This is a genomic window from Nonomuraea sp. NPDC051191 (genome assembly GCF_044455665.1).
In the GTDB taxonomy this organism is placed as follows: Bacteria; Actinomycetota; Actinomycetes; order Streptosporangiales; family Streptosporangiaceae; genus Nonomuraea.
Genome location: NZ_JBITEZ010000021.1, coordinates 1 through 55,657, shown reverse-complemented (window position 1 = coordinate 55,657; position 55,657 = coordinate 1). Strand labels below are relative to the sequence as shown.

General features: G+C 73.0%; 52 protein-coding genes (1 of these 52 cut by a window edge). 19 read left to right on the top strand and 33 right to left on the bottom strand.

Features of this window, described 5'->3' with window-relative positions; all coding sequences use genetic code 11:
- The 8 genes in view from ACIA8R_RS44290 to ACIA8R_RS44255 are tightly spaced (at most 5 nt apart) and all read right to left on the bottom strand, a layout consistent with a single transcriptional unit that may run on beyond the window.
- Window positions 1-798 carry the 5' portion of an aldehyde dehydrogenase family protein gene (locus ACIA8R_RS44290; protein WP_397043713.1) on the bottom strand. It extends 663 nt beyond the left edge of the window, so only the first 798 of its 1,461 coding nucleotides appear in the window; it begins with the start codon at window positions 796-798; its stop codon lies beyond the left edge, outside the window.
- The gene (pcaC, locus tag ACIA8R_RS44285; protein ID WP_397043823.1) at window positions 795-1,892 is read right to left on the bottom strand and encodes a 4-carboxymuconolactone decarboxylase; all 1,098 of its coding nucleotides are present in this window, start codon (window positions 1,890-1,892) and stop codon (window positions 795-797) included. Before pcaC ends, ACIA8R_RS44290 begins: the two co-directional genes overlap by 4 nt.
- A 2-nt stretch (window positions 1,893-1,894) precedes the next feature.
- Window positions 1,895-3,085: a 3-carboxy-cis,cis-muconate cycloisomerase gene (pcaB, locus tag ACIA8R_RS44280; RefSeq protein ID WP_397043711.1), complete on the bottom strand. Its 1,191-nt coding sequence runs from the start codon at window positions 3,083-3,085 to the stop codon at window positions 1,895-1,897.
- The gene (gene pcaG, locus ACIA8R_RS44275) at window positions 3,072-3,596 is read right to left on the bottom strand and encodes a protocatechuate 3,4-dioxygenase subunit alpha (RefSeq protein ID WP_364087199.1); all 525 of its coding nucleotides are present in this window, start codon (window positions 3,594-3,596) and stop codon (window positions 3,072-3,074) included. Before pcaG ends, pcaB begins: the two co-directional genes overlap by 14 nt.
- On the bottom strand, window positions 3,593-4,345 hold the full coding sequence (gene pcaH / locus ACIA8R_RS44270) for a protocatechuate 3,4-dioxygenase subunit beta (protein ID WP_357693612.1): 753 nt from the start codon (window positions 4,343-4,345) through the stop codon (window positions 3,593-3,595). Before pcaH ends, pcaG begins: the two co-directional genes overlap by 4 nt.
- Before the next feature lie 5 nt (window positions 4,346-4,350).
- A complete protein-coding gene (locus tag ACIA8R_RS44265) occupies window positions 4,351-5,499 on the bottom strand; it encodes a thiolase family protein (RefSeq protein WP_397043709.1) in 1,149 nt (382 codons plus the stop codon).
- Window positions 5,496-6,125, bottom strand: coding sequence for a CoA transferase subunit B (locus ACIA8R_RS44260; protein WP_397043707.1), 630 nt, complete (start codon window positions 6,123-6,125; stop codon window positions 5,496-5,498). Before ACIA8R_RS44260 ends, ACIA8R_RS44265 begins: the two co-directional genes overlap by 4 nt.
- Window positions 6,122-6,877, bottom strand: a complete 756-nt coding sequence (locus ACIA8R_RS44255; protein WP_397043705.1) for a CoA transferase subunit A — start codon at window positions 6,875-6,877, stop codon at window positions 6,122-6,124. Before ACIA8R_RS44255 ends, ACIA8R_RS44260 begins: the two co-directional genes overlap by 4 nt.
- A 130-nt stretch (window positions 6,878-7,007) precedes the next feature.
- On the opposite strand from ACIA8R_RS44255, the gene ACIA8R_RS44250 reads away from it, so the two are divergent.
- Complete coding sequence (locus ACIA8R_RS44250) at window positions 7,008-8,468, top strand: IclR family transcriptional regulator C-terminal domain-containing protein (protein ID WP_397043703.1); 1,461 nt, start codon at window positions 7,008-7,010, stop codon at window positions 8,466-8,468.
- 14 nt (window positions 8,469-8,482) lie between these two features.
- Here the strand turns inward: ACIA8R_RS44250 and ACIA8R_RS44245 are convergent, their stop codons facing one another.
- The 7 genes from ACIA8R_RS44245 to ACIA8R_RS44215 form a co-directional block, all read right to left on the bottom strand.
- Window positions 8,483-9,448, bottom strand: coding sequence for a helix-turn-helix domain-containing protein (locus tag ACIA8R_RS44245; RefSeq protein WP_357693622.1), 966 nt, complete (start codon window positions 9,446-9,448; stop codon window positions 8,483-8,485).
- Between the two features lie 55 nt (window positions 9,449-9,503).
- The gene (locus ACIA8R_RS44240) at window positions 9,504-10,238 is read right to left on the bottom strand and encodes an SDR family NAD(P)-dependent oxidoreductase (protein ID WP_397043700.1); all 735 of its coding nucleotides are present in this window, start codon (window positions 10,236-10,238) and stop codon (window positions 9,504-9,506) included.
- Window positions 10,235-11,284, bottom strand: a complete 1,050-nt coding sequence (locus ACIA8R_RS44235; RefSeq protein ID WP_364087184.1) for a 2,3-butanediol dehydrogenase — start codon at window positions 11,282-11,284, stop codon at window positions 10,235-10,237. Before ACIA8R_RS44235 ends, ACIA8R_RS44240 begins: the two co-directional genes overlap by 4 nt.
- On the bottom strand, window positions 11,281-12,522 hold the full coding sequence (locus ACIA8R_RS44230; protein ID WP_397043698.1) for an MFS transporter: 1,242 nt from the start codon (window positions 12,520-12,522) through the stop codon (window positions 11,281-11,283). Before ACIA8R_RS44230 ends, ACIA8R_RS44235 begins: the two co-directional genes overlap by 4 nt.
- Before the next feature lie 36 nt (window positions 12,523-12,558).
- Window positions 12,559-13,092, bottom strand: a complete 534-nt coding sequence (locus tag ACIA8R_RS44225) for a 2,4'-dihydroxyacetophenone dioxygenase family protein (protein ID WP_357693630.1) — start codon at window positions 13,090-13,092, stop codon at window positions 12,559-12,561.
- 120 nt (window positions 13,093-13,212) lie between these two features.
- Window positions 13,213-13,464 carry a hypothetical protein gene (locus ACIA8R_RS44220; protein WP_357693632.1) on the bottom strand — a complete coding sequence of 84 codons (252 nt, stop codon included), beginning with the start codon at window positions 13,462-13,464 and terminating at the stop codon, window positions 13,213-13,215.
- An 82-nt stretch (window positions 13,465-13,546) separates the two neighbouring features.
- A complete protein-coding gene (locus ACIA8R_RS44215) occupies window positions 13,547-13,909 on the bottom strand; it encodes a hypothetical protein (protein ID WP_357693634.1) in 363 nt (120 codons plus the stop codon).
- Window positions 13,910-14,024: 115 nt separating this feature from the next.
- Here ACIA8R_RS44215 and ACIA8R_RS44210 point away from each other — a divergent pair, with 115 nt between their 5' ends.
- The gene (locus tag ACIA8R_RS44210; RefSeq protein ID WP_364087176.1) at window positions 14,025-14,504 is read left to right on the top strand and encodes a proteasome activator; all 480 of its coding nucleotides are present in this window, start codon (window positions 14,025-14,027) and stop codon (window positions 14,502-14,504) included.
- A gap of 19 nt (window positions 14,505-14,523) precedes the next feature.
- Here ACIA8R_RS44210 and ACIA8R_RS44205 read toward each other — a convergent pair whose 3' ends face one another.
- Complete coding sequence (locus ACIA8R_RS44205; protein WP_397043695.1) at window positions 14,524-15,603, bottom strand: DUF6221 family protein; 1,080 nt, start codon at window positions 15,601-15,603, stop codon at window positions 14,524-14,526.
- A 311-nt stretch (window positions 15,604-15,914) separates the two neighbouring features.
- On the opposite strand from ACIA8R_RS44205, the gene ACIA8R_RS44200 reads away from it, so the two are divergent.
- From ACIA8R_RS44200 to ACIA8R_RS44185, 4 genes are all read left to right on the top strand, one after another.
- Window positions 15,915-17,033, top strand: coding sequence for an SRPBCC family protein (locus tag ACIA8R_RS44200; protein WP_397043693.1), 1,119 nt, complete (start codon window positions 15,915-15,917; stop codon window positions 17,031-17,033).
- Between the two features lie 162 nt (window positions 17,034-17,195).
- Window positions 17,196-19,385, top strand: a complete 2,190-nt coding sequence (locus tag ACIA8R_RS44195) for a transglycosylase domain-containing protein (RefSeq protein ID WP_397043691.1) — start codon at window positions 17,196-17,198, stop codon at window positions 19,383-19,385.
- Between the two features lie 138 nt (window positions 19,386-19,523).
- On the top strand, window positions 19,524-20,132 hold the full coding sequence (locus ACIA8R_RS44190) for a superoxide dismutase family protein (RefSeq protein WP_357693644.1): 609 nt from the start codon (window positions 19,524-19,526) through the stop codon (window positions 20,130-20,132).
- 222 nt (window positions 20,133-20,354) lie between these two features.
- Window positions 20,355-20,687: a putative quinol monooxygenase gene (locus ACIA8R_RS44185; RefSeq protein ID WP_357693646.1), complete on the top strand. Its 333-nt coding sequence runs from the start codon at window positions 20,355-20,357 to the stop codon at window positions 20,685-20,687.
- A gap of 61 nt (window positions 20,688-20,748) precedes the next feature.
- Here the strand turns inward: ACIA8R_RS44185 and ACIA8R_RS44180 are convergent, their stop codons facing one another.
- Both ACIA8R_RS44180 and ACIA8R_RS44175 read right to left on the bottom strand, forming a co-directional pair.
- Window positions 20,749-21,135 (bottom strand): DoxX family protein, encoded by a 387-nt coding sequence (locus ACIA8R_RS44180; protein ID WP_397043689.1) that lies wholly within the window; start codon window positions 21,133-21,135, stop codon window positions 20,749-20,751.
- A 105-nt stretch (window positions 21,136-21,240) separates the two neighbouring features.
- Window positions 21,241-22,179: an NAD(P)H-binding protein gene (locus tag ACIA8R_RS44175; RefSeq protein WP_397043687.1), complete on the bottom strand. Its 939-nt coding sequence runs from the start codon at window positions 22,177-22,179 to the stop codon at window positions 21,241-21,243.
- A 136-nt stretch (window positions 22,180-22,315) separates the two neighbouring features.
- Between ACIA8R_RS44175 and ACIA8R_RS44170 the strand changes: the two genes are divergently transcribed.
- From ACIA8R_RS44170 to ACIA8R_RS44160, 3 genes are all read left to right on the top strand, one after another.
- Window positions 22,316-23,095, top strand: a complete 780-nt coding sequence (locus ACIA8R_RS44170) for a CPBP family intramembrane glutamic endopeptidase (RefSeq protein ID WP_364087162.1) — start codon at window positions 22,316-22,318, stop codon at window positions 23,093-23,095.
- Between the two features lie 183 nt (window positions 23,096-23,278).
- A complete protein-coding gene (locus tag ACIA8R_RS44165; protein WP_397043685.1) occupies window positions 23,279-25,246 on the top strand; it encodes a glycosyl hydrolase family 28-related protein in 1,968 nt (655 codons plus the stop codon).
- Between the two features lie 86 nt (window positions 25,247-25,332).
- Window positions 25,333-26,586, top strand: coding sequence for an FxsB family cyclophane-forming radical SAM/SPASM peptide maturase (locus ACIA8R_RS44160; RefSeq protein ID WP_397043684.1), 1,254 nt, complete (start codon window positions 25,333-25,335; stop codon window positions 26,584-26,586).
- A 64-nt stretch (window positions 26,587-26,650) separates the two neighbouring features.
- Here ACIA8R_RS44160 and fxsT read toward each other — a convergent pair whose 3' ends face one another.
- Window positions 26,651-29,230, bottom strand: a complete 2,580-nt coding sequence (gene fxsT / locus ACIA8R_RS44155) for an FxSxx-COOH system tetratricopeptide repeat protein (protein ID WP_397043682.1) — start codon at window positions 29,228-29,230, stop codon at window positions 26,651-26,653.
- Between the two features lie 232 nt (window positions 29,231-29,462).
- On the opposite strand from fxsT, the gene ACIA8R_RS44150 reads away from it, so the two are divergent.
- The 3 genes from ACIA8R_RS44150 (at window position 29,463) to ACIA8R_RS44140 (ending at window position 33,792) form a co-directional block, all read left to right on the top strand.
- Window positions 29,463-29,642 carry a hypothetical protein gene (locus ACIA8R_RS44150; RefSeq protein ID WP_397043681.1) on the top strand — a complete coding sequence of 60 codons (180 nt, stop codon included), beginning with the start codon at window positions 29,463-29,465 and terminating at the stop codon, window positions 29,640-29,642.
- A 206-nt stretch (window positions 29,643-29,848) separates the two neighbouring features.
- A complete protein-coding gene (locus ACIA8R_RS44145) occupies window positions 29,849-32,956 on the top strand; it encodes an NACHT domain-containing protein (protein ID WP_397043679.1) in 3,108 nt (1,035 codons plus the stop codon).
- A 41-nt stretch (window positions 32,957-32,997) separates the two neighbouring features.
- Window positions 32,998-33,792 carry an SDR family oxidoreductase gene (locus ACIA8R_RS44140; RefSeq protein ID WP_397043677.1) on the top strand — a complete coding sequence of 265 codons (795 nt, stop codon included), beginning with the start codon at window positions 32,998-33,000 and terminating at the stop codon, window positions 33,790-33,792.
- Between the two features lie 105 nt (window positions 33,793-33,897).
- Here the strand turns inward: ACIA8R_RS44140 and ACIA8R_RS44135 are convergent, their stop codons facing one another.
- The 6 genes from ACIA8R_RS44135 to ACIA8R_RS44110 form a co-directional block, all read right to left on the bottom strand.
- On the bottom strand, window positions 33,898-34,425 hold the full coding sequence (locus ACIA8R_RS44135) for an NAD(P)H-dependent oxidoreductase (protein ID WP_364087148.1): 528 nt from the start codon (window positions 34,423-34,425) through the stop codon (window positions 33,898-33,900).
- Window positions 34,422-35,753 (bottom strand): LLM class flavin-dependent oxidoreductase, encoded by a 1,332-nt coding sequence (locus tag ACIA8R_RS44130; protein WP_397043675.1) that lies wholly within the window; start codon window positions 35,751-35,753, stop codon window positions 34,422-34,424. Before ACIA8R_RS44130 ends, ACIA8R_RS44135 begins: the two co-directional genes overlap by 4 nt.
- Complete coding sequence (locus ACIA8R_RS44125) at window positions 35,750-36,697, bottom strand: ABC transporter permease (RefSeq protein ID WP_357693661.1); 948 nt, start codon at window positions 36,695-36,697, stop codon at window positions 35,750-35,752. Before ACIA8R_RS44125 ends, ACIA8R_RS44130 begins: the two co-directional genes overlap by 4 nt.
- A complete protein-coding gene (locus tag ACIA8R_RS44120; RefSeq protein ID WP_397043673.1) occupies window positions 36,690-37,526 on the bottom strand; it encodes an ABC transporter ATP-binding protein in 837 nt (278 codons plus the stop codon). The genes ACIA8R_RS44125 and ACIA8R_RS44120 overlap by 8 nt, the downstream gene beginning before the upstream one ends.
- Complete coding sequence (locus ACIA8R_RS44115) at window positions 37,523-38,542, bottom strand: ABC transporter substrate-binding protein (RefSeq protein ID WP_397043671.1); 1,020 nt, start codon at window positions 38,540-38,542, stop codon at window positions 37,523-37,525. The genes ACIA8R_RS44120 and ACIA8R_RS44115 overlap by 4 nt, the downstream gene beginning before the upstream one ends.
- A gap of 201 nt (window positions 38,543-38,743) precedes the next feature.
- On the bottom strand, window positions 38,744-39,610 hold the full coding sequence (locus ACIA8R_RS44110) for a fumarylacetoacetate hydrolase family protein (RefSeq protein WP_364087139.1): 867 nt from the start codon (window positions 39,608-39,610) through the stop codon (window positions 38,744-38,746).
- Window positions 39,611-39,715: 105 nt separating this feature from the next.
- On the opposite strand from ACIA8R_RS44110, the gene ACIA8R_RS44105 reads away from it, so the two are divergent.
- Both ACIA8R_RS44105 and ACIA8R_RS44100 read left to right on the top strand, forming a co-directional pair.
- Window positions 39,716-40,102 (top strand): hypothetical protein, encoded by a 387-nt coding sequence (locus tag ACIA8R_RS44105; protein ID WP_397043669.1) that lies wholly within the window; start codon window positions 39,716-39,718, stop codon window positions 40,100-40,102.
- 117 nt (window positions 40,103-40,219) lie between these two features.
- Window positions 40,220-43,492, top strand: coding sequence for a glucodextranase DOMON-like domain-containing protein (locus ACIA8R_RS44100; RefSeq protein ID WP_397043667.1), 3,273 nt, complete (start codon window positions 40,220-40,222; stop codon window positions 43,490-43,492).
- 46 nt (window positions 43,493-43,538) lie between these two features.
- Here the strand turns inward: ACIA8R_RS44100 and ACIA8R_RS44095 are convergent, their stop codons facing one another.
- Both ACIA8R_RS44095 and ACIA8R_RS44090 read right to left on the bottom strand, forming a co-directional pair.
- Entirely contained in the window at window positions 43,539-44,234 is a 696-nt protein-coding gene (locus ACIA8R_RS44095) for a hypothetical protein (protein ID WP_397043666.1), read from the bottom strand.
- An 81-nt stretch (window positions 44,235-44,315) separates the two neighbouring features.
- Window positions 44,316-45,494: an Ig-like domain-containing protein gene (locus ACIA8R_RS44090; RefSeq protein WP_397043664.1), complete on the bottom strand. Its 1,179-nt coding sequence runs from the start codon at window positions 45,492-45,494 to the stop codon at window positions 44,316-44,318.
- A 223-nt stretch (window positions 45,495-45,717) separates the two neighbouring features.
- Here ACIA8R_RS44090 and ACIA8R_RS44085 point away from each other — a divergent pair, with 223 nt between their 5' ends.
- Window positions 45,718-46,581, top strand: a complete 864-nt coding sequence (locus tag ACIA8R_RS44085) for a polysaccharide deacetylase family protein (protein ID WP_397043662.1) — start codon at window positions 45,718-45,720, stop codon at window positions 46,579-46,581.
- On the opposite strand, the gene ACIA8R_RS44080 is transcribed toward ACIA8R_RS44085, so the two are convergent.
- Entirely contained in the window at window positions 46,539-46,874 is a 336-nt protein-coding gene (locus ACIA8R_RS44080) for a hypothetical protein (protein WP_397043660.1), read from the bottom strand. The genes ACIA8R_RS44085 and ACIA8R_RS44080 overlap by 43 nt on opposite strands.
- A gap of 142 nt (window positions 46,875-47,016) precedes the next feature.
- Window positions 47,017-47,481: a hypothetical protein gene (locus ACIA8R_RS44075; protein WP_397043658.1), complete on the bottom strand. Its 465-nt coding sequence runs from the start codon at window positions 47,479-47,481 to the stop codon at window positions 47,017-47,019.
- A gap of 114 nt (window positions 47,482-47,595) precedes the next feature.
- Here ACIA8R_RS44075 and ACIA8R_RS44070 point away from each other — a divergent pair, with 114 nt between their 5' ends.
- The 3 genes from ACIA8R_RS44070 to ACIA8R_RS44060 are packed head-to-tail and all read left to right on the top strand — an operon-like array spanning window position 47,596 to window position 50,271.
- Window positions 47,596-49,131 (top strand): aldehyde dehydrogenase, encoded by a 1,536-nt coding sequence (locus ACIA8R_RS44070; RefSeq protein ID WP_397043656.1) that lies wholly within the window; start codon window positions 47,596-47,598, stop codon window positions 49,129-49,131.
- Window positions 49,128-49,853: a gamma-glutamyl-gamma-aminobutyrate hydrolase family protein gene (locus tag ACIA8R_RS44065; protein ID WP_364087121.1), complete on the top strand. Its 726-nt coding sequence runs from the start codon at window positions 49,128-49,130 to the stop codon at window positions 49,851-49,853. Before ACIA8R_RS44070 ends, ACIA8R_RS44065 begins: the two co-directional genes overlap by 4 nt.
- Window positions 49,831-50,271, top strand: coding sequence for a GNAT family N-acetyltransferase (locus ACIA8R_RS44060; RefSeq protein ID WP_364087119.1), 441 nt, complete (start codon window positions 49,831-49,833; stop codon window positions 50,269-50,271). Before ACIA8R_RS44065 ends, ACIA8R_RS44060 begins: the two co-directional genes overlap by 23 nt.
- Window positions 50,272-50,274: 3 nt before the next feature.
- On the opposite strand, the gene ACIA8R_RS44055 is transcribed toward ACIA8R_RS44060, so the two are convergent.
- Genes ACIA8R_RS44055 through ACIA8R_RS44040 form a run of 4 tightly spaced genes read right to left on the bottom strand, consistent with a single transcriptional unit; the run spans window position 50,275 to window position 54,309 of the window.
- Window positions 50,275-51,123: a fumarylacetoacetate hydrolase family protein gene (locus ACIA8R_RS44055; protein WP_357693687.1), complete on the bottom strand. Its 849-nt coding sequence runs from the start codon at window positions 51,121-51,123 to the stop codon at window positions 50,275-50,277.
- On the bottom strand, window positions 51,116-52,024 hold the full coding sequence (locus ACIA8R_RS44050) for a 3,4-dihydroxyphenylacetate 2,3-dioxygenase (protein WP_357693689.1): 909 nt from the start codon (window positions 52,022-52,024) through the stop codon (window positions 51,116-51,118). Before ACIA8R_RS44050 ends, ACIA8R_RS44055 begins: the two co-directional genes overlap by 8 nt.
- On the bottom strand, window positions 52,017-53,477 hold the full coding sequence (locus tag ACIA8R_RS44045) for an aldehyde dehydrogenase (protein WP_397043652.1): 1,461 nt from the start codon (window positions 53,475-53,477) through the stop codon (window positions 52,017-52,019). Before ACIA8R_RS44045 ends, ACIA8R_RS44050 begins: the two co-directional genes overlap by 8 nt.
- Before the next feature lie 25 nt (window positions 53,478-53,502).
- Window positions 53,503-54,309 (bottom strand): acetoacetate decarboxylase family protein, encoded by an 807-nt coding sequence (locus ACIA8R_RS44040; RefSeq protein WP_364087111.1) that lies wholly within the window; start codon window positions 54,307-54,309, stop codon window positions 53,503-53,505.
- Window positions 54,310-54,437: 128 nt separating this feature from the next.
- Here ACIA8R_RS44040 and ACIA8R_RS44035 point away from each other — a divergent pair, with 128 nt between their 5' ends.
- A complete protein-coding gene (locus ACIA8R_RS44035) occupies window positions 54,438-55,604 on the top strand; it encodes a glutamine synthetase family protein (protein ID WP_397043650.1) in 1,167 nt (388 codons plus the stop codon).
- Window positions 55,605-55,657 lie beyond the last annotated feature (53 nt).

Sequence of the window (55,657 nt, the reverse complement as noted above, 5' to 3'; positions counted from 1 at the left end):
GGCGTCGTCCAGGACGATGATGGCGTTCTTGCCGCCCAGTTCGAGCAGGGCGGGCTTGAGGTGGCGGGCGGCGTGGGTGCCGATGATCCGGCCGACCTCGGTGGAGCCGGTGAAGTTGACCGCGCGTACGCGGGGGTCGGCGATGAGCGCCTCGGCGATCACGGCGGCGTCGGCCGGGTCGTTGGTGACCACGTTGAGCACGCCCGCGGGCAGCCCGGCCTCGTGCAGCAGGTCGGCGACGAACAGGCCGCAGGCGATCGGCGCGTCCTCGCTGGGCTTCATGACGACGGTGTTGCCCGCGGCAAGGGCGGCGGCCACCGAGCGCACGCCGAGGATGATCGGCGCGTTCCACGGGGAGAAGGCGGCGACCACGCCGAGCGGCTCGCGTACGGCCAGGCCGAGCACGCCCTCCTCCTGCGCGGTGAGCACGTCGCCGCGCGGCGCGGTGATGGCGGCGGCGGCCTCGCGCAGCATGTTCGCGGCCAGCCCGACGTTGAACAGGGCCCACGGGCGGGTGCCGCCGACCTCGGCGGCCATCAGCGCCACGGCCTGCTCGCCGCGTTCCTGGAGCAGGTCGGCGGCCCTGAGGAAGATCGCCCGGCGGGCGAACGGGCTGGTGGCGGCCCAGCCGTCGAAGGCGGCCTGCGCCGCGTCCACGGCCGACGTGACGTCCTCGACGCCCGCGGCGGCCACGGTCGCGTACACCTCGCCGGTGTACGGGGCCAGGTCGGAGGTCGTACGGCCGCCCTGCGCGGGGACGTTCTTGCCGCCGATCAGCAGGTCACGGGTGATGGTCATGTGGTCTCCCCTGATATCTCGGTCAGGACGCGCTGGGCGACGCCGAACGCGGCGTTGGCGGCGGGCACCCCGCAGTAGATCGCGCTCTGCAGCAGCACCTCGCCGATCTCGTCGGCCGTCAGTCCGTTGCGCACGGCGGCGCGGACGTGCATGGCCAGCTCGTCGAGGTGCCCGTGCGCGACCAGCGCGGTGAGGGTGACGCAGCTTCTGGTGCGCCGGTCGAGGCCGGGCCTGGTCCAGATCTCTCCCCAGGCGTAGCGGGTGATGAGGTCCTGGAAGTCCCTGGTGAAGGTGGTGGTACGGGCGACGGCCCGGTCGACGTGGGCGTCCCCGAGCACTTCCCGGCGCACCCGCATGCCGGAGGTGGCGGGCAGGTGCGCGAGCAGCGCGGCGGTGACCCGTTCCGGCTGGTCGACGCCGGCCAGGTGGGCCGCGCCCGGGACCTCGACGAGCGTCGCGCCGGGGATGCCGTCGGCCAGCTCCCTGGCGTGCGCGGGCGGGGTGGCGGGGTCGTCGCGGCCGCCCAGGACCAGCGTCGGGACGGCGATGCCGGGCAGCTCGGCGCGCAGGTCGTAACCGGCCAGGGCGTCGCAGCAGGCGGCGTAGCCGGCGGGGTCGGCGGCGGCGAGGTCGTCCAGGAGCGCCTGGTCGGGGGGGCCGGCGAACCAGCGTCCGGCCGTGGGTTCCAACAGCGGCGCGGTGCCCCGCTCGCGGACCAGCGCCGCCCGCTCGCGCCAGCCGCCGGGCTCCCCGAAGCGGGCCGAGGAGCAGATCATCGCCAGGGACAGCAGGCGTCCGGGGTGGCGCAGGGCGAGCGTGGCGCCGATCGCGCCGCTGATCGAGATGCCGGCATAGTGGAAGGCGTCCAGGCCCAGGTCGTCGGCCAGTTCCAGGACGAGCCCGGCCAGGCCGTCGATCGTGGACACGCCGAGGGACGGCGAGCCGCCGTGTCCCGGCAGGTCGAAGCGGACCACGCGGAACCGGCGGGCCAGCGCGGCGACCTGCGGCTCCCACACCCGGGCCGAGGTGCCGACCGACGGGCCGAGGACGATCGGCTCACCGTGTTCCGGGCCGTCCACCCGGTGCTGCAACAACGTCACTCCTCCTCCAGCGCCCGCTTGACCAGGGCGGCGGCGGCGCCGGGCGGTCCGGCGACGGTCAGGGCGGCGCGCATGCGCCCGGGATGCACCCGCAGGTCGGCGACCAGTTCCGCGGCGTCGCGGGCGGAGCCGGCGACCAGGCGCAGCGCCTCGCGCAGCGGCTGCCATTCGGCGTGCCAGGCGCCGGGCGGGCGCTCGTCCTCGGCGGCCATGGAGGCGTACAGGACGGCGGCCTGGGCGGGCACCTGGCGGGCCGCCGCGGCGATCATGGTGGCCCGTACGGGATTGTGCTTGTGCGGCATCGACGACGAGCCGCCGCCGACGCCCTCGGACACCTCGCCGATCTCGGTACGCGACAACACCAGCACGTCGGCGGCCAGCTTGCCCAGCGCCCCGGCCGTGAACGCCAGCGCCCCTGCCAGGTCGGCGACGGGGGTGCGCAGCACGTGCCAGGGCAACGTGGGCGCCGCCAGCCCCAGCTCGCCGGCGAACCGCCGGACCACCTCCAGCGCCTCCTCCCCTCCGCCACCACCGGGGGTGGCGGAGTCGGCGTCGGGGTCGGCGGGGGCGGTGAAGCGGTCGAGGGTGCCGGCCGGGCCGCCGAGCTGGACCGGGAGGGCTTCGCGGGCGGCGCGCAGGCGGTCTCTGGCGTCGATGGCCAGCTTCCGCCAGCCCGCCGCCTTGAGCCCGAACGTGGTCGGCACGGCCTGCTGGGTGAGCGTACGGGCGGCCATGAGGGTGTCGCGGTGGGCCCGCGCCAGCGTGGCGAGCCCGGCGACCACCCGGTCGAGGTCGCCCAGCACCGGCCCGAGCGCCCGGTACGCGACCAGCATGAGCGCGGTGTCGAGAATGTCCTGACTGGTCGCGCCCGCGTGCACGTGCTCCCCGTACGGCCCGGCGGCGGCGCGCAGGTCGGCCACCAGCGGGATGACCGGGTTGCCGCCCGAACGGGCCCGCGCGGCCAGCCCGGCCGGGTCGTACAGCTCGGCGCGGGCCGCGGCGGTCACGGCGTCGGCCGCCTCCAGGGGCGCGCGCCCGAGCCCGGCCAGGACCCGGGTCAGCGCGGCCTCGGCGTCCAGCATGGCCTGGAGGACCGCCACGTCGCCGGTCGCCTCGACCCCGCCACGCATGGGCGAGAGCAACCCGAGATCCCCCGAACCACCCGCGGCGGGGTCAGCCGAAGTCAAGGAAGACCGTCTCCTTCTCGCCCTGCAGATGGATGTCGAAGCGGTGGACGCCCTCCCGCTCCTCCACCGCGACCAGCGTGCGTGCCCGCTCGGGCGGCAACGAGTCGAGGAAGGCGTCGGGCCGCAGGTAGATGCGGGTGAACAGGTGGTGGAGCAGGCCGCGGGCGAACACGCACACGCTGATGTACCCGTTGCCCGGCTCGACCGTGCGCAGGGTCCAGTGGCCGTCGGCGTCGGTGGGGACGCGGCCGAACCCGGTGAAGTCGACGCCGTGCCGGCCGATGACCGCGCCGTCGACCGGGTCGCGGCGCAGCGAGCCGGGCGCGCCGGACAGGTCGCCCGTGGGGTCGGCCTGCCAGAACTCCAGCAGCGCGTCGGGGATCGGGGCGCCGGCGCCGTCGTAGACGCGGCCGTGCACGGTGATGCCGCCGGTGGCGAGGTCGCCGCCGCCGGGGAAGGGCAGCGCGTAGCCGTAGAACGGGCCGACCGTCTGCGAGGGCGTGGGGTTCATCGGCCTTCCTCCATCCAGGTCGCGGCGGGCCCGTCGAGCACGATGTCCCACCGGTAGCCGAGCGACCACTCGGGCTTGGACAGGTCGTGCGCGTAGGTGGAGACCAGCCGCCGGCGGGCGCCGTCGTCGGTGACCGACTGCAGGATCGGGTCGTAGGGGAACAGCGGGTCGCCGGGGAAGTACATCTGGGTCACCAGCCGCTGGGCGAAGGCCGTGCCGAACAGCGAGAAGTGGATGTGTGCGGGCCGCCAGGCGTTGAGGTGGTTGCGCCAGGGGTAGGGGCCGGGCTTGATCGTGGTGAAGTGGTACTCGCCGTCGTCGCCGGTCAGGCAGCGGCCCACGCCGGTGAAGTTGGGGTCGAGCGGCGCCGGGTGGTCGTCACGCTGGTGCAGGTAGCGGCCCGCGGAGTTGGCCTGCCAGATCTCCACGAGCTGGCCGCGTACTGGACGGCCCTGGCGGTCGAGCACGCGGCCGGTCACGGTGATCCGCTCGCCCAGCGGTTCGCCGAGGTGCTGCCGGGTCAGGTCGGAGTCGAGCGCGGTCACGTCCGTGACGCCGAACACCGGGCCGGACAGCTCGCTCGCCTCCGGGTCCTTCAGCGCGACCAGCGGCTGCTTGGGGTGACGCAGCAGGGTGCTGCGGTACGGGGCGTAGTCGCGCGCGGGGTGGTCGGCCGGCCGGTCGCCGCGGGCCTCGCTCAGCGCGGCGATCTCGCGGTCGATGTCGGCCTGCGTGAGTGGTTCGGACATGGACGCTACCTTTCGAGTACGACGGCCAGCCCCTGGCCGACGCCGATGCAGAGGGAGGCGAGCCCGACGCCCGACCCGGCCGCGGCCAGCCGGTGGGCCACGGCGCCGGTGACGCGGGCCCCGGAGGCGCCGAGCGGGTGGCCGATCGCGATCGCGCCGCCGTCTGGGTTGACGAGGGCGGGGTCGAGCTCGGGCAGCTCGGCCAGGCAGCCGAGCACCTGCGCGGCGAACGCCTCGTTCAGCTCCACGGTCGACAGGTCGCCGAAGCCCTTGCCCGCCTTGGCCAGCGCCTTGCGTACGGCCTCGACCGGCCCGAGCCCGAAGTAGCGCGGCTCCAGCGCGCTCGCGGCGCTCGTGGTGATGCGGGCCAGCGGCTCGCGGCCGCGCAGCCCCTCCTCGTCGGTCAGCAGCAGCGCCGCCGCGCCGTCGTTGAGCGGGGAGGAGTTGCCGGCCGTGACCGTGCCGCCGTCCCTCCTGAACACCGGCTTGAGCCGGGCCAGCGCCTCGGCGGCGGTGACGTCGCGGATGCCCTCGTCCCTGGTCAGGCCGGCGATGGAGACGATCTCGCGGTCGAGGGCCGCCTTGGCCGCCTTCCGGTGGCTGCCCAGCGCGTACGCGTCCTGTTCCTCGCGGGTGATGCCGTGCTTGTCGGCGATCAGCTCCGCGCCCTCGCCGAGCGCGACCGTGTGCTCGGCGGGCATCCTCGGGTTGACCAGCCGCCAGCCGAGCGTCGTGGAGACCAGCTCCTGGCCGCCCGCCGGGAAGGCGCGGTCGGGCTTGGGCAGCACCCACGGGGCGCGGGTCATCGACTCCACGCCGCCCGCGATCACCGCCGAGGCGTCGCCGACCGCGATGGCCCGGTACGCCTGGATGACGGCCTCCATGCCGGAGCCGCACAGCCGGTTGACGGTCGCGCCGGGCGTGGTGACCGGCAGCCCGGCCAGCAGCGCGGCCATGCGGGCGACGTTGCGGTTCTCCTCGCCCGCGCCGTTGGCGTTGCCGAGGAGCACCTCGTCGGCGCTCTCCTGGCCGGTGCGCTCGACCAGCGCCGCGACGACGTGCGCGGCCAGGTCGTCGGGGCGTACCCCGGCCAGCGCGCCGCCGTACCGACCGAACGGCGTGCGGACGGCGTCGAGGATGTAGACGTCCTTCATGCGATGACCTCCGCGTCGGTACGGTTGCGCAGCTCTTCCAGGCTCACCCCTGGCGCGAGTTCGACCAGGGCCGGCCCCTGTTCGGTGATGTCGAGGACGCCGAGGTCGGTGACGACCCGGTGCACGCACCGCCGGCCGGTCAGGGGCAGCGAGCACTCCTCGACGATCTTCGGTGAGCCGTCCTTGGCGTTGTGCTCCATGATCACGATGACCTTGCGCGCGCCGTGCACCAGGTCCATGGCCCCGCCCATGCCCTTGACCAGCTTGCCGGGGACCATCCAGTTGGCCAGGTCGCCGCGGGCCGAGACCTGCATCGCGCCGAGCACGGCCACGTCGACGTGACCCCCTCGGATCATGCCGAACGACAACGAGGAGTCGAAGAACGACGCGCCGGGGAGCACGGTGACCGTCTCCTTGCCCGCGTTGATCAGGTCGGGGTCGACGTCGGCGGGCGCGGGGTACGGGCCGACGCCGAGGACGCCGTTCTCGGAGTGGAGGACCACGTCGACGCCCGGGGGCAGGAACGTGGGGATGCGGGTGGGCAGGCCGATGCCGAGGTTGACGTAGTCGCCGTCGCGCAGCTCGGCCGCCGCCCGCGCGACCATCTCGTCACGGGTCCAGCTCATTCGGCGACCGTCCTCTTCTCTATGCCCTTGTCGGCGGCCTGTTCCGGGGTGAGGGGGAGCACGCGCTGCACGAACACGCCCGGCAGGTGGACCTCGTCGGGGTCGATGTGCTCGGCCAGCTCCTCGACCTCGGCGACGGTGATCCGCCCGGCCATGGCGGCCAGCGGGTTGAAGTTCCTGGCGGAGCGGTGGAAGACCAGGTTGCCCGACCGGTCGCCCCTGGCCGCCCGGACCAGCGCGAAGTCGGTGCGGATGCCGTGCTCCAGGACGTACTCCCGGCCGTCGAACTCGCGCACCTCCTTCGGCGGCGAGGCGACGGCGACCGTGCCGTCGGGGTGGTGGCGCAGCGGCAGGCCGCCGTCGGCGACGGGGGTGCCGACCCCGGCCGGGGTGTAGAAGGCGGGGATGCCGCTGCCGCCGGCCCGCAGCCGCTCGGCCAGGCTGCCCTGCGGGGTCAGCTCGACCTCGATGTCGCCGCCCAGGTACTGCCGGGCGAACTCCTTGTTGTCGCCGATGTAGGAGGCGGTCACGCGGGCGATGCGCCCGGCTGCCAGCAGGATGCCGAGGCCGCCGCCGTCGACGCCGCAGTTGTTGGACACGACGCCGATGCCGGTCACGCCGGTGTCGTAGAGGGCCTGGATCAGCACGTTGGGGATGCCGCTGAGCCCGAAGCCGCCGACCGCGAACGACGCGCCGTCATGCACGCCGACCAGCGCCTCCGCGGCCGTCGCGACCACCTTGTCTCTCCGCACGACGCTCCGTTCAGCCGAGCAAGTTCGCCGAGGTGTTCGCTCTGCGAACTTTAGTTCACTATTATGGTTTCGAGTATCTGTAACGGGAGCGTTCCTGTCAAAGCCCCCCGATCTGGACGAGGAGCCGCCGATGGAACCGGCCGGGACCCTGGAGCGCGGCCTCGCCGTGCTGCGCGTGCTGGCGGACGACCCCGGGCGGCGCATGCGCGCGACCGACCTCGTACGCGCCACCGGGCTGGCCAGGTCCACGGTCGACCGCGTGCTGGCCACGCTCGTGCACCTGGGTCACCTGCGGGCCGAGGGCCGCGACGTGCTGCTCGCGCCGCCGCTGATGGAGCTGGGCGCGGCCTACCTGGCCTGCGACGGCCTCCAGGAGAGCCTGTCGCCCCTGGCCGAGCGGCTGGCCGCCGAGCTGGACGAGTCCGTCTCCCTGGCCGTGCGCGACGGCGACGGCGTGCGATTCGTCGGCCAGTTCACCCGGCGGCGCACGATGTCGGTGGCCTTCCGGGTGGGCGACCTGCTGCCCGCCGGGCGGTGCGCGGCGGGGCTGGCGCTGCTCGACCCCGGCGCGCCCTGGGCCGAGGACGACCAGCTCATCGAGCCGGGGCTGATCGCGGTCGCGCTGCCCGTCCGCGACCCGGACGGCAAGGCGGTCTGCGCGGTCAGCGTGGTCAGCCACACCAGCAGGCACACGATGGCGGGGCTGCGCGAGCACGCCCTGCCCCGCCTGCGCGCCACGGTCGCGGCCATGGAGGCCGCCCTGGCCGTCCGGGCCCGGGAGCCGCGTCGCGCGCCCGCCGGCGTCGACGGCTCGCGGGCCGTCAAGGAGGAGCTGGGCATGGGGTACCTCCGGTCGCTCGCCCGCGGCCTGGCCGTACTGGTCTCGCTCGGGTCGGTGCGCGGGGGCGGCACCCTGGCCGACTCCGCGCGGGCGACCGGGCTGCCCCGCGCCACGGTCCGGCGCGCGGTGCAGGCCCTGGAGGGCCTCGGCTACGCCGCCGTCGAGGGCGACCGCCACGTGCTGCTGCCCAAGGTGCTCGAACTGGGCTACGCCCACCTGTCCGGGCTCACGTTCGGCGAGGTGGTCCAGCCGCACCTGGCCGACCTGGTGGCCCGCGTACGCGAGTCGGCGTCGGTCGCGGTGCTGTCCGGCGACGACGTGGTCTACGTGGCCCGGGTGCCCACGGTCAGCATCATGAGCGTCGACATCACGGTCGGCACCCGCTTCCCCGCGTACGCCACCTCCATGGGCCGGGTGCTGCTGGCCGGGCTGCCCGCCGAGCGGGTGGCCGCCATCGAGCCGAAGCCGCTGTCCCGGCGCACGGTCACCTCGCCCGAAGGGCTGGCCGCGGCCGTACGGCAGGCCGCCGCCGACGGCTACGCGCTGGTGGACCAGGAGCTGGAGGAGGGCGTGCGGTCGATCGCCGTCCCGGTGCGCGGGCCGGACGGGCGCGTGGTGGCGGCGGTCAACGTGGCCACGCACGCCAGCAGGGCCAGCCGCGACCACCTGCTGCGCGACGTGCTGCCCGAGCTCAGGGCGACGGCCGCGCGCATGGAGGCCGACCTCGCGCACACCGGCCGCCTTCCCTGAGGACGGCCCTCCGGCTAGCGGGTGGCCTCGGCGCGGGCCTCGCTCGGGGTCAGGCCGTACCGGGTGCGGAAGAGCCGGGCGAAGTGGGCCTGGCTGGAGAAGCCCCACCGGTGCGCCACGTCGGCGATCGTGGTCTCCCGGGCGCCGGGGCCGGTCAGCTCGGCGTGCGCCCGGACCAGCCGGCGTTCCACGATGTGCCGGGCGGGCGAGCGGCCGGTGGACTCGAAGATGCGCGCCAGGTGCCGTACGGAGATGCCCATGACCCCGGCCACCTGCGCCGCCCCCAGGCACGGGTCGTGCAGGTGCCGGTCGATGTAGTCCTCGGCCACGATGAGCTGCGACCGGTAGGCGTCGGGCCCGGGACGCCCGCCCGTACGCTCCTCGGCGAGCTGCCTGAGCAGGTCGAGCACGGCCCGCTCCGCCTCGGCCGGGTCGGGCGCGGACCGCAGGGCGGCCAGGCCGCCGATCATCGAGCGCAGCGCGGCCACGAGCGCGCCCTCGCGCGCCGTCCCCCTGCCGAACACCATCGGCCCCGGCAGCCCGCCCGCCACGCACGCCTGCGCGAACAGGTCGCGCGGGACGTCCACCAGGATCTGCCGCATCGAGGACGAGAACCCGAACAGGTACGGCCGGCGGGTGTCGTAGACGACCAGCTCGCCCGCCGTGGCCGCCAGGCAGCCGTTCTCGTGCAGGAACACCGCCTCGCCCTTGAGCAGCAGCGTCGCGAACACCGAGTCCTTCGGCGTGGACCTGACGGTCTGCGGGCTGCGCTCGATCGCGTGGGCGTTCCCGGCGATCTCGGCCAGCCGCAGCCCGGCCAGCTCGATGTTGGTCTGCCTGGCCAGCAGGCCGTGCTCGGAGTACGACGTGCACGACAGGCCCACGAGCGCCCTGCGGTTGTAGTCCTCCCAGAAGTGGATGCGCTCGGCGGGTTCGACGTGCTCGGTCGTGGCCTGGGAGATCACTGAGACGGCGGACAAGGCGACCCTCCTCGCGTTCGTGCCTGTCAGGGGGACCCTCAGCTTAGGTGACCTGTCACACAGCCAGATAGCCTCCGTCCACGGGGAGGACCGCCCCGGTGACGTACGACGCGGCCGGCGAGCACAGGAACGCCACCACCGTGGCCACCTCGCGCGGCCTGCCGAGCCGTCCGCCGGGGATGCGGGCCAGCACCTGGGCCAGGGCCGGCGGGTCGTCGAGCACGCCGCGGGCCAGCGGGGTGACCACGAAGCCGGGGGCGACGGCGTTGACCCTGATGCCGTCGGCGGCGTACTCGGCCGCCAGCGACTTCGTGAGCTGCGAGACGCCGCCCTTGCTCGCGCTGTAGGCGGGCCGGTCCCTGCTGCCGGAGAAGGCGAACATGGAGGAGACGTTCACGATCGCGCCGCCGTGCTCGGCCAGCGCGGGGCGGGCGGCCTGGCAGGCGACCATGGTGGCGGTCAGGTTGACCTCGATGACGCGCTGCCAGCGGGCCAGGTCGTACTCCTCGCGGTCGTGGCTGACGCCCGCGCAGTTGACCAGCGCGTCCAGCGGGTCGCCGGCCGACAGCAGTCGGGCCAGGCCGCCCCGGTCGAGCACGTCGTGCTCCACGACCCGGACCAGCGGGTGGACGGGCAGCTCGGCGGGGTCGGCGGGCGGCAGGCCGAGCGCGGTCACGGCGGCGCCCAGCTCGGCGAGGAGCACGGCGGTCGCCGCGCCGATGCCGGAGGTGCCGCCGGTCACGAACGCTTGCCGTCCGGCGAACAGCCCGGGGGCGAATCCGTCGGTCATGAGAGCCGCCCTTCGTCGTGAGGGGGTCGTACCAGCACCTTGACCTGGTCCTCGCCGCGCAGCAGCGCCTCGAACCCGTCGCGGACCACGTGTTCGAGCGGGATGGTCGCGGTGACGATCGCGGCCAGGTCCACGCCCTCCTCGGCGACCATGCGGATCAGCTCCGGGTAGACGTCGCGGTAGCCGACGCTGGTCACGATCGTCTGCTCGTTGTTGACCAGGGCGAAGGCGTCGAGGGAGACCGTGCCGGTCAGCCCGAGGAACACCACCCGTCCGCCGCGCCTGGTGACGGCCAGGCAGGCGCGCAGCGTGCCCTCCGAGCCGACGGCCTCGAAGACGACGTCCGCGCCCTCCCCGCCGACCGCCTCGGCCAGGCCGTCGCCCGGCACCGCCTCCGCGCCGAGGCGGCGGGCCAGGTCCAGGCGGGCGGGCGAGCGGTCGGCGGCCACGACGCGGCCCGCGCCGGCCCGCGCCGCGAAGCGGGCCACGAGCAGCCCGATCGGGCCGAGCCCGAGGACCGCGACGGTGTCGCCGTCGCGGATGCCGGCCCGCCGCACCGCGTGCAGGGCCACGGCCGCGGGCTCGAACACCGCCGCCTGCTCCAGCGGCACTGCCTCGGGCAGCCGGTGCAGCATGTACGCGGGCACCGTCGCCCGTTCGGCGAGCCCGCCGTGGCCCATCAACCCAGCGAACCCGAAATGTCGGCAGATGTTGTACTCCCCCGCCAGGCAGCGCGGGCAGCTCCCGCACCGGTAGTGCGGTTCCACCGCGACCCGGTCGCCCACGGCCAGGCCGGTGACCTCGGCGCCCAGCCCGGTGACCGTGCCGCAGAACTCGTGGCCGAGGACGACCGGCGCGCGGACGCCCGACTCCGGGTGCGGCTCACCCACGGGGATCGCGTGCGGGCCGTCGGCGTACTCGTGCAGGTCGCTGCCGCAGATCCCGCAGTACGCCACCGCGATCGTCACCTCCCCTGGGCCGGGCTCGCGCACGGGGACGTCCTCGACCCGCACGTCCTTGGCCCCGTGCCAGACCGCGGCCCTCACGCGGCCGCCCTGCGCAGCACGGCGGGGGCCGTCTCCTTCAGCGCGAAGGCGAGCCCCACCACGACCAGCGCGCCACCAGCGGCGATGAACATCGCGGCCTGGAGCCCCCACTGGTCGGAGGCCCAGCCGGCGACCATCGGGCCCAGGAAGCCGCCCGCCAGCTCGCCCACGCCCATGATCACGCCGAGCGCGGTGGCCAGCGCGCCGCGCGGCACGGTCTCGGCCGGGATCGTCGCCATGAACAGGGTGAAGCAGCCGAGCCCGGTGTAGGTCACGATCATGATCGCGCCGAGCAGCACCGGGCTCTCGACGTAGACCACGGCGAGCGGGCAGAACACGGCCAGCGCGGTGAAGCCGATCAGCGCGGGCTTGCGTCCCAGCCGGTCGGAGATGGCCGGGGTGGCGAAGCCCCAGAGCACCCAGGCCACGCCCAGGCAGGTCATGACGCCGCTCATCGTGCCGGGCCCGAAGCCCTTCACCTGGGTCAGGTACGTCGGCGTGAAGGTGATGATGGTGACGAACCAGGTGAGGTAGCAACAGGCGATGAGCATGCACACGACGATGTTGCGCAGCTTCAGCACCTCGCCCAGCGGCACCCTGGGCTCCTTGGCGGGCGCCTCGGCCGCCGTCCGCGGCGACCGCTCGCGGACGAACTTCGCGATCAGCGCGGCCATCACCAGCCCCGGCACGATCGTGACGTAGAAGGCGATCCGCCAGTCGTAGGTCTCGGCGATCCACACCACGACCAGCGGCGCGACGATGCCGCCGAGCAGCCCGGCCGACGAGCCCTGCAACAGGCCCATGTTGAAGCCCCTGCGGCGCTCCCGGCTGGCCTCGACCATGAGCGACTGCGCCATCGGCAGCACGGCGCCCTCGGCCGTGCCCATCAGCGCGCGGGCGGCCAGCAGCCCGGCGAACCCGCCCATCAGCCCCGACGAGGCCGAGAACAGCGAGAACAGCACCACGGCCGCGACCAGGATGGGCTTGCGCCTGCCGAGCACGTCGGACAGGCGGCCGGCGAACATCCCGGCCAGCGCCCAGGTGAGCGCGAGCACGCCGGACAGCGTGCCCAGCTCGGCGTTGGACAGGCCGAAGTCCTGGTCCATGTACGGCGCCAGGAACGACAGCGCCTGCCGGTCGAAGAAGACGAAGCCGAAGGACAGGAAGAGGATGACGAGGAGGCGGTTCTCGTACCGGTCGGCGGCCCTGGTGTCCGGCGCGGCCGCGATGTCGGTCATGACGTTCTCATTTCGGGGGATGCGGCGGGGCGGCGGTCAGCGGAACAGGGAGTTGACGTAGTCGGCGCCGATGCCGACCTTCTCGTAGTGCTCGCGGCACATCTTGATGTAGTCGTGCACGTCGAAGAAGCCGTCGGGGTCGCCGTTCTCGTCCAGCCAGACCAGGGGGCCCTTGACGATGAAGAACGTCTTCATCGGCTCGCCGCTGTCGTAGGCGACCAGCGTGTGGCCCTCGCCGGGGGCCTCGTAGACGAAGTCGCCGGCGGTCGCCGTCCAGGGGCGTTCCAGGTAGCCCCACTTGCCGGAGATCGTGTACGCGAACACCTCGTGCGGGTGGTAGTGCCGGTTGACCAGCCCGGCCTCCTTGGCCCGCAGGATGTCGGCCCAGCTGTTGTCCTTGACGTTGATCCACAGCGGCCGGGAGCCGACGGTCTCGGTGAACGGCACGTAGTACCGGTCGTCGTCGGTGGCCACCTTGGACAGGTACACCTCGGGCAGCGCGTCCGGCCGGAAGGAGTTCTCGATCGGCCGCAGGTCCTTCCAGAACTCGCCGGCAGGGTTGTCAGGCATGTGAACGGCCCCTTTCGTGTCGTGTTCCCGGAAGTGAATCCCGGTGGGGCCGACGCCGTCTTTCGCCTGGTGGACGTGGCGGCTTGCATATTCAGGACATGCGGGCGGGCTCGCCGCGGCTCAGGCGCCCAGGTCGCGCACCACGTTGTCCAGCCGTACGGCGAGGTCGTCGAGGGCCTGCCCGCTCGTCGCGGCGCCGTCGGGGAGCTGGGACACGACGTCCTCGCGGCTGGCGATCACGAGCCCCCGGTGGGCGTCGTCGATCTCCGCGGCCCGCAGCACGACGCAGTCGCCCCGGACGAACACGAGCGTCGCGTCGGCGTGCTCGGACTCCAGCAGCTTGCGCACACAGTCACTGTCGATGAGAGACATCACGGCTCCTCTTTCCTCAGCGGGCGTGTACCCCCACAAGCGACCCGAAACCCCAGGCAGCGACCCCGCCGGCGTCCGCACGCTAGCCGAAGGTGGGCGGGCCGCCGTCGTCGCGGGCGCGGCGCCGCGCGAACACCACCAGGTAGACGGCGGCGGCCACGGCCAGGATCGCGGGCGGCAGCGCCAGCGGAAGCCGTCCGGCCAGCACCGCGAGCACCGCCAGCACGATCCCGGCGAGCAGCAGCAGCGCGGCGGCCAGCAGGCGCAGGCCGAGCGCGTTCGACGGCGGCGGGTGCGGGGACCAGTGCCCCTCGCCGCCGCCGTGCACGCCGGGCACGCCGGTGTCGCTCACCACGCCGGAACGGCTGATCTCGTCCGGGGGCGGCGGCTCGCGCAGGACGGGGGCGAAGAACTCGTCCTCGGGATCGTCATTCTGCCGGTTCATGAGGGTGACCCCTACCCAGGATTCCGGCCGCTCCCACGAGTGAACGGCGAGGCACCGGGAAGGGCTGTTGCTGGCGGTAACGAGCCGCCCACCTGCGTGAACGAGGACTGAGGACATGACGACGACGCCGCATCCAGCTTCTGGGGACGAGCAACGGGAGCACGACCTGCGCGATGCCGTGAAGGCGGACATCGAACGCGTCGAGGAGCCCGCGCGCCTGCTCCGCGTGAGCGCGATGGCCCGCAGCCTGCTGGAGGAGGCCAAGGGCGTGCACCTGGAGGAGCGCGCCCGGGAGCGCATGCACCGCATCTACGAGCAGGCCATCAAGGAGGTCGCGGGGGCGGTCGCGCCGGAGCTGCGCGACGAGCTGGAGCGCCTGCGGCCCACCCCGGACGGCGCCACGCCGACGGAGATGGAGATCCGGGTCATGCAGGGCCAGCTCGTGGGCTGGCTGGAGGGCGTGTTCCAGGGCATCCAGGCGGGGCTCCAGCTCCAGCAGGCCGCCGCCCGCCAGCAGCAGCTCGGCCTGCACGCCGGCCGCGCCCTGCCCCTCCCCGAGGGCGCCCGCGTCCAGGGCGAGGGCAACTACCTCTGAACGGTCAGGGCTCGGGCCGTCAGCGGGAGGGGCTCCATTCGGGGCGCCAGCCGGGGCGGAGGCGGTAGCCGTAGGCGAGGTGGCGCAGCGTCTGGCAGGGCGATCCGGCGGCCTCGCCGCACAGCGGACAGGCCGCCTCCCTGGCCTCCCTGGCGCCCCCGGCCTCCCTGGCGCCCCCGGCTTCCCCGGCGCTCCCGGCGGTCAGGGGCGGGGTGTGCTCGTTCAGCAGCGCCAGCTCCGCGCCGCAGCGGGCGATGGCGTCGGCCGGGTCGTGCAGGGCGATGTGGATCGCCTCGACCGGGTGGAGCAGGTCGTCGTCGTGGAAGCCGATGCGGGTGACCGCCCGACCGCCGCCGAACTCCAGCCGCCGCGCGCCGCCCGGACCCTGGCGTACCGGGGCCGCGACGGGGCCGGAGGCGGTGAGGTAGCGCCAGGCCCCGGCGCCGGCCGCCTCCGCGGTGGCCTTGTCGGCCTCGATCTGCGTACGCAGCCACTGCGCCAGCGACGCTCCGCCGGTGTCGAGGACGCCCTCGGCGCCGTCCAGCTCGCGCAGGAACGGAGTGACCGCCGCGTTCAGCTCGGCCACGAACGCCTCCAGGGACGCCTGGGCGTCGTCCAGGTTGGGCAGGCCCTCGGCGCGCGGCCGGGTGGGCGTCGGCAGCCGGTCCCCGGACAGCGGAATGCGCAGCTCCAGCGTGCTCAGCACGGTCGGCGCGCCCTCGGTGCCCGCCGCGTACGCCTGCTCTCCCACGTGCCGCCAGCTCGACCAGCCGTCCGGCAGCGGGACGGGCGGCGGCGCGGCGAGTTCGACCACGGCCAGCGGGTCGCGGGCGTCCTCGGCGCGGTGGCAGGTCGCGTCCAGGACGCGGGGATGGGTGCGCACGTACGGCAGATCGGCGACCGGCCGGGTGGCCACCTCCCAGGCGGCCAGCGCGAAGTGCAGCGGATCCAGCGTGACGCCGCTCGCGCCCGGCTCCCCGCCCGTGGCCGCGAACGCGTGCCGCCACCTGCGCAGCTGCTCGCCGTAGTGCTCCTGCCCACCGCCGTGCCCGGCGTCGATCCAGAACGCCTGCGTCGCGGTGCGAACCGTACTCTTCATCGTAAAAACTCCCCTTAAATCACCACTTATACCTTTATGCCCGATATCGAGGGCGACCAACGCCTCCCGAAGGCCCCCTCGTTAGCGCTGTGACCTGCGGGGTAGGCCACGGCCAGCGGGTAGTGCGAGCGAGGGGGATTGTGGTCATGCGCACGACTGCTTTTCGGGGCATGAGCTCCAACAACGGGGAACCGCGGAAAATCCGCGGGGAACTGCGGAAAACCGGCGGAGAATCGCGGCAACAGGCTCCGCGGCGCATTCAGATCGTCCACACGGAGTCGCGAAGGCGGTCCCATCCGATCGCCGCGGCCGTGCTCGGCGCGTGCGCCGGGGCCGCGGTGACGTACCTGCTGGATCCGGACCGCGGCCGTACGCGCCGCGCCCGCGTACGGGACAAGGGCTCGCACGCCACGCACGAGATGCGCGACGGCCTGGGCGTGCTCGGCCGCGACCTGTCCAACCGGGGCCGCGGATCGGCCGCGGCGGCCAGGTACCGCCTGACCGGCGGCACCGCCGACGACCGCGTCCTGCACGAGCGGGTACGCGCCGAACTGGGCCGCCACATCAGCCACCCGCACGCCGTCGAGGTCGACGTGCACGAGCGCGTCGTGACGCTCACCGGCGACGTGCTCGCGGGCGAGGACGAGCGCGCCCGCCAGAAGGTGCGCCGCATCCCGGGCGTCAAACACGTCGAGACCAACTGGCACGTGCACAGGGACGGCACCGACTCGCCCCGGCTGCAGGGCCAGGGCAGGCGGCGCAAGGCGGTGCCCGAGCTGATGCAGCAGCGCTGGTCGCCCACGACCAGGCTGCTCGCGGGCGGGGCCGCGGCGTCGATCTGGGCGATGACCGGCAAGCTGCCGGGGCCGCTGTCCTGGCTGACCCGCTGCGCCGCGTCCGCGCTGGCCGTCCGGGCGGCGACGAACCTGCCGCTGCGCCGCCTCACCGGCGTCAACGCCGGCCGCGAGGCGATCCACGTCAACGCGGCCGTCTCGATCGCGGCGCCGCTGGAGGCCGTGTGGCCGCTGGTGAGCGACTATTCGCTGTTCCCGCGCTTCATGCCGGACGTGGAGGAGGTGCGGCTGTCGGCCGACGAACTGCGCTCCCACTGGGTGATCAGGGGCCCGGCCGGGACGCGCATCCGCTTCACGGCCACGGAGACCAGGCGCGAGGAGGGCGCGGAGATCGCCTGGAAGTCCACCGAGGGCGAGCTCATCGCCCACAGCGGCGTGCTGCGCGTGGACGCCCAGGCCGACGGCAGGACGCGCGTCCAGGTCCATCTGTGCTACAACCCCATCGCAGGGGCGGCCGGGCACGCCATCGCCGGACTGCTCGGCGCGCATCCCGCGCGCAAGCTGCGGCAGGATCTGATGCGGCTGAAGGAGCACGTCGAGAACCAGGTGCAGCCGGTTGCGCCGACGATGATCTGACGCCAGGCGGCCACGCGCGACGGGTGCTCGCGCGTGGCCCGCACGCTGCGGTGATATCGAAATCGATATCACCGCAAAGTTGATATCGGTCTTGGACAGCGTCTTTTGTCCTGTGTTGTCATGTCCGGGCTCACCCATGTTCCCGCCCGGAGGTGCTCCCGCATGCCCACTCGCCTGTCGAACGTCGCCCGGCTCACGGTCGCGGCGGTGTCGGCCGGGCTGCTGACGGCGGCGATCACGCTCCCCGCCGTCGGCGGCACCGGCAGCCTGGTCGTCTCCGCCACCGAGGAGCTGAACCTCAAGCCGATGGCGCTCGTGGAGCCGCCGCTCTCCCAGACCTCCACCGTGTACGACGCCCGCGGCAACGTGATCGCCCGCTTCTACGACCAGAACCGGGAGATCGTCCGGCTGGACCAGATCGCCGAGGTGATGCGGACGGCGGTCGTCGCCATCGAGGACGACCGGTTCTACGAGCACGGCGCGATCGACGTGGAGGGCACGGTGCGCGCCCTGGTCAAGAACCTCAGCTCCGACCGGCTCAGCCAGGGCGGTTCGAGCATCACCCAGCAGTACGTCAAGCAGGTCCTGCTCAACGCGGCCGACACCGAGCAGGACAAGAACAAGGCCCTGGAGGCCAGCTACGCCCGCAAGCTCAAGGAGCTGCGCTACGCGATGGGCGTCGAGAAGAAGTACGGCAAGGACGAGATTCTGCGCCGCTACCTCAACATCGCCTATTTCGGGGCGGGGGCCAACGGCGTGCAGGCCGCGGCCCGGCGCTTCTTCGGCGTCCCGGCGTCCCGGCTGGACCTGGCCCAGGCCGCCACGCTGGCGGGCGCCGTGCAGGACCCGAACACGACCGACCCGAGCCGCGGCAAGAAGGCCCGCGAGCTGCTGCTCGCCCGGCGGAACGTGGTGCTCGACCGGATGGCCGAGCTCGGCAGGATCACGCCGGAGCAGGCGTCCGCGGCCAAGGCGAAGAAGCTGGGGTTCAAGGACGTCCGGCTGCCCAACGGCTGCGGCGACAGCGACTATCCGTACTTCTGCGAGTACGTCCGGCGCGAGCTGCTGATCAACCCGGCCTTCGGCGGCACGCGGCAGGCCAGGGAACGCGCCTTCGCGCAGGGCGGCCTGAAGATCTACACCACGCTCGACCCGAAGGCCCAGGCCGCCGCCGACCGGGCGATCAAGAAGCACGTCAACGCCACCGACAACGCCCTGGCCTCCGAGGCGCTGGTCCAGCCCGGCACCGGCGCGATCAGGGCCATGGCCGCCAGCCGCGGCTACGGCTCCTCGGACAAGAAGAAGCAGATCTCCTACAACGCGGTGGCCGACGCCCGGCACGGCGGGCTGATCGGCTTCCAGGCGGGCTCGACGTTCAAGACGTTCACCCTGATCGCGGCGCTCCAGCAGGGCATGAAGGTGGACGACGGCATCACCGTCGGCAACGGCTACAACGCCCCCTCCGCCGCGGCCTTCAAGAACTGCGCCGGCGGCGGCGTCGGCGACCCGTCCTGGACGGTCACCAACGACGAGGGCACCCCCGGGTTCAAGACGCTGCGCACCGGCACGTGGGGGTCGGTGAACACGTTCTTCATGGCACTGGAGCAGCGGGTGGGCCTGTGCCGGACGGTGGAGACGGCCAAGTCGCTCGGCGCCCTCCGGGCCGACGGGCGCAAGCTCCAGGAGTACGAGACGTTCACGCTCGGCATCAACGAGATGGACCCGGTGACGGTGGCCAACGCGTACGCCGCCATCGCCGCCCAGGGGAAGTACTGCACGCCGATGGCGATCACCAAGATCACCGCCTCCGGCACCGGCCCCGGCCGGACGACCTCGTACCGGCCGTCGTGCCGGCAGGCGCTCGACCCAGGCATCGCCGACGCGACCGCGCACATCCTGTCGGGCGTGTTCACCAAGGGCACGATGCGCGGCGTCGGCGGCATCGGCCGTCCCGCGGCGGGCAAGACCGGCACGACCGACGGGTACGCCTCCGCCTGGTTCGCCGGGTTCACCCCGGATCTGGCGGGCGCGGTCAGCATCGGCGACCCGCGCGGCTCGCAGCGGCACAAGCTGGTGAACACCACGATCGGCGGCCGGTACTTCCCCCTGGTGGCCGGGGCCTCGCTGCCGGGGCCGATCTGGAAGGACACGATGACGGCGGCCCTGAAGGGCGTGCCCGCCACGCCGTTCGCGCCGATCGACACCGGACGCTTCGGCGGCTGCGGCGACGACTGCGCGCCCGCCCGTCCCAGCGGGGACGCCGACCGTCCCGACGCGGGAGAACCCGCTCTGGGGGAGCCTGACCCGGGAGAGCAGGGCCTCGGCGAGCTCGACGCGGAGGAACTCGGGTGACGGGGACGCACCGCTCCCGCATCCCCGCCCGGCCCCATAACGCCGACCGGCGACTCAAGAGCTATACGACAGGGCACGCGGCCCGCCCATACCCTCGATGAGTCCGCACATCTCCGCCTCACGAGGGACGGTCTCTCCATGCCCAAGGCACGGACGTTCAGCCGGACACATCTGGCGCTCTGCCTCGCACTCGCCGCCGGGGTCGCCGCGATCGGCGCGGGAGCGGTGGCCGACGCAACCGCCTCGCGGCCGGGCGACCCGCGGCCCGTGGTCATCCGCGACACCCACGGCGTCGCGGTCGGCAGGCTCAGCATCCTGCGCGAGGGGTTCGGGACGGCGCGCGTCTCGGTCTCCGTCAAGGGTCTGACGCCCGGCTTCCACGGCTTCCACATCCACACGACGGGCCTGTGCGACCCGCAGGCCGTCGATCCTGCGACCGGCCAGGTCTCCCCCTTCTTCACCGCCGGGGGCCACCTCGACCTGGCCGGCGGCGGCAGCCACGCCGGGCACTCGGGCGACCTGCCGCCGCTGCTGGTCGGCAAGGACGGGTCGGGCACCGCGTCGATCGTCACCGACCGGTTCGGGCTGCGCGAGCTGACCGACGCCGACGGCAGCGCGATCGTCGTGCACGCGCTCCCCGACAACCTGGCCAACATCCCCGCCCGCTACGCCCCGAACGGCCCCGACGAGGCCACCCTCAGAACCGGCGACGCAGGCGGCCGAACGGCCTGCGGCGTGATCAAGTAACCCACGCGCCGGCCTGCGCCGTGATCAGGCGGCCTGACGCCGGTCAGTGGCGTGACCAGGCGGCCTGACGCCGGTCAGTGGCGTGACCAGGCGGCACGGGCGGTGGCCTGTGGTGCGGTCGGTGGCACGGCGCGTCCGGCGCGCCTGGTGGCGGACGCGGACGGGCGGTGGTCTGCGGCTAGTCTCGTGCCGTAACGCCACCGACCACGGAGAGTTCTCGTCATGATCTTCATCACCGCCAAGTTCCGCGTCCTGCCGGAGCACGCCGGCCGCTGGCCGGAGATCTCGGCCGAGTTCACCGAGGCCACCCGCGCCGAGCCGGGCTGCCTGTGGTTCGACTGGTCGCGCAGCCTCGACGACCCGGCCGAGTACGTCCTCGTCGAAGCCTTCCGCGACGAGGACGCCGGGGCCGCGCACGTGACGTCGGCGCACTTCAAGCAGGCCCAGCAGGTGCTGCCCGGCTACCTGGCCGAGACGCCGCGCATCGTCAACGCGAACGTCCCGCAGGACGACTGGTCGCTCCTGGGCGAGCTGGCCGTCCCCGAACGGGACTGACCACCGCCCAGAACGGCCCCACCGCCGAGAACGGCCCCACCGCCCAGAACGACCCCACCGCTCAGAGCCGCACCACCAGCGCGGGGTCCAGCGCCAGGGGGGCGACCGCGAGCGCCAGGAACACGATAGCCAGGTAGAACTGCGGCGAGCGGTCGTCCACGCGCAGGTGGGTGAAGAGGGCGCAGACGAAGTAGAGGACGAGCCCGGCCGCGGCCGCCGTCCCGGCCAGGGGCACACCCAGCAGGCCGAGCGCCAGCCCGGCCGCGCCGGCCGCCTTGAGCGCGCCGATCGGCCAGACCAGCCACGACTCCGGCACCCCGGCCCGGTCGAGCGCGGGGCCGAGCGTCCGCATGACCGGCTTGAGTCGGGTCATGGCGGCGAACCCGGAGAAGGCGTTGAAGCCGATCGTCACCAGCGCGGTGACGACGTAGGCGGTGGAGTGAACCACGAAAACCTCCGATCCCGGCCGACCGTCCGGCCGTCCAGCTGAAAAAACGCCAACCGACGAGCCGCGGCCCGGTCAGGCCGACGGGCGGAGGGTGGGGCGGGTTTGTCAGGGGTGGTGGAAGGCCGGGGCGTGGGTGGTGGCCCAGGTGGCGAAGGTGCGGGGTGGGCGGCCGAGTGCCGCGGCGGCGTCCCCGGTGACCGGGTGCTGCGGGCGGGCCGCGTACCGGGCGTACCGGGCCAGCAGGGCGTGGACGAACGGCTCGGGCAGCCCGCCCGCGACCAGGTGCCGTTCGGCGGCCTCCGGCGGGATCTCCTCGAACCGCAGCGGCCGGCCGATCGCCTCGCCGATCACCGCCACCATCGCGGCATGGGTCAGCGACTCGGGCCCGGTCAGTTCCAGCCGCCCGCCGAGCCGCCCGCCGGAGTGGCCACCGGGGTGCCCGCCGGGGTGCTCGCCGGGGTGCCCGCCGGGGTGCTCGCCGGGGTGCTCGCCGAGCAGCGCCTTGGCGGCCACCTCGATCAGGTCCCGCTCGTCGATCGGCACCTCCTGGAAGCCGGCGTGCACGTACCGGACGACGTCCCCGGCCCGGATCTGCGGGGCCCACGCCTGGAGGGCGTTGCCGGCGAAGGAGGCGGCGCGCAGGCTGGTCCACTCCAGGCCGCTGTCCACGGCGGCGGCCTCGGCCTCCTTGTTGCGGTCGCCGCGCAAGCGGGAGGGCTGCTCGTCGAGGGGGTCGTCGGCGTTCATCGCGGACAGGGCCACCACCCGCCGCGCCCCGCGGTCGGCGGCGCGGGCGAGCAGGCCGGGCGCGCCGTCGCCGATGGCGCGCGGGTGCAGGAAGACGGCGGTGACGCCGTCCAGGTGATGGGCGAGGGTGTCGGGGCGGGCGGGGTCGCCCTCGACGACCTCGACCCCGGCGGGCAGCCGCACCGGCCCCGCCGAACGGGTGACGGCCCGCACCTTGGCCCCTTGGGCGGTGAGCAGTTCGACCAGCGGACGTCCGAACGCCCCGGTGGCACCGGTGACGAGAATCATGTCGTTCATGCCCCCTGAGAGAACCCCGGGGCGGGAAGTGTGACATCAGGCCACGAACCCGAACAGTGACCCGATCGAGCCCCGAGACCCGCCGACAAGGGGTGCTTTATCCGGATCGGAGCGATGGACGGCTACTCTGCGGCCCATGCACACCCAGTCACTCGCACCCGCTCCGGCCCTCGGCCCCAGACTCATCAAGGCCGAGATCCTCGTCGTGCTGTCGGTCTCGCTCGGCGCCAGCGGGCTGCTGTCGCTGGTCCGGCTGATCGGCGCGCTGACCGCGCCCAAGGAGCTGAAGGGGCAGCAGGCCGTGCTCGTCGGCTCGCTGGCGCCCGGACGTCCGTGGCTGGACCTGACGTTGCAGCTCGTGGACATCGCGATCTCGGTGGCGCCGGTCGCGCTGGTGGCGTACCTGCTGGTCCGGTCGGGCGAGTCGCTGCGGACGATCGGGGTGGACCTGCGCGAGCCGGGCCGCGACACGCTGCGCGGCGCGCTGCTCGCCGCCGCGATCGGCGGCACGGGGCTGGCCTTCTACCTGGTGGTCTACGCGCTGGGCGTCAACCTGACGGTGGTGCCGGGGCAGTTGCCGGAGGTGTGGTGGCGGGTGCCGGTGCTGCTGCTGGCCGCGGCGCAGAACGGGGTGCTGGAGGAGGTGCTGGTCGCCGGCTACCTGTTGCACCGGCTGGACCAGGCGGGCTGGGGGCCGTGGCGGGCGGTGGCCGTTTCGTCGGTGTTGCGGGGGTCGTACCACCTGTATCAGGGGTTCGGGGGGTTCGTCGGGAACGTGGTGATGGGGCTGGTGTTCGGGCGGTTGTACCAGCGGTGGGGGCGCGCGATGCCGCTGGTGATCGCGCACACGCTGATCGATGTGGTGGCCTTCGTCGGGTACGCGGCGCTGCACGGCCGGGTGAGCTGGCTCCCATGACGGCCGCTTGCAAGCGGTTTGCGTAACTGTCGCAAGAAATCGATAGTGTCTCGAAGCTCGACAACAACGTTACGAAACTCCTTCGCAGGAGCCTTGTGTCCCGGGGTCGTGGGGTCCTACTGTCACCTCACCCCCGAGAGAATCGAGCTTCGGATGTCACTCACGAGCACATCCCGGAGGGTCGTGGCGGTGCTCGCCGCGGCTCTCGGCCTCCCCCTCGTCTCGATCGCCGTCCCCGCGGCGGCCGCCGCCACGGCACAGCGGCCCGTCGTGACGCGGGCCGCCCTCGACCCGGCGCTGGTCGCCGGCCGGGGCGCGCGCGTCGGCTTCGCCGAGCAGGAGGCCGAGAACGCAGCGACGGACGGCACGGTCATCGGCCCCGACCGCAGCGCGTACACGCTGCCCGCCGAGGCGTCCGGGCGGCGGGCCGTCAGGCTGACCCCCGGACGGCACGTCGAGTTCACCCTCCCGGCCGCGGCCAACGCGATCACGGTGCGCTACAGCATCCCCGACGCGCCCTCGGGCGGCGGCATCACCGCGCCGCTGGACGTGGCGGTCAACGGCCGCCATCGGGCGACCATGACGCTGACCTCGCAGTACTCGTGGCTGTACAACCAGTACCCCTTCACCAACGACCCCGGCGCCGACCTGCTGCACCCGGACTGGTGGATCACCGAGTGCTCCTGCGTGCCCAGCGCCACCACCCCCGCCCCGGCGATCACCAAGCCGTTCCGGCCCAGCCACTTCTACGACGAGCAGCGCCTGCTGCTCGGGCGCACGTACCGGGCGGGCGACCGGATCCGGCTGACGGCGGGCTCCGGCGCCGCCTGGACGGTCATCGACCTGCTGGACTCCGAGCTCGTCGCCCCGCCGCGGATCGAGCCCGTCGCGGCCAACGTGCTGGCCTTCGGCGCCGACCCGTCCGGCCGCCGCGAGTCCTCGTCCGCCTTCGACCGGGCCGTCGCCTTCGCCCGGCGCACCCACCTGAAGGTGTACGTCCCGCCCGGCACGTACCAGGTGAACCGGCACATCGTCGTGGACGACGTGACGATCACCGGCGCGGGAAGCTGGTACACGATCATCAAGGGCCGCGAGGTCGCCCTCGACACCCCGGCGCCCGACGGGTCCGTCCACACCGGCGTCGGCTTCTACGGCAAGGACGCCAAGGACGGCGGCAGCCGGAACGTGCACCTGTCCGGGTTCGCCGTCGAGGGCGACGTCCGCGAGCGGATCGACACCGACCAGGTCAACGGCGTCGGCGGCGCGATGAGCGACTCCACGATCGAGGGCCTCCACATCCACCACACCAAGGTCGGCCTCTGGTTCGACGGGCCCATGAGCGGCACCCGCGTCACCGGCAACGTGATCGCCGACCAGATCGCCGACGGGCTCAACCTGCACACCGGCGTCACCGACTCGGTCGTGTCGGACAACTTCGTCCGCAACTCCGGCGACGACGGCCTGGCCATGTGGTCGGAGAGGACGGCGAACGCGCGCAACACGTTCGACCACAACACCGTGCAGACGCCGGTGCTGGCCAACGGCATCGCGATCTACGGCGGCACGGACAACACGGTCTCGGCCAACCTGGTCGCCGACCCCGTCCGGGAGGGCAGCGCGCTGCAGGTCGGCTCCCGCTTCGGCGCCGAGCCGTTCACCGGCCGCCTGGACATCACCGGCAACACCACCGTGCGGGCGGGCACGTACGAGCTGAACTGGAACATCGGCCTCGGCGCCATCTGGTTCTACGCCCTGGAGCGGAACATCGACGCCGACGTCCGGGTGACCGGCGACCACTACCTCGACAACACCTACAACGCCGTGATGCTGGTCGCCGACTGGCCCGTCAAGGACCTCTACTCCATCACGAACCTGCGCTTCAAGGACGTCCGGGTGGACGGCACCGGCACCTCGGTGCTCAGCGCCCGCGCCGCCGGCTCGGCCACCTTCGAGAACATGGACGCCCGCAACGTGGGCGCGGTCCCCGTCAACAACTGCGGCACCTTCCACTTCACCCCGTCCGGCTCGGAGTTCTCACTGACGGACGGCGGCGGCAACGACGGCTGGCTCGCCCCCTGGCTCCTCCCCAACACCCTCACCTGCGACGACCGCCCCCCAGTGGTCACACCCCCGGCCCCCTCCCCCTGGTGAGCCCGGAAACACCGGCGAAGGGATTTTGACAGCGTGATTCCTGCGGCCATGATGGAGGAGCACATTCGTCCCAGGAGCTGATCGACGTGCACGGAGACGGCGGAGCGCCCCCTGGTCCGGGCGGCAACGAATGGCCTGCCGACCTCGACGTCGGGCTCCTCCTGGAGTCCGGCTGGCGCCCCACCGCCTTCCGCCAGTTCATCCTCAAGCTGCACAGCCGCTGCAACCTCGCCTGCGACTACTGCTACATGTACGAGATGGCCGACCAGAGCTGGCGCCGCCAGCCGCGCAGCATGGCGAAGCCGACCATCGACCGCGTGGCCGCCCGCATCGCCGAGCACGCCGAGGCCCACCAGCTGAAGAGCGTGGAGATCACCCTGCACGGCGGCGAACCCCTGCTAGCGGGCATGCCACACGTCCGGTACGCGGTGAACGCGCTGAGATCGGCGCTCGGCGAGCGGACGGACGCGGTCGTCCAGGTGCAGACCAACGGCGTCCTGCTCAGCGAGGCGTTCCTGGACCTGCTGGCCGAGCTCGACGTGTACGTCGGCGTCAGCCTCGACGGTGACGCCGACGGGCACGACCGCCACCGCCGGCGCGCCGACGGGGAGGGCAGCTACCCGAAGGTGCGCGCCGGGCTGGCCCGGCTCACCTCCCCCGCCTATCGCCACTTGTTCAGCGGCCTGCTGTGCACGCTCGACCTGGCCAACGACCCTGTCGTCACCTACAAGGCCCTGCTGGAGTTCCAGCCGCCGACCGTCGACTTCCTGCTGCCGCACGGCAACTGGGAGACCCCGCCGCCCGGCTGGTCGGCGACCTCGCGGCCGTACGGCGACTGGCTCGTCGCCGTCTTCGAGCACTGGCGTTCGGTCCGGCCCAGGACGACCCGCGTCCGGCTGTTCAACGAGATCATCCGGCAGTTGTGCGGCAGCCCGTCCAGGAGCGAGTCGATCGGGCTGGCGCCCGTGGCCGTCGTCGTGGTGGAGACGGACGGCAGCATCGAGCAGGTCGACACGCTCAAGTCCGCCTACGAGGGAGCGACGCGCACCCCGCTGCACGTGCTGCGGGACTCCTTCGACAGGGCCCTGCTCGAACCGGCCATCGTGGCCCGGCAGATCGGCCGTGACGCGATGTCGGAGACGTGCGCGTCCTGCGACATCGTGGGGATCTGCGGGGGCGGCCTCTACCCGCATCGGTATCGCGACGGCAGCGGCTTCCGCAATCCGTCCGTCTACAGCCGCGACCTGTACCGGCTGATCACGCACATCCGGGGCGCGCTCCACGAGGAGCTGGCCGCGCTGTCCGGGCCGCCCCCGGCGGGGAGCGAACGCGGAGGGTGAACGCCGCGCCCGCCCGTCACACGGGTGGGGAGCGAACGCGTAGGGTGAACGCCGCGCCCGCCCGTCACACGGGTGGGGGGTCGAAGTCCAGGTCGAGATGGCGGCCTTCGTCCGCCGCCCGCGCGTCGGGATGCTCCATGCCGCGCGTCTCGCGGTAGTGGCGCATCGTCTCCTCGCGCAGGGCGTCCGCCTCCTCCTTGTGGTCGGCCTTGGCCAGGTCCGCGGCGAGGTTGGCGGCACAGGCGAGGGTGGTGGGATGTTGCTCCCCCACCAGGGGGCCGAGCTGCCGATGCGTGTCCCTGCCCAGCCGGCAGGCCGCTTCGAGCTCGCCGAGGGCGGCCAGGTCGCTGGCGAGGTTGACGGAGACGGTCAGCACGTAGTGGTGGCCACCGCCCACCTTGGCCCGCAGCCCGTTGATGACGCGTTCGTTCAGCTCGCGGGCGCCCTCCACGTCGCCGCGCACCCGCAGCAGGACCGCCACGTTGCTGGCGCAGCCGAAATAGTACGGATGGTCGGCCCCGTACACCCGCGGATAGCGCACCATGGCGTCCTGGGCCAGCTTGAACGCCCGGTCGATCAGGTCGTTGACCCGGAACGCGTTGGCCAGGCACAAGGCGGCGCCCAGCGTGCTCGGATGGTCGATGCCGTAGTTGCGCACGTAGCGCGCGTGCACGGTGGCGGCGAGTTCGAGGGCCTCGGCCGCCTCCCCCACCCTGAGCCGGGCGATGGCCAGGTCCTTCTGGGTGAGCAGGATGCGCGGATGATCGGCGTCGAGCTGCTCCTGGCCGTAGGCCAGCGCCTCCTCGCCGATGTCGCAGGCCTCGGCGTAGTCTCCGCAGAGCCGGGTCATGCGGCTCAGGCTGGCCCACAGGTTCAGGACCGTGCCCCGGCTCACGGCCGACTCGGAGAGCTGAGCCGCCCTCAGCGCCTCTTCCAGCAGTGTCCGCGCGCCGCGGTAGTCGCTGTTGAGCCCGAGGTCGAGCGCCAGGTTGTTGACCGCCATGAGCGTACGGGCGTTGTCGGGGCCGAGCACGGCCTGGTGCAGGCTCACCGACTCGGTGTCGTGCTCGCGCGCCTCGACGAACAGGCCGCGGCCGCGCAGGTCGGCGCCGATGCCGTTGCGCAGGACCAGGGTGTCGCGATGCTCGTCGCCGGCCACCTCCCGCATCGCGGCGAGCGTGGCGGTGTCCAGGTCGTACGCCTCGTCGTAGCGGCCCAGGAAGCGGAGCAGGTCGCCCTTGACGCGCCGCGCCCGCAGCACGCTCATGTCCTGCTGGCCGGAGTCGGCGGTCCACCGCTCCAGGAAGCTGTCGACGTGCGTGCGCGCGACGTTGTGGTTGCCGGAGGCCATCAGGTATTCGAGGATCCGCAGCGCGAACTCCCGCACGTCTCCGCGCCGGCTGTCGGCCAGCCTGGTCGGCGCGACGTGGGCGAGCAGGGCGTCGAAGCGGGGCCAGTTCGCGGGGTCGCCGGTGTCGCCGGGCGCCGCTCCGGCGAGCAGGGAGTGCACCTCCGTCCGGATCTGGTCCTGGGTGTCGGCCGCCAGGCCCTCCCTCAGCAGCGCCTGGATGAGCCGGTGGACCTGGATCGTGCGCTCGCCGGTGACCGTGCCCTCACCCGGCTCGGCCTCGATGCGGACCAGCGCGTACTTCCCCAGTCGCTTGATCGCCCTGCTCAGCCGGAGCGGGTCGGCGAGCAACTCGGCCATGACGGGCCGCACCGGGCCCTTGACCGGGCGGAACACCCCCCGGGGGATGGGCTCGGGCCCGAAGAAGGCGCAGCAGCGCAGCAGCTCCATGGCTTCGGGCAGGTGCTCCTGGAGCGTGCTGACCGACAGCTCCCAGGCCGCGGACATCGACAGCGGATACTCGGCGGGCTTGCCCTCGCTCAGCAGGCTCGCGGTGCGCTCATTGAGCAGGCGCAGGTACTCCTCCGGCGACATGCCGGTCTCGCTCTGCAGCGCGGCCGACTGCTCCAGCGCCAGCGGCAGGTCACCGAGGGCCTCGGCGAGCCGTCCGGCGTCGGCGTCGCTGATCGAGCGGCGCATGCGCCTGCCGAGGAACTGCATGCTCTCCTCGCGGCTGAACACGTCGACGGCGACCGTGCCGACCACGCCTTCCCAGCGGTGGTTGCGCGAGGTGATGAGCACGTGCCCGGGGCCGGGAGGGATGTTCGGCTGGAGGTCTTCGGGCTCGTCGGCGTTGTCGAAGATCAGCAGCCACCGCTCGTACGGCTCCCCGCTGCGCAATCTGTCGATCACGGCGTCGGCGGCGTCCTCCGTGCTGGTCATGGTGGATCCCGGCACGCCCAGCCTCGGCGCGAGCTGCGCCAGGTTCGATCGCACGAGGCCCGGCTGGTCGGCGGGGATCCACCAGACGAGGTCGTACTGGTCGCGGAAGCGGTAGGCGTACTCGATGGCCATCTGGGTCTTGCCGACGCCGCCCAGGCCGTGCAGGGCGCGCGGGCCCTGCGGGAGGGTGGGGGCGTGTGCCACCACGGCGGTGACCTGGCCGACGATCCCGCTGCGCAGCCTGTCGAGCAGATCCTCGCGCCCGGTGAAGTTCTGGTTCCGTGGCGGGACCTTCCAGACCGCGGGGTACGGGCCCGTGGTCCCCCACGCCACCGACTCCGGTGAATCCGTCACGCGTTTTCGCCTCCCGTCCGCGAGTCCCAGTGATGGATTACCGCACTGGTGGCAGGGGCAAGATGGAGATGGCCGACATTATGCTGATTAGCGTACAGGTTTCATACACGCCGGTCATTACGGTCAGCACTGTCAGCGCTTTCCGGACAGCTACAATAGGGCGACAACAATGCCGGCACGCAGACAGTACCTTCCAGATCAACGTCCTCGCGAAACTTCAGAGGAGAGGGCCATGGCGCCGCAGCGAAGCGATCTCATCGACACGTCCTCGATCGTGTCCGACCTTGACAGGCTCGGCGACTCCCCCATCGGCCTGACCGTGCGGGAGCTGCTGGAGGAGCCGCGTCAGGCGGAGGACTGCAGGATGTTCGACAACTGCACCCCGCCGCCGCCCCTGACGGGCGACCGCTAGGGACCGGATTTCGGGGTCGGCGAGGAATCGACACCTCGCCGACGCCCCTCCAAATACGTCATTTCATTACTTAATCGACATTAAACCCAACGCCGCTTTCGCCCGCCTAAACGGACCATTTATTGATTCATCCGACGTCTAACCATATGGTCACATCAGTAACACAACCGTAGACGGCTCATCCTCCGTTGTGGTGTAGGTCTTGTGTGACCGTAGGGTGGTTCAACTATTCGGATGCCGTGAAAGTGCTGGGCGGCGAGGGGAAATTGGTCAAGGCGCTCGACCGCCTGGTCGGAGGGCTGTTGCTCAGCGCCACCGGCCCGACGGGCGAGCTGGTGGTCAGCCTGTTCGACGTCGAGGGGGAGCTCGCCCGCGTGAGCGGACAGCTCGGCACGGCGCTGCACGACCGCTTCTCCGGGCTCGGCAGGTACCAGCGCACCCAGCGGATCGCCGCGGCCCACGCGGTCATCGTCGTCACCGCGTTCTTCGAGGCCGTCCGGCAAGGCGAGGAGCACTTCGGCTCCGGGAAGCTGCGCATGCTCAAGTCGGAGCAGGTGCTCATCGCCGGGGCCTCGGACGTCACCGGCACCCGGCTGGGCGACCTGGTCGAGCACCTCCTGCACGCCGAACTGCCCTGCCCTGGACCGACGCAGCCGTACGAGCAGGTCGAGGAGGCCCTGGACGACTACTACCGGCTGCTGTCGGCCCGGCTGCTGGCGTTCCTGCGCGGGCTGCGCATGTGGGAGTCCATGGCCGAGGCCCAGCGCGAGCAGGCCGAACGCTGGCTGACCGACGGCGTTCCGCAGGCGGCCCGACGACAGTACGCCGAACTGTTCCACCGCCTGTGCACCGAGGTGCCCGAGATCGCCTACTGGGCGGCGCGCGTCGACCGTCAGGCCACCCGTGCCGTCATCGGATCGCTCGACACCGGCCTGCGCGATCTGCGCCGGCTGCTCGAATCGGTCGTGTCGGGGGCCGTGCCCGGCGGCATCCGCGACGCGCTCTCGCAGCACTACCGGACGGCGTTGAACCAGCCCGTCATCTCCAGCGCCGACCTGCCGGACGACATGACCATGCCCACGCTCGACCAGGCGTACATCAGCCCGTGCTTCCGCCGGGCGGTCATGACCGGCTCGTCCCGGCCGGCCGAGTGGAGCTGGTGGCGGGGCCGTCCTCTGGAGAACGACCTGCACGCGTTGCTCTTCGGCTACCTCACCCATCCGAGTGCCACCCAGCTCCCGCTGCTGGTGCTGGGGCAGCCCGGTGCGGGGAAGTCCGTGCTGACCAAGATCCTGGCGGCCAGGCTGCCGCCGGAGCAGTTCGCCGTCGTCCGCGTCCCGCTCCGGGAGGTGCCGGCCGAGCAGGACCTGCAGACGCAGATCGAGCACGCCATCCGGCAGGCCACCGGTGAGAGCGCGCGATGGCCCGCCCTGCACGCCGGGGCCGCCAACATCGTCGGCGTGGTCATCCTGGACGGCTTCGACGAGTTGCTCCAGGTCACCGGCGTGAGCAGCACGAACTACCTGGAGAAGGTGGCCGGGTTCCAGGAGCGCGAGGCCGCCCAGGGAAGGCCCACGGCGGTCATCGTCACGAGCCGGACCGTGGTGGCCGACCGGGCCCGCCTGCCGCGGGAGACCGTGGTGATCCACCTGGAACCGTTCAACGAGACCCAGGTCAGCCACTGGCTGGACATGTGGAACCGGCTGAACGCCGGCTACTTCGGCGACCACTCCCTCCTCCCGCTGGAGCTGTCCACCGTCGCCGGGCTCGGCGAACTCGCCTCGCAGCCGCTCCTCCTGCTGATGCTCGCGCTCTACGACATGGACGGCAATCCCCTGCGGCACGAGCTGGGCAGGCTGGACCGGGCGCAGCTCTACGAACGGCTCCTGGTCAGGTTCGCCCGCAGGGAGGTCCGCAAGTCCGGCGACGCGCTGTCGGAGGAGGCGCTGGAGCGTTCCGTGGACCAGGAGCTGCTGCGGCTGTCGGTGGTGGCGTTCGCCATGTTCAACCGCAACAGCCAGTGGGCGACCGAGGAGGACCTCGCGGGAGACCTTCTCCGCCTGCTGTCCGAGGAGAGCAGCCAGGCCGGCGAGTTCCAGACGCCGTTGAACCCCGCCCAGCTCATCGTCGGGCGCTTCTTCTTCGTGCACGAATCGCAGGCGACGCAGGACGACCGCAAGCGGAAGACCTACGAGTTCCTGCACTCCACCTTCGGGGAGTATCTCGTCGCCCGGCTCACCACCCACGAGGTCGAGGCCCTGGTGGCCGCGGCGGAACTGGACACCGGACACGCCCGGCGCAACCGGCCGAACGACGATTTCCTGCATGCGCTGCTCTGCCACAACCCGCTGTCGGCCCGGGAGTCGGTGCTGGAGTTCCTCCAGGACCTGATCCGCGGCCTGAGCCGGGACTCGCGGACCATGCTCAAGCGCACCCTGCTGGCCCTGTTCCACGACGCGCTGTACTTCCGCAGCTCCACGAGCTTCGGCTCGTACCTGCCCGGCCGCGTCCGCGAGCTGCGCACCGCCCCCATGCAGTTCGCCACCTACAGCCTCAACCTGCTCATCCTGCTGACCCTCGCGTGCGACGAGGTCACCGGCGAGGAGCTGTTCCCGGCGCCGGCGGTCACGGCGGGCACCCCGATCTCGGTGGTGAGCAGGTGGCGGAGCATCGCCCGTCTGTGGCGGTCCCAGATCGCCTACAACGCCTGGACGAACCTGGTCCGCAGCGTGGAGGTCCAGCGGTCGTGGCAGGACGGCGAACGCACCCTGCTGCTCAGGTGGGTGGGCAGCAGGGGATCCGCCCCGCCGCTGGTCGACCTCTACTGGACCTTCGAGAGGGGGCCGGGGCACGAGACCCGCGGACAGTCCTCCTGGATGCACGAGGAGTTCATGGCGGCCGCCCGCCACTTCCACTTCATCTGCGGGTACGAGGAAGAGCTGCTCGTCCACGCCCTGGCGCCGCTCACGGCCGAGCTGAGCCGCTCGCTGATGACCGTCGCCGGCTACTGGCCCGACCGCGCGATGTCGCCCGCCCACGCCCTGCTGCGCCTGTGGCTGCTCTCCAGCCGCGGCGACGACCCGGCCGAGCTGGCCGGCGCCTACGCCGACTGCATCCTGCTGAGCCAGGCGTTCGCCCCCTATGCCGACAAGGACGCGACCGCCTTCCTCGACATTGTCCTGGGACACCTCAGGCTGGACGCGCCCCGGCTCCGCGGCGTGCTCACCCTGCGGGATCTGCGGCTCGGGCGGGACAAGCCCGCGATGGTGGCCAAGGTCCGCTCGGTGCTGGCGGAGTTGGGGCTGGGGTCGTGAGCCCGGGGCGTCAGGCGGCGGGGGTCGGGCAGGGGGATGGCATGACCGACAGTTACGACCGGGTCGCCGTCGTCACGGGCGCCGACTCCGGTATCGGCAAGGCCACCGCCGTGCTGCTCGCCGAGCACGGGTTCGACGTGGGGATCACCTACCACGAGGACGAGGAGGGCGCGCGGGAGACCGCCGCGCTGGTGCGGGAGGCGGGCAAGGCGGCGGCCGTGCGCCGCCACGACCTGACCGACCCGGTACGGGCCGCGCACGTCGTCGACGAGCTGGCCGGGGAACTGGGCGGGATCGGCGTGCTGGTCAACAACGCCGGCACGGGGTCGTCGGAGCCGTTGCTCGGCATGGACTACGAGCGCTGGCGTTCGGTGTTGTCGGTGGACCTGGACGGGCCGTTCCTGTGCGCGCAGCGGGCGGCCCGGCGGATGGCGGCCGAGGGGCGCGGCGGCCGGATCGTGAACGTCACCAGCGTGCACGAGGAGTACCCGAGGGTGGGGGCGGGGCCGTACTGCGCGGCCAAGGGCGGGCTGAAGCTGCTCAGCCGGGTGCTGGCGCTGGAGCTGGCCGTGTACGGCATCACGGTCAACACCGTCGCGCCCGGCGAGATCGCCACCCCGATGACCGGGCAGGAGGACCGGGTGCCGCGGGCCGGGAGCCGTCCTGGGTACCCGATCCCGCGGCCGGGCGACGCCCGCGAGGTGGCCGCGGTCATCGCCTTCATCGCCTCGCCGGCCGCCTCGTACATGACGGGCTCGTCGGTGTTCGTGGACGGCGGGATGGTCACGATGGGACCGCAGGCGGCGGGGGCGCTCCAGTCCGGCGACTGGCGTTGACCCCGCGCCCCCGCCCGCTCGGTGAGGCCCGCTGAGAAGGCCCGCTGAGAAGGCCCGGTCAGGAGGCCGGTCGGGGAGGCCCGCTCCCCGGAGAGCCGCCCGCTCTCAGGCGGTGGCCGGGTGGCCGACCGCGAGGGCCGCGGCCACCTGCGGCGCGACGCGGTCCGCCCAGCGGCTCAGGATCTCCTCCAGCTCGGGCAGCCGCGACTCCAGCACGGCCAGCCCCGGCGTCGGCACGGTCGCGCCGAGCTCCACCAGCAGGGGCCGCAGGTGCACCTCGACCGCCAGCGCGTGCTTCGGGTCGCCCATGACCAGCAGCGGCAGCGCCGCCACCCCGGCCAGCGCCTCCGGCCGCAACCGGTCGAGGAACGCCTTCAGCAGCCCGGTGTACGTCCCCTTGTACGTGGGGCTGGCCACCACCAGCACCCTCGCCTCGGTCACCAGCTCCAGCGCCACCTCGACGCCGGGCGCGGGCCCGGGGGCGAGCAGGTGCGGCCCGAGCGCCGACAGGTCGACCACGTCGTGCGCGCCCGGGAGGCCGAGCCGCCGCGCGACGGCCTCGGCCGCCTCGACCGCCACGGTCCTCGTCCTGGAGCCTTCGCGGGGGTTGCCGACCAGCGCCACGACGCTCATCCAGCCACCGCCGCTGCCAGCCTGGCGGCGTACCGGGAGGCGGGCCGGGTCAGGCCGTAGTTGTCGCGGAGGGTGCGGCCCTCGTACTCGTACCGGAACAGGCCCCTGATCTGCAGCTCCGGCACGACGTGGTCGACGAAGTCGGACAGGCCCGACGGGAGCAGCGGCGGCATGATGTTGAAGCCGTCGGCCGCCCCGATGAAGAACCATTCCTGGAGCTGGTCGGCGATCTGCTCGGGCGTCCCGGCGACCACGCGGTGGCCGCGGCCGCCGGCCAGCCGGTTGAGCAGTTGCCGGACCGTCAGGCGCTCCCGCCTGGCCAGGTCGATGACGAGCTTGCGCCGGCTCTGCGCGCCCTCGGTCTCGACGGGCACGTCCGGCAGCGGCAGGTCGAGGTCGTCCTCGGTCAGGTCGATGCCGGTCATGTGGGAGAGCTGGGCCAGGCCGTAGGCGGGGATGATCAGGTCTTCGAGCTCCTTCTCCAGGTGCAGCGCCTCCCGTTCGGTCGAGCCGATGATCGGCGAGATGCCGGGCAGGACGAGCAGGTCGTCCGGCTGCCTGCCGTGGGCGGCCACCCGCCGCTTGATGTCGCTGTAGAACTCCTGGCCCTCCTCCAGGGTCTGCTGGGCGGTGAAGACGGCCTCGGCGTGCCGGGCGGCGAACTCCCTGCCGTCCTCCGACGACCCGGCCTGCACCAGCAGCGGACGTCCCTGCGGCGAGCGCGAGGTGTTCAGCGGTCCCCTGACGGCGAAGTGGCGCCCGATGTGCTCGATGGGATGGATCTTGCCGGTGTCGGCGTAGAGGCCGCCGGCGCGGTCGCCCAGGACGGCGTCGTCCTCCCAGCTGTCCCAGAGCTTGCCGACGACCTCCAGGAACTCGTCCGCCCTGGCGTAGCGGGCGGAGTGCGCGGGGCGTTCGACGCCGAAGTTGAGCGCCTCGGCCTCGCTGGCGGAGGTGACGATGTTCCAGCCGGCCCGGCCGCCGCTGATGTGGTCGAGGGAGGCGAACTTGCGCGCCACGTGGAAGGGCTCGTTGTACGTCGTGGAGACGGTCGCGATCAGGCCGATGTGGTCGGTCACCGAGGCGAGGGCGGCCAGCAGCGTGAGCGGTTCGAGCCCGCCGAGCGCGTTGTGCCGGACGTTGCCCTGCAGGGCCACGCCGTCGGCGAGGAAGAGCGAGTCGAGCTTGCCGCGCTCGGCGATCCTGGCCAGCTCCTGGTAGTGACGGACGTCGGTCAGGCGGCTCGGCTCGGTGCGCGGGTGCCGCCAGGCCGCCTCGTGGTGGCCGACGCCCATGAGGAAGGCGTTCAGGTGGAGCTTTCTCGTCACGTGGTCCTCCAGGTGGAGAAGCGGCGCTCGACGCCGATCAGGAGCAGGTTGAACAGCAGGCCGACCACGGAGATCGTGATGATGCCGGCGTACATGTCGGGGATGCGGAAGCTGGACTGGGCGTCGAGGATGAGGTAGCCGAGCCCGGCCTTGGCGCCGACCATCTCGGCGAACAGCAGGACGAGGATCGAGTACGCGCCCGCCAGCCGTACGCCCGTGAAGATGGTGGGGACGGCGGCCGGCAGGATCACCTTCTGGAACAGCCGCACCGGGCCGAGCCCCATCGACCGGGCCGACTTGATCAGCAGGGGCTCGACGGTCTTCACGCCGCTGATGGTGTTGAGCAGGATGGGCCAGGAGCAGGCGTACAGGACGAACGCCACCTTCGTCGTCTCGCCGATGCCGAGGATGAGCGTGAAGACCGGCAGCAGCGCGACCGCCGAGGTGTTGCGGAACACCTCCAGCAGCGGGGTCAGGAAGTCGGCGACCGGCTTGTACCAGCCGATCAGCAGCCCGAGCGGGATGGCCAGCACGATCGCCAGCCCGAACCCGGACAGCGAGCGCGCCAGCGACGCCTCCAGGTGCTCGGGCAGGCGGCCCGTGAGCAGCAGGTCCGCGCCGGCGGCCAGGCTCTCGGAGAGCGGGGGCACGAACACGGGGTCCACCACGCCGAGGCGGGGCAGCACCTCCCAGGCGGCCAGGAGCAGCAGGATCGCGGCCGAGTTCCGTCCCGCCCGCCGCGCCAGCCCGCCCGCGCGGCTCCGCGCCGCCTTCCGGCTCGCTCTCGCCGGGGCCGGGTTCCGGCTCTCCCCCTCGGTGGGCCGGACCGGGACGGCGGGCTCCTTCCCTGAGGTGGGAACGGGCTCCGGCTCGTCGTCGGGGAGGTCGTACCAGTGGACGTCGCCCTCGGGGCGGGTCCGCTCGTCGGCGCGCGCGTCAGTCATGCCGGATCGCCGCCGTCCGCTCCTGCACCTGCGCCGCGGCGACCTCGTCGCGCAGCAGCCCCCACACGTGGTGCCGGTACTCGCCGAAGCGCGGGTGTGCCCGCAGGTCGCCCTCGCGCGAGTCGAACTCCACCTCGATGATCTCCTTGATCCGGCCGGGCCTTGAGGTCATCACGGCGACCCGCTGCCCCAGGTAGACGGCCTCGTCGATGCCGTGCGTGATGAAGATGACGGTCTTGCGGGTGTGCTGCCAGATGCGCAGCAGCTCCTCCTGGAGGGACTCGCGGGTCTGGGCGTCGAGCGCGGCGAACGGCTCGTCCATCAGCAGGACGTCGGGGTCGAAGGCCAGGCTGCGGGCGATGGCGACGCGCTGGCGCATGCCGCCCGACAGCTCGTGCGGGTAGCGGTCCTCGAAGCCGGACAGGCCGACCAGTTCGAGGTGCCGCCGCGCCCGTTCCGTACGCTCGGCCCTGGGCACGCCCTTGGCCTCCAGCCCGAACGCGACGTTGGCCAGCGCGGTCCGCCACGGGAACAGCGCGTACTGCTGGAAGACGATCCCCCGGTCGAGGCCGGGCCCGGTGACCGGCGCGCCGTTGACCACGATCTCGCCCGTCGTCGGCGCGGTCAGCCCGGCGACCAGGTCGAGGAGGGTGGACTTGCCGCAGCCGCTCGGCCCGACGAGCGTGAGGAACTCCCCTTCGCGGACGTCGAGGTCGATCCCGGACAGGGCGGTGAACGGCTCCTCCGCGTCCCTGACCGTGAACTCCTTGCCGACGTTCCGGATGCCGATCTTCGTACGGACGCCGGTCTCGCTGATCGTGGCGGTCATGAGCCGCTCCCGTTCGCGTAGGGGTTGAACTCGTTGGTGTAGAGGTCGGTGGCCTTGACCTGGCCCGGACGGAGCTCGCCCTCGCGCTGGAGCCAGTCGATCCACCGCTGGAACTCCCGGCTGTCGATCACCCCGCCCCTGCCCGCGATGCCGGTGCTCTTCCAGAGCTTGACGACGTCGGTGCTCTCGTTGCGCCCGCGCTTGGCGATGATCTGCTCGAACTTGGCGACGACCTCCTCGCGCGGCCGGGTCTGCGCCCAGGCGATGGCCTTGGCGAAGCCGGCGACGAAGGTCCTGACGGTGCCGGGGTTCCTGGCGATGAAGTCCTCGCGCAGCACGACGGACCCGGCCGTGAACGGCCCGAACAGCTCGACGTCGGTGAACAGCGGACGCAGCCCGCCGCGTTCGAGCGCCTTGTCCTTGAGCACGGCGCCGAGCGTGCCGACGTCGAGCTGCCCCTGCCGCAGCGCCTGCTCGGTGTTGACCGGCGGGATCACCACGAGCTGGACCTGCTCGATCTCGGCCGGGGTCAGCCCCTGGCGCTTGAGGTACTCCTTGATGACGGCCTCGTGGTGGGCGCCGAGGGTGTTGACGCCGATCTTCTTGCCGATGAGGTCGCGGGCGGTTCTGATGGGGCTGTCGTCCTTGACGTAGTAGCCGTTGTACGACTTCTCGTCGGAGCCGTAGTAGCCGATCACCGCCTTGATCGGGGCCTTGGCCGCCTTGAGCTTGATGACCGCGCCGTCGAAGGCGCCGCCGAAGTCGGTCTGGCCGGTGGCCGCGGACTGGATGTCCTGCGGCCCTGAGGTGGTGTTGCCCACCCACTTGAGCTTGACGTCGCCGAGGTAGCCGAGCTCCGCGGCCAGTTCGGGGAAGGTGACGTTGCCCGCGCTGCCCTGGTAGCGGAGCTCCTTCACCTCCGGTTCGCCGGGTTTCGCCGAGCCCTCGGCCGCGCCGCAGCCGACCGTCACGGTCGCGAGCAGCACGGCGAGGAGTGCACGTCTGATGTCGATCACGATGAGTTCCTCTGGGGAGAACTGCGCAGGGGGTAGGGAGGTCTGCCGGAGGTACGTGATCAGCGACACTGAGCGCTGGCGACGTGGCCGTAGTCCACGTGCGGGCGCCGGGTCAGGTAGAGGCCCTGGCTCATGCGTACGAAGCTACGGAACCCCCGCAGCCAAGTCAACATTTCCTACTGGATTTACATGAAAAGCCTTTCAGCGCATCGCGTCCAGGCCCTCGACCACCGTGCTGGTCAGCGTTCCGACCTCGGCGATCCCGATGGAGACGACGTCGCCGTGCCGCAGCGTGAAGGGCAGGTCGGGCACCAGGCTCGTGCCGGTGGACAGCACCGCCCCGTCGGGGAAGACGTCGGCGCGGAAGAGGTGGGCGACCAGGTCGTCCAGGCGCCGGTGCAGCCCGGACGTGGACGCCTCGCCGTCCCACACCGTCCGGCCCCGCCTGGAGATGGCCATCGTGATGCCCAGCGCGTACGGGTCGGCCACCTCCCACACGGGCCTGATCGCCGGGCCGACGGCGCACGCGCCCAGGTAGATCTTGGCCTGGGGCAGGTAGAGCGGGTTGGCGCCCTCGATCGTGCGCGAGCTGACGTCGTCGACGACCGTGTAACCGGCGACCTCGCCGGCCGCGTTGAGCACCAGGCCCAGCTCCGGCTCGGGCACGTCGATCTCCGAGTCGGCGCGTACCGCGATCCGGCCGCCGTGCCCGGAGACCTTCCAGGCCACGGACTTGAAGAACAGCTCGGGGCGTTCGGCGTCGTAGACGAGCTCGTACACGTCGGCCGCCCGCTCGCTCTCGGTCACCCGGGCCTCCCGCGACCGCCGGTAGGTGACCCCGGCGGCCCACACCTCCATCCGGCCGTCCACGGGGGCCAGCGGGCGCACGTCCGCCGACCTGTGCCGGGGACCGCCGGGGGCGGCACATCGTTCCCGCAGCTCGGCGACGGGCAGCCGGAGCAGCTCGCCCACCCCGCCCACCCCGTCGAGCTCCGCCACCTGTTCCCCGTCGTCGACGCCGACCGCGTCGAGACGGGTCACCGGGCTGTTGAACCGCACGATGCGCATGATCCGCTCCTGCTCTCGTCCGTCGGGGGCACGATCACCCTACGGCCGGTCGCGGCGCGGGCCATGCCGGATGGGAATGCCTTCTCCCGAAGGGGAACGACAGGGATGAAAGACCTGGTCAGCGCGGTTCCGCCGGGCCCTCCTGGCACGCCGGGCGGCCCGTTCGGCGCGGCGGTGGAGCGGAAGGCCATTGGCGGGCAGGCGAAAGTCCGCCAAGGTGAAACCGGCCCGTCGAGCGACTTCGCCTCGTGCGAGGAACGCCGCGGGCAGGCCGGAGCCGACGAAGGAGCATCCATGACACCGCCGACCGTCACGTGCCCCCAGGACCTTGTCGACCTGTCCGTCCTCGCACCCGCGCGGCTGGAGGGACTCGGGAACTCCGTCATCGCCATGGAGCTGCTCGAACTGCTCGCATCGGCTCCGGAGGAGGACGACCTGTTCGCCGTGTTCGACACCGGCACGCCCGCGCCGCGTCGAGCCGGCGGTCGCTGACCGCGGCACCGGTCCGCCCGTGACGAGGCCGGCCCGGTCGCCGGCGTGCTGGGTTGACAGGGCGGGTGGGGCGGTTTTCGCTGCAACCAGACGCCGGAGGGCGGAGGGGAGCTGGTCATGCGTGGTTTCCGGCGGTTCGTCGTCGCCCTGGTCCTGTGCGTGCCGCCGGTCGCCGTCGCGGCCGGGGCCGCCGTCGCCGCCGGCCCCGCGCCCACCGGGCCCGGGGTCGCGTCCCACTTCGGGCTCGCCCGCAAGGACTGCGTCGGGACGGCGGCCGGCCGGACGTCCAAGGTCTGGTACACGGTCGCGGGCGGCGTGTTGTCCGACGTCTACGAGCCCACGATCGACAACACGAACGTCGAGACGATGCAGTTCGTCGTCACCGACGGCGCCACGTTCACCGAGGCGCAGGCCCGCGACACCACCTACCGGGTGGAGACCGGCCGTTCGGGGCTGAGCTGCACCGTCACCTCCACCAGCAGAAGCGGCCGCTACCGGCTGACCACCACCTACGTCACCGACCCGGGGAGCGACGCGGTCGTCGTGCGGACCCGGCTCCAGCCGCCCGGCCTGCGCCTGTACGTCCGGCTGGACGCGAGCGTGAACGGCAACGGCGGCGGCGGCCCGGCCGACGGCGGGGCCGACACCGGCACGGTGGACGCCGCCACCGGCGCGCCCGTGATCTCCGACACCGGCACCGAGACCTCCGCGCCGGAACGCGACTACGCGGTGCCCACCCACCTGGCGCTGCGGGCGCAGCGGCGGCTGCCGCGGGCCGGCGTCGGCTACGCGGGAACGTCCGGCGACGGGCTGGCGCAGCTCGACGCCGACCACGAGCTGACCGCCTACGACAGCGCGCCGCGCGGCAACGTCGTGGCCACCGCCCGGCTGCCGATCGACGCCTCGGGCGCGGTGACGTTCGCGCTGGGCTTCGGGCGCAGCGCCGAGGCCGCGCTGCGGACGGCGGGCGAGGCGGCGGCGCGGCCGTTCGCGTCCACCCTCGCCCGGTTCGAGGCGGGCTGGGCGGCCTACGACGCCGGGCTGCGCCGGCCGCCCGCCGCCCTCGCCGACGCCTACCGGCTGTCGGCGAACGTGCTGAAGGCCAGTGAGGACAAGACCTTCCCCGGCGCGGTCGTCGCCTCGCCGGCGAGCCCGTGGGGCCAGGCGGTCGACGCGGGCGCGCTGCCGGACGGCAAACCGGTCTACTTCGGCTCCTATCGCGAGGTGTTCGCCCGCGACCTGTACGAGGCGTTCACCGGCTTCCTCACCGCCGGCGACCTGGCCACGGCCCGCGCCACCACCCGCTTCCTGCTGGAACGCCAGCAGCTCCCCGACGGCAGGCTGCCGCGCAACTCGCTGCTCAACGGCCGGCTCGCGCCCGACTCCGGCGGCGACCAGCTCGACGAGACTGCCTATCCGATCCTCATGGCCCACCAGTCCGGGCTCGGCGGCGACGCGACCTTGTGGCCGCGCGTACGGGCGGCGGCCGACTTCCTGCTGGCGCACGGGCCCGCGTACGGCGTGGAACGGTGGGAGGAGCAGCCGGGCCACTCGCCGTCCACGATCGCGGCCGAGATCGCCGGGCTGGTCGCGGCGGGCGAGATCGCCGACCGGCAGGGCGACCGGGCCCGCGCCCGGCTCTACCGGGCCACCGCCGACCACTTCGCCCGCTCGGTCAAGGAGTGGACGGTGACCACCACCGGCCCGTACGCCCCCCGCTACTTCCTGCGCCTGTCGCGCGGCGGCGACCCCGACGCGGCCGTCTCCTACGACCTGGGCAACGGTGGCCCCACCGAGGACCAGCGCCGGGTGGTGGACGCCGGCTTCCTGGAGCTGACCAGGCTCGGCGTCCTGCCCGCGGACGACCCCGACGTGCTGGCCGGCCTCGCGGTCGTGGACCGGGTGATCAGGCGCACGACCGCGAGCGGCCCCGGCTGGTACCGGTACGGCTCGGACACCCCGGGCACCGAGGACGGCTACGGCGACTGCCACGAGCCCGATCCGACCTCGTGCGCGCCGTCCGGCAGGCCGTGGCCGACCGGGAACACCGGCTCGGGCCACGTGTGGCCGGTGCTGGCCGGGGAGCGGGCCGAGCAGGCGCTCCAGACGGGCGACCAGGCCACGGCGGCGTCGCTGCTGGCGGCCATGCGGGCGATGTCGTCGGGGACGGGGCTGGTGCCGGAGCAGGCGTGGGAGAACCCCGGCCTGGGCGCGTCGCCGTACGGGAGCGACCCGGCGACCGCCTCGATCGGCTTCCGCGACGGCGGGCCGGCGGGGTCGGCGTCCCCGCTGACCTGGGCTCAGGCGCAGGAGGTGCGGCTCATTCTGTCGCTCGGCTCCCGCCGTCCGGCCGAGCAGCCCGAGGCGGTGCGCGAGCGGTACGCCGCCCACGGCCTGCCCGCCGCCACCCCGCTCACCCTCACCTCGCCGCCCGCCGAAGGCGGGACGATTGCTGACACCTCAGTCACCGTGAAGGGGACGGCCGCGCCGGGCGCGCTCGTGGACGTCGAGGCCGCGCCCGTGGACGTCGGGGCGCCCGCGCGGGTCGTCTCGGTGCGGGCCGGGGCCGACGGCGCGTTCACGGCCCGGGCGCCGATCGTGTTCGGCGAGGTCGTGCTCACCGTCGCCGCGACCTCGGACGGCCGCACCGGGTACGCCCGGCGCTCGGTCGTCGGCGACATCACCGGCGGCACGACCGTGCTCGACGTCACCGACCCCGAGGGCGACGACGACGGCCCGGGGACCTACGCCTACCCGACGGCGGCCGACTTCCGTCCCGGAGCGTTCGACCTGCGGCGGTTCCAGGTGATCACCGATGCGACCACCGTCTACCTGCGGGCTGGGCTGCGCGACCTGACCCCCACGTTCGGCAACCCGCTCGGCGCGCAGCTCCTCGACGTCTACGTCCAGGATCCGGCCGCCGCCGAACGGTCGGCGCAGGCGGCCTTCCCCCAGCGCAACCACCGGATCGCCGAGGAGGACGCCTGGTCGCAGCGCGTCGAGGCGCAGGGCTTCGCCGCCCCCGTCTGGGTCACCGCGGACGGGCGCGGGCCCGGCGGCGCGGCGGTGCGCGCGTCCGAGGCCACCAGGACGATCACCGTCGCCCTGCCCAAGGCGTCCTTCGGCACGCCGGGGCCGGGGTGGCGGTTCGCGGTCGTGCTGACCGGCCAGGACGGCTACGCCGCCGACCAGGCCAGAGGGTTCGCGGCGACGCCCGAGCCGTACCGGTTCGGGGTGTGCGCCGAGGGCGGCGGCGCGCCACTGTGCGCGGCCGACCCCGGCACGGTGCCCAAGGCACTGGACGTGCTCACCCCGCCCGGGGTGTCCCAGGCCGACGAGCTGAACCCGCTTCCCGGCCCGGTCACCCTCCACGCGGTCGCGGTGCCCTGACCCGCCGACCGGCCACGCGGTCGCCGCGCCCTGCCCCCGTCTCCCATTAGGCGAAGCGTTCGATGGTCACCGGGATCAGGCCCTGCCCGCGGATCGCCTGCCGGTGGTGGTGGAGCAGGGCGCCGATGGCGGCGAGCGGACCGGCGCTCAGGCGTACGGTGACGTCCAGGCACCAGGCGATGCCGGGGCCGATGCGCCGCAGCTCCCAGGTGAAGGTGTGTCCCGCGGCGGTCCCGGTGGCGGTGCCCGCGATCCTGGCCCGCGGGTTCGCCTCCGGCTGCTCCAGGCGCAGGACCGTGCGCACGTTCGCCAGGCCGCGCTCGCCGAGCTCGCCCGCGAACAGGATGCGGTAGCGCCGGGTCTGCGTGGACCGGGAGCCGCCCAGGTCGAGCGGGGCCGCGGCGGGCAGCGCCTGGCGGTACTGGAAGAAGGCCCGCAGCTCGGCCTCCTGCGGCAGCGCGCCCCCGCCGAGCATCGAGTAGGTGTCGCGGGCGTCGCGCCGGGTCACCGGCAGCACCCGCTCGCGCAGCGCGGGCTCGGCGCGGATGGCCCGGCTGGACCCGGGCGACTCACGCCACTCGCCGCAGTCGGAGGTCCATTCCGCGCAGTCGATGCCCGCGGCGGTGTAGTCGTCGCAGAGCACGAACTCCTCGACCAGGATGCCCAGGGGAAGTGTTCCGCGACCGCGGTCTTCGGGGGCGGCGTAGATCAGGTAGTAGTCCAGGGGTACGTCGGCGTCCATTCGCGACATGATCGTGGGACGGACCCGCGCGGGCAAGGCGACATTCTGATGTTCTCGCAGGTCCTGCCGTTAGATGCGGGTCTAGCCGGTAACGGGCTTGCCCGTGGCGCCGCCGGCGAGCCACTCCTCCCACGACTTCGCCCACGGCGTGGGGCCGTTCCCGAACCGCAGTTTGCGCGAGGTGCCCTTGACCTGGATGACGTCGCCGCGCTGGGTGAAGTCGTAGAACCAGCGGGCGTCGGCGGGGCTCGCGTTGACGCAGCCGTGGCTGACGTTGGAGTTGCCCTGCGCGCCGGTGGACCAGGGCGCGGCGTGGAAGAAGGTGCCGCTGTAGGTCATCCGGACGTTCCACTTGGTCTTGATCTTGTACTCGCCCGGCTTCCCGATGGTGGCCGAGTCCATGACGGTCTCCGCCGCCTTCTCCTGGGCGATCATGGTGCCGGAGTAGCTGTCGTCGCCGGGTTTGCCGAGGCTCACGGGGATCGTCCGGACGGTCTTGCCGTCCGCGGTGACGACGGCCCGGTGGCGGTCGGCGTCCACCTTGGTGACGTGCCGCGGGCCGACGGTGAAGGACAGGCTGCGGTCCTTGGTCCCCCACAGGTCCTGGCCCGCGCGCAGCCCGGCCAGGTGGGCGACGACCTTGACCTGCTCGCCGACCGGCCAGTAGTCGCGCGGCCTGAACTGCACCTCCCGGTCGCTCACCCAGCTCCACGCGCCCTCGACCGGCTCGGACATCTTCACGACCAGTGAACGCTCGACCGCCGCGCGGGCCTGCCTGGAGGTGACCGGCTGGGACAGCAGGAGCTGGACCGGCATCCCTACGCCGACCTTCTCGCCGTCCAGCGGCGACATGCCGCTCTGCAGGGTCCGGCCGGGCTTGAGCGTGGTGAAGGACGACTGCCCGGTGACGGCCTTGCCGTCGGTGCCCATGGCCTGCGCGCTCACCGTGTACGACGTCGCCGGCCGCAGCGGCCACCGGGGCCGCCAGGTGCCGTCGGCCGCCGTCGAGCCGGTCACCTGGCGTCCCTTGGCGTCGGCGACGGTCACCTTGGTGACCTTGCCGCCGGTGACCTTGACGCTGATCCCGGTGTCGGGGGCGACCTTCTTCGTGCCGTCGGCGGGGGTGATCGCGAGCCTGGCCACCGGGCCCTGGGCCTGTCCTGGGCCGCCCGGCGGCCGTGCGCCGCCTCCGCCGGAGGCGCATCCGGCGATCAGGAGCGCCGCGAGGGCGAGGGTCGTGCTGGTCCGGCCGTTCCGCATCTCCGATGCCTCCCGTGCCTGACAAGGCGTCGTTTCCACCTTAGGCGGTCGGTGCTGTCACGTCCGGACACTTCTGCCCGTAGGGCATGGGAGAAACCTTCATCCGCAGATGATCGCTCTTGCGAACCTTACGGGCGGATCTGGTGTCCAACTCTCTGGAACGGTCCTTGTGGGCTGATCTCAGGGGATGACGCACCGGGGGCGGTGCATGAGGGGGAACGCCATGAACAGCGCCATGAGGCCGGGTCTGTCCGGTATCGCAATGGCCACGGCGATGCTGGCCGTCACGACCGCGCTCACGGGGGCCACCCCCGCCGGCCCCACGCCCTCCCCCACGCATCCGACCCCCACACATCCGGCCCCCACGCATCCGACGCCGTCGGCCTCCCCGGAGCCGAAGCCCGACCAGAAGCCGGACCAAGCCGAGCCGTCCGCCGAGCCGTCCGGCGGCCCGGCGGAGAAGGTCGACTGCCGCAAGGTCAAGTGCGTGGCGCTCACCTTCGACGACGGCCCGGGCCCCTACACCGGGACGCTCCTGCGGCACCTGGCGAAGTACCAGGCCCGCGCCACGTTCTTCGTCGTCGGCCGGAACGTCGCCGCCTACCCCGACGTGGTCCGGCGCACGGTCGGGGCCGGGCACGAGCTGGGCAACCACACCTGGTCCCACCCCGACCTGACCCGGCTGACTCCGGCCGCGATCAGGTCCCAGCTCGCCCGCACCGACCGGGCCGTGGAGTCGGCCACGGGCGTCGTGCCCGGCCTGGTACGCCCCCCGTACGGCGCGATGGACCGCGACGTGCGGCGGCAGGCGCGCCGGCCGCTGGTCCTGTGGAGCGTGGACACCCTCGACTGGGCCCACCGCGACAGCGCCAGGGTGGCCCGCGTCGCGCTCAAGCGGGTCCGCCCCGGCAGCGTCATCCTGTTCCACGACATCCATCCGACCACGGTCAAGGCCCTCCCGCGGGTGCTGAAGGGCCTGTCCGCCCGCGGCTACCGCTTCGTCACGGTCGGCGAGCTCTTCGGCGGCCGGCCGCCGAAGGTGGTCTACGACGCGCCGGCCCGCCGGCTCTCGGGCGGCCCCAAGTAGCTGGGCAGGCGCCCGCCGGTGTCCACCACGAGCCGTTGCAGGACGACGGTCGGGTCCACCATCCAGAACTTCAGCACGTGCGTGCCCGGGGTCGTGACCGTGTGCACGGTGGTGGTCTCGTTGACGTTGTCGGAGGTGTTGCGCTCCCACTGGCGGTTCATGGTCGTGTCGTTCGCGCCGGTCACGGCCGTGATGTCGACCGTCTGGGGCGGCTGATTGTCGATGGAGACGGCGTACCGGAGCCCGTCGGACGGCAGGAGCAGGAAGCGCGCGAACGGGCTGGATCTTCTCATGTCACGTTCTCCGGGAGGGTGCGGGGACGCGCGAGGAGCCGACCGAAAGTTTCGGATATCATGGGAAATTTTCGGATACAGGCATGCGGATGCTCGAACGAACCTGACGCCCGGTCAACGATCCGCGAGCCCTGTTCCCGGCTCAGGCGAGGTCGCGGGTGTAGGTCAGCTCGAAGTCGAGGCACCAGGCCAGGCCGTCCTCCGACATCTCCCAGCGGCCCTCGATCAGGTCGCCGCCGTCGCAGATCTCGCCGGTGAAACGCTGGTTGAAGCCGGGCGCGTCGCGCCAGACGCGCCAGACACCGCCGTCGAGGGTCGTGCGGTAGACGCGGTGAACGCCGCGGACGTCGGCGTAGAGCATCGCGCACTCACCGGTGGCGTCGTCGAGGCCGATCAGGGAGGTGGCGGGGAACGGCGAGTTCCGCCGCCACTCCAGGGGCGCGGTGTCGGGGACCGGGCCGGACTCGGTGTGCTGGCGCAGGTAGGCGCCACCCTCCAGCCAGGTGAACTCGGACCGGGCGGCGCCGAGCCCCGGCACCTTGGCCTGGAGGGCCCACCGGCCGGTCAGCGCGTCGAAGCGGGCGAGTGCGGGGTTTCTGCCGTCCATGTCGTCCTCCCTCCGCCGGAAGCCTATCCCGCGAGTCGTGGCAGGCCATTGACTGGCGATCGTTTGGGCCCATACATTTTTGTTTCACCCCCGTCCACGACAGAAGGGCCGACGATGGCAAACCCGGCGGACGCAGGGACTCACGGCCAGACGTTCGCCACCGAACAAGCGGTGACCCACGAGGAATGGCTGAGCCGGGCCGCGGCGCTGGTGCCGCCGTCCGCGCACCACATCGACGGCGCCGACGAGCCGGGCGGCGCGTCCTTCCCGGTGCGCTCGCCGCGCGACGGCCGGGTGCTGGCCGAGGTGGCCGACGGGGGCGAGGCGGAGGTCGGGCTCGCGGTGTCGGCGGCGCGGCGGGCGTTCGACTCCGGGCCGTGGCCGCGGATGGCGCCCGCCGAGCGCGGGCGGGCGCTGGTGCGGCTGGCGTCCCTGATCGAGGAGCGGCGCGAGCAGCTGGCGCTGCTCGTCAGCCTGGAGATGGGCAAGCCGATCACCGACGCGCACGACATCGAGCTGCGCGCCGCGATCACCACCTTCCGCTGGTACGGCGAGCTGGCCGGCAAGCTGGCCGACGAGGCCCCGCACGTGCCCGCCGACGCCCTCGCCCTGGTCACCCGCGAGCCCGCCGGGGTCGTCGGCGCGGTCGTGCCGTGGAACTTCCCGCTCACGCTCGCCTCGTGGAAGGTGGCCCCCGCCCTGGCCGCGGGGTGCACGGTCGTGCTGAAGCCGTCGGAGCTGTCGCCGCTGTCGGCCCTGGAGCTGGGCCGGCTGGCCACCCGGGCCGGGCTGCCGCCGGGCGTGCTGAACGTCGTCGCCGGCGACGGCCCCACCGCCGGGCGGGCGCTCGGCCTGCACCCCGGCGTGGACGTGCTGGCCTTCACCGGCTCCACCGCCGTCGGCCGGCATTTCCTGCGCTACTCGGCCGACTCCAACCTCAAGCGCGTATGGCTGGAGCTGGGCGGCAAATCGCCCAACATCATCCTTCCCGACGCCCCCGACCTGGAGGCCGCCGCGGCCACCGCCGCCTGGGGCATCTTCTTCAACCAGGGCGAGATGTGCACCGCGCCCTCCCGCCTGCTGGTCCACCGGTCGGTCGCCGAGCGGGTGACGGAGGCCGTGGTCGCCCGCGCCCGTACGCTGCGGGTCGGCGACCCGCTCGACCCGGCCACGGAGATGGGCGCGCTGGTCGGCGAGGCCCACCTGGAACGGGTGCGCGGCCACGTCGAGGCCGGGCTCGCCGAGGGCGCGCGGCTGCGTACGGGCGGCGGCCGGATCCTGACCGGCAGCGGCGGCACGTACCTCGAACCGACCGTCTTCGACCGGGTGGACCCCGGCTCCCGGCTGGCCAGGGAGGAGATCTTCGGGCCGGTGCTGTCCGTGCTGGCCTTCGACGACGTGGAGGAGGCCGTCCGCCTGGCCAACGACACCGAGTACGGCCTCGCGGCCGGCCTGTGGACGTCGGACCTGGGCACCGCGCACCGCGTCGCCCGCGCGCTGAGGGCGGGCACCGTCTGGGTCAACTGCTACGAGGAGGGCGACCTGACCGTGCCCTTCGGCGGCATGCGGCAGTCGGGCAACGGCCGCGACAAGTCGGCGCACGCACTGGAGAAGTACACCGAGCTCAAGACCACCTGGATCCAGCTGTGAGACCCCTGATCGCGATCCCCGCCCGCTTCTCCGCCACGGCCTCGGCCCTGCGGTACGCCGCCGAGGTGAGCGCCCGCGCCCTGGTGGAGGCCGTGTGGCGGGCAGGCGGCGAGCCGGCGACGATCCATCCGGCGGACGAGCACGACGTGGCGGGCCGGATGGCCAGGTTCGACGGCCTGCTCCTGCCCGGCGGCGGCGACGTGGCCCCCCACCGGTACGGCGCCCCCGACACCCACCAGGACGTCTACGACGTGGACGACGAGCAGGACGCCTTCGACCTGGCCCTGGCCCGCCACGCGCTGGCCGCCGGGCTGCCCACCCTGGCCGTCTGCCGCGGGCTCCAGGTCGTCAACGTGGCCCTCGGCGGCACCCTGGAGCAGGACATGGGCGGCCCCGAGGGCGGGCACCGGCACGTCGTGCACCCGGTGTCGCTGCTCCCGGGCACCCTGCTGGAGCGCGCGGCCGGGACGCGGAAGGTCGAGGCGTCCTGCTTCCACCACCAGCGCGTCGAACGCCTCGGCGACGGCCTGTCCCCCGCCGCCCACGCCGCCGACGGCACGGTGGAGGCCCTGGAGCACGACGGCCTGCCCGGCTGGTTCACCGCCGTCCAGTGGCATCCGGAGGACACCGCCCGTCGCGACCCGGCCCAGCAGGCCCTGTTCGACGCACTCGTCCGCGAATCGGGGCATCATGGCTGCCATGATCCGCGCCGCCGTCCCTGAGGACCTGCCCGCACTGCACGTCCTCGCCGTCGCCTTCTACGCCGAGGACGGCTTCACCACCCCGGCGCACACGCTGAAGGCCAACCTCACCAGGCTGATCGCCTCGCCGGAGGCCCGGGTCGCGGTCAGCGAGAGCGACGGCGCGCTGGTCGCGTTCGGCATCACCACGACCGCGTTCGGGCTGGAGCAGGGGCTCTACGCCGAGCTGGAGGACCTGTTCGTCACGCCGGCGGCGCGGCGGCGCGGCGAGGCGGAGCGGCTGATCGAGGACAGCCGCCACTGGGCCGCCGCCCGGGGCTGCACGACCCTGGAGATCGTGATCGCCCCGAACGGCGCCGACGTCGGCCACCTGTTCGCCTACTACGGCAAGCGCGGCTTCCGCGACGAGGGCCGCCGCATCCTCAGCCGGCCCCTGTGAGCCTCACGGGCGGCGCGGCGCACGCACGCCCCTGAACTCCCAGTCGCCGCCGAGCGCGGTCGAGCGCACCTCCTCCGACTCCGTCGGCTGCGCGCCCACGTCGGACCGGATCGGCACCGGCCCGGTCACGACGTGGTTGGTCAGCCGGCCCAGCCCTTCGGCCTCGACCTCGACCACGTCCCCCGGCCGGACGGGCCGCGAGCCCGCCGGGGTGCCCGACAGCAGCACGTCGCCGGGGAAGAGGGTGATCGTCCGGGCGATGTCGGCGACCAGGTAGTGCATGTCCCACGTCATCTCGTCGGTGTTGCCGTCCTGGACGACCTCGCCGTTGACGTACGTCCGCAGCCGCTTGCCGCGGAAGTCCCAGCCGGTCACCAGGCCGGGGCCGAGCGGGCAGAGCGTGTCGGAGCCCTTGACGCGCAGCATCGAGCCGGCGTCGGTGTCGCGGAAGTCGTGCAGCCCGAAGTCGTTGGCCACGGTGTAGCCGGCGATGTGCTCGGCGGCCTCGGAGGGGGCGATGTTGCGGCAGGTCCGGCCGATGACGATGGCGATCTCGCCCTCGTAGTTGAGCCACTTGCAGCCCTCGGGCCGCACGACCGCGCCCCGGTGGGAGTTGAGCGCGGAGGTGGGCTTGTGGAAGTAGGTCGGCGCGTCCGGCAGCCGGGTCCGGAACTCCTCGACCCGGCTGCGGTGGTTGAGGTGCACCGCGATGATCTTCGTGGGGACGACCGGCGGCAGGTGCGCGGCCTCCTCGGCCCTGATCCGGCGGCCGTCCCCGGCGACGAGGTCGTCCCCGTCGCGGACGGTCTCGGTGACGGCGCCGTCGAGCAGGACGCGGCGGTACTCAGGCATGGGCGTTCTCCTGTCGGGGGGCGGTCCAGCCGCCGGACGGGCGGTCGAACCAGAGCAGCGCCTGGCCGGTGCCGACCGAGTTCTCGTACTCGCCGTACTGGCGGGCGGGGGCGGTGCAGCGTTCCTCGCCGAGGGCGCCGGCCAGCATGGCGTAGTGGTGGAAGCGGGCCTCGGGCTTGTACGTCCAGAACTCCGGCATCGTGCGCAGGACCTCGTCGTGGCGGCCGTGCCTGAACCATTCGATGCGCTGGAGGTCGGCGGCGCGGGCCTCGGGGGTGAAGATGTGGCGGGGGTCGCTGGCCTCGTGGTCGCGCAGCTCGCGCAGCGGCCAGAACGTGTGCGACAGCGCGCCGGAGGCGATCACCAGCACCCGGCGGTCGGTGGCCGCGACGCCGTCGGCCAGCGCGCGGCCGAGCCGCAGGTGGTCCTCCATGTCGCCGGTCTGGCACACGCCGATGCTCACCCAGCGCTTGCCGGGCAGGCCCTCGCCGAGGTACTTCCACAGGTTGGTGGTGGCGTAGTAGATCGGCAGGTACTCGTCGTCGATCGGGGTGATCCAGGTACCGTGCCGGTCGGCGAAGGAGGCCACGTTGCGGGCCAGCTCGGGGTCGCCGGGGAAGTCGTACGGCATCCGGCACATGCCGCGCGGCAGCTCCTCGGAGGTGAACAGCCCGGCGCGGCGCGGCTGGGCGGTGACCACGAACTCGACCGTGGTGGCCCAGTGGGAGTCCAGCACCACGACGGTGTCGTAGTCGTCGCGCTCGAAGACGTCCCGGCGCAGCTCGCGCAGGCCGGTGACCAGGGTGATCTCCTTGCCCCCGTTCAGCTCCAGCCGGACCCGCTCGGGCAGCACGATGGTGGGGACGTGCGCGAGCAGGCCCGCCCCGACGATCTCACCCATGGTCGTTCCAGCCCTTCGGCGCGGTGACGGTGTTCTTCAGGTCGCAGTAGAAGTCGAAGCTCCAGGTGCCGCCCTCGCGGCCGACGCCGGACTCGCGGGAGCCGCCGAAGGGCGCGCGCAGGTCGCGCACGAAGAAGCAGTTGACCCAGACCGTGCCCGCGACCAGCCGCTCGGTGACCCGGCGGGCGCGCTCGCGGTCGCCGGTCGCGACGGTGGCGGCCAGGCCGAAGCGGGTGTCGTTCGCCAGCCGGACGGCCTCCTCCTCGGTGTCGAACGTCTGCAACGTGAGCACCGGGCCGAAGACCTCCTCCTGGACGATCTCGCTGTCCTGGGCCACGTCGGTGAGCAGGGTGGGCCGGTAGTACAGGCCGTCCCCGCGCTCGCCGCCGATGACGGCGCGGGCCCCGGCCGCCAGGGCCCGGCGGACGAATCCGTCGATCTTCTCGACCTGGCGCGGGTGGATGTTGGGGCCGACGTCGGTGGCCTCGTCGCGCGGGTCGCCCTGGACCAGGGCCGCGGCCCGCTCGGTGAAGCGCCGGGTGAACTCCTCGGCGATCGGCGACTCGACCAGCAGGCGGGTGGCGGCCAGGCACACCTGGCCGGCGTTGTCGTACTGCTCGACGGCCAGGTCGACGGCCAGGTCGAGGTCGGCGTCGGCGAAGACGAGCAGCGGCGACTTGCCGCCCAGCTCCAGGCTGAGCGGGGTGAGGTTGGCGGCGGCCGAGCGGGCGATGCGCCGCGCGGTCGGCACCGAGCCGGTGAAGCTGACGCGGCGCACGCCGTGGTGCTCGACCAGGGCCTGCCCGGCCTCGTCGCCGAACCCCTGGACGACGTTGAGCACGCCGTCCGGCAGCCCGGCCGCGGCGGCGACGTCGGCCAGCAGGGAGGCGGTGAGCGGCGACCACTCGGCGGGCTTGAGCACCACCGTGTTCCCGGCGGCGAGCGCGGGGGCGATCTTCCAGGTGGCCAGCATGAGGGGGGCGTTCCACGGCGTGATCAGCGCGCAGGGGCCGGCCGGGTCCCAGGAGACGTGGTTGGCGTGGCCGCGGGTGTCGAAGTCGTCGTGGCCGAGGCCCTCCAGCCAGTCGGCGAAGAAGCGGAAGTTGTGCGCCACGCGGGGCATGACGCCGCGGCGGTGCGAGCGCAGCAGGGCGCCGTTGTCGCGGGTCTCGACGGCGGCCAGTTCCTCCAGCCGCTGCTCCACGCCGTCGGCGATCGCCCGCAGCACGGCGGCCCGTCCTGCGCGCGGGGTGGCGGCCCATCCGGGGAAGGCGTCCTGGGCGGCGGTGACGGCGGCGTCCACCTCGGCGGGGCCGCCGCGGGCGATCTCCCCGAGCGCGGTGCCGTCGATGGGCGAGAGGTCGGTGAACGTGCGCTCGGAGGCGACGCGCCGGCCGCCGATCCAGTGGCGGGTGTCGACGGTGACCCCGGCGACGGTGATGTGTTCGGACATGTCAGGTGCTTCCCTTCTCAAGGGGCTAGTGCGCGCCGGACGTGCCGGATTCCAGGAGTGTGCCGCCGTCCCACACCACGCCGACCTGGCGGAAGTAGGCGCCGATGGGCTCGCGGACCGCCAGCCGGGACAGCTCTTCGGTCGGGGCGTCGAACAGCTCCAGCTCGGCGTCGCCCGCCCATGCCTGGCCGGCCTCGAAGGCGGCGGCGCCGGACTCGACCAGCTCGTCGAGCGCCAGCCCGCCGCCCTTGCCGATGGCGGGCAGCCAGCGGTGGTGGGCCATCGGGTGGCCGTTGACGAACCCGTTGTGCGGCGACGGCTCGCGCAGGGTCACCACGGCCTGGGCCAGGCGGCGGTCGGCGGCGGCCAGCGTCGCGCCGAACCGGGCGCCCGCCTCGATCCGGGGCGCGGGCCCGTACGGGTGCGGCCTGGTCTGGTGGATCGACCCCAGCTTCTTCGGGTAACCCTGGTGCAGCCCCCTGGCGACGGCGAAGTCCTTGTCCACCCAGATGTAGACGCACCTGGAGTACGTCCGCCCCCGGTAGGAGCAGCGGACGACCGCGAACGCCTCCTTGTACTGCGAGCGCACCGGGTCCAGCAGCTCCTCGCGGGAGCCGGCGCAGGACTGCCAGTCGGCCCAGATGAGCGCGACCGCGCCCGGGTCCTCCTCGGCGAGCTCCAGCGGGTCGGGCAGCAGCTCGCGCACCCGGCCGGGGTCGGTGCGGTACTCGATCGTGAGCAGGTCGCCGGAGTAGTGCCACGGCGGCTCCGGGACGAGGGACGAGCGGCCCGTGGCCGTCTTGGGGTGGAAGTAGCCGCGGACGCCGGCCAAGATGGTCCTCCTGGAAACTCGTTTGGTTCCAAATAAAATAGGAACATCTGGGCCGATCGGTCAACAGGTCTTGCGGCGGCTAATACGCGCCCGTTACGTTTGGCGTCAAACGACCATAGGAGAGACCGGTGCAGCAGCACATCGACCGCCTGACCGAGCGGGGCGTCGACGTGGTCCGCGTGACCTACCCCGACCTGACCGGGACCGACCGCGCCCGCGACGTCCTGCTGGAGTCGCTGCCCGACGCCGTCGATCACGGTCTCGCCTTCTGCCGGGCGGTCTACCACTCCACCCCGCGCGGCGGCACCGCCGACATCAGCGGCGGCCTGGACGCGGGGCTGCCCGACATCGCCGTCATACCCGATCTGGCGACGCTCGCCCCGCTGCCGTGGGAGCCCGGCGTCGCCTGGTGCCACGGCGACGTCGTCGACCCCGCCACCGGCGCCCCGGCCCCCGAGTCGCCCCGCGACCTGCTGCGCGCCGTGCTGGCCCGGTGCGCCGAGCAGGGCCTGCGCCCGGTCGTCGGGCCCGAGCTGGAGTACTTCCTGTGCGACCCGGCCCCCGCGGGCGGCTGGCAGCGCTACGCCGAGGCCACCGGCAACGTCTACACCGCCGGCCGCCGCGGCGACCCCGACGGCCACCTCACCCGCACGCTGCGGCACCTGCGCGACCTCGGCCTCGGCGTGACGGCGGGCAACCACGAGTTCAGCAGCGGCCAGTTCGAGATCAACCTGCGGCACTCCGAGGCGCTCGACGCGGCCGACCGGGCCTTCTGGTTCAAGGTGGCGGTCAAGGAGCTGGCGCGGGTGGAGGGCAGGCTGGCGACGTTCATGGCCAAGCCGTTCAACGACGAGGGCGGGTCGGGGTTCCACCTGCACCTGTCGTGCCTGGGCGAGGACGGCGGCAACGCCTTCGACGACCCGGCCGCGCCGTACGGGCTGTCGGCGACCGCGCGGCACGCGATCGCGGGCGTGCTGGCCCACGCCCCCGCGCTGGCGGCGCTGGCCAACCCGACGGTCAACTCCTACAAACGGTTCGGCCCCGACACGCTGGCCCCCTGGCTCGTCGACTGGGGGCTCGACAACCGCAGCGCGATGCTCCGGATCCCGCCGGAGCGCGGCGCGGGCACCCGGTTCGAGCTGCGGCTCGGGGACGCCAGCGCCAACCCGTACCTGCTGGTCGCCGGGGCGGCGGCCGCCGCGCTGCTGGGCGTGGGGGGGGGGGGGGGGGGGGGGCCCCCCCCCCCGCCCCCCCCCGCCCCCCCCCCCCCACCCCCACCCAAAACAGAAACATAATAAGGGAAGAGAATTATAAGGCGCGCCACCCCCCACGGAAACAGGCCCCCCCC

Excerpts from the sequence above, each read along its gene's own strand:
- pcaG (WP_364087199.1), bottom strand. The coding sequence starts at position 3,596 with ATGAACCCCACGCCCTCGCAGACGGTCGGCCCGTTCTACGGCTACGCG.
- pcaH (WP_357693612.1), bottom strand. The coding sequence starts at position 4,345 with ATGTCCGAACCACTCACGCAGGCCGACATCGACCGCGAGATCGCCGCG.
- ACIA8R_RS44265 (WP_397043709.1), bottom strand. The coding sequence starts at position 5,499 with ATGAAGGACGTCTACATCCTCGACGCCGTCCGCACGCCGTTCGGTCGG.
- ACIA8R_RS44260 (WP_397043707.1), bottom strand. The coding sequence starts at position 6,125 with ATGAGCTGGACCCGTGACGAGATGGTCGCGCGGGCGGCGGCCGAGCTG.
- ACIA8R_RS44250 (WP_397043703.1), top strand. The coding sequence starts at position 7,008 with ATGGAACCGGCCGGGACCCTGGAGCGCGGCCTCGCCGTGCTGCGCGTG.
- ACIA8R_RS44240 (WP_397043700.1), bottom strand. The coding sequence starts at position 10,238 with ATGACCGACGGATTCGCCCCCGGGCTGTTCGCCGGACGGCAAGCGTTC.
- ACIA8R_RS44230 (WP_397043698.1), bottom strand. The coding sequence starts at position 12,522 with ATGACCGACATCGCGGCCGCGCCGGACACCAGGGCCGCCGACCGGTAC.
- ACIA8R_RS44225 (WP_357693630.1), bottom strand. The coding sequence starts at position 13,092 with ATGCCTGACAACCCTGCCGGCGAGTTCTGGAAGGACCTGCGGCCGATC.
- ACIA8R_RS44220 (WP_357693632.1), bottom strand. The coding sequence starts at position 13,464 with ATGTCTCTCATCGACAGTGACTGTGTGCGCAAGCTGCTGGAGTCCGAG.
- ACIA8R_RS44215 (WP_357693634.1), bottom strand. The coding sequence starts at position 13,909 with ATGAACCGGCAGAATGACGATCCCGAGGACGAGTTCTTCGCCCCCGTC.
- ACIA8R_RS44210 (WP_364087176.1), top strand. The coding sequence starts at position 14,025 with ATGACGACGACGCCGCATCCAGCTTCTGGGGACGAGCAACGGGAGCAC.
- ACIA8R_RS44205 (WP_397043695.1), bottom strand. The coding sequence starts at position 15,603 with ATGAAGAGTACGGTTCGCACCGCGACGCAGGCGTTCTGGATCGACGCC.
- ACIA8R_RS44195 (WP_397043691.1), top strand. The coding sequence starts at position 17,196 with ATGCCCACTCGCCTGTCGAACGTCGCCCGGCTCACGGTCGCGGCGGTG.
- ACIA8R_RS44190 (WP_357693644.1), top strand. The coding sequence starts at position 19,524 with ATGCCCAAGGCACGGACGTTCAGCCGGACACATCTGGCGCTCTGCCTC.
- ACIA8R_RS44185 (WP_357693646.1), top strand. The coding sequence starts at position 20,355 with ATGATCTTCATCACCGCCAAGTTCCGCGTCCTGCCGGAGCACGCCGGC.
- ACIA8R_RS44175 (WP_397043687.1), bottom strand. The coding sequence starts at position 22,179 with ATGAACGACATGATTCTCGTCACCGGTGCCACCGGGGCGTTCGGACGT.
- ACIA8R_RS44170 (WP_364087162.1), top strand. The coding sequence starts at position 22,316 with ATGCACACCCAGTCACTCGCACCCGCTCCGGCCCTCGGCCCCAGACTC.
- ACIA8R_RS44150 (WP_397043681.1), top strand. The coding sequence starts at position 29,463 with ATGGCGCCGCAGCGAAGCGATCTCATCGACACGTCCTCGATCGTGTCC.
- ACIA8R_RS44140 (WP_397043677.1), top strand. The coding sequence starts at position 32,998 with ATGACCGACAGTTACGACCGGGTCGCCGTCGTCACGGGCGCCGACTCC.
- ACIA8R_RS44135 (WP_364087148.1), bottom strand. The coding sequence starts at position 34,425 with ATGAGCGTCGTGGCGCTGGTCGGCAACCCCCGCGAAGGCTCCAGGACG.
- ACIA8R_RS44125 (WP_357693661.1), bottom strand. The coding sequence starts at position 36,697 with ATGACTGACGCGCGCGCCGACGAGCGGACCCGCCCCGAGGGCGACGTC.
- ACIA8R_RS44120 (WP_397043673.1), bottom strand. The coding sequence starts at position 37,526 with ATGACCGCCACGATCAGCGAGACCGGCGTCCGTACGAAGATCGGCATC.
- ACIA8R_RS44110 (WP_364087139.1), bottom strand. The coding sequence starts at position 39,610 with ATGCGCATCGTGCGGTTCAACAGCCCGGTGACCCGTCTCGACGCGGTC.
- ACIA8R_RS44105 (WP_397043669.1), top strand. The coding sequence starts at position 39,716 with ATGAAAGACCTGGTCAGCGCGGTTCCGCCGGGCCCTCCTGGCACGCCG.
- ACIA8R_RS44100 (WP_397043667.1), top strand. The coding sequence starts at position 40,220 with ATGCGTGGTTTCCGGCGGTTCGTCGTCGCCCTGGTCCTGTGCGTGCCG.
- ACIA8R_RS44095 (WP_397043666.1), bottom strand. The coding sequence starts at position 44,234 with ATGGACGCCGACGTACCCCTGGACTACTACCTGATCTACGCCGCCCCC.
- ACIA8R_RS44090 (WP_397043664.1), bottom strand. The coding sequence starts at position 45,494 with ATGCGGAACGGCCGGACCAGCACGACCCTCGCCCTCGCGGCGCTCCTG.
- ACIA8R_RS44085 (WP_397043662.1), top strand. The coding sequence starts at position 45,718 with ATGAACAGCGCCATGAGGCCGGGTCTGTCCGGTATCGCAATGGCCACG.
- ACIA8R_RS44080 (WP_397043660.1), bottom strand. The coding sequence starts at position 46,874 with ATGAGAAGATCCAGCCCGTTCGCGCGCTTCCTGCTCCTGCCGTCCGAC.
- ACIA8R_RS44075 (WP_397043658.1), bottom strand. The coding sequence starts at position 47,481 with ATGGACGGCAGAAACCCCGCACTCGCCCGCTTCGACGCGCTGACCGGC.
- ACIA8R_RS44070 (WP_397043656.1), top strand. The coding sequence starts at position 47,596 with ATGGCAAACCCGGCGGACGCAGGGACTCACGGCCAGACGTTCGCCACC.
- ACIA8R_RS44060 (WP_364087119.1), top strand. The coding sequence starts at position 49,831 with ATGATCCGCGCCGCCGTCCCTGAGGACCTGCCCGCACTGCACGTCCTC.
- ACIA8R_RS44055 (WP_357693687.1), bottom strand. The coding sequence starts at position 51,123 with ATGCCTGAGTACCGCCGCGTCCTGCTCGACGGCGCCGTCACCGAGACC.
- ACIA8R_RS44050 (WP_357693689.1), bottom strand. The coding sequence starts at position 52,024 with ATGGGTGAGATCGTCGGGGCGGGCCTGCTCGCGCACGTCCCCACCATC.
- ACIA8R_RS44045 (WP_397043652.1), bottom strand. The coding sequence starts at position 53,477 with ATGTCCGAACACATCACCGTCGCCGGGGTCACCGTCGACACCCGCCAC.